This is a genomic window from Bradyrhizobium macuxiense, from assembly GCF_007993935.1.
Taxonomy (GTDB): domain Bacteria; phylum Pseudomonadota; class Alphaproteobacteria; order Rhizobiales; family Xanthobacteraceae; genus Bradyrhizobium; species Bradyrhizobium macuxiense_A.
In genome coordinates this window covers 1-45,435 of sequence record NZ_VITY01000025.1, presented here as the reverse complement: position 1 = coordinate 45,435, position 45,435 = coordinate 1, and the positions used below count along the sequence as shown (strand labels likewise).

General features: G+C 59.0%; 39 protein-coding genes, 1 tRNA gene and 3 pseudogenes. 32 read left to right on the top strand and 11 right to left on the bottom strand.

All coding sequences use genetic code 11. From position 1 onward, the window contains the following. Positions 1-659 precede the first annotated feature (659 nt). Positions 660-735: transfer RNA gene (locus tag FBZ93_RS39455), tRNA-Ile, on the bottom strand. A 947-nt stretch (positions 736-1,682) separates the two neighbouring features. On the opposite strand from FBZ93_RS39455, the gene FBZ93_RS39445 reads away from it, so the two are divergent. The 16 genes and pseudogenes from FBZ93_RS39445 to FBZ93_RS39370 all read left to right on the top strand — a co-directional run bounded on the left by FBZ93_RS39445 (position 1,683) and on the right by FBZ93_RS39370 (position 15,749). Then, entirely contained in the window at positions 1,683-1,934 is a 252-nt protein-coding gene (locus FBZ93_RS39445; protein WP_146993092.1) for a helix-turn-helix transcriptional regulator, read from the top strand. 15 nt (positions 1,935-1,949) lie between these two features. Next, entirely contained in the window at positions 1,950-3,038 is a 1,089-nt protein-coding gene (locus FBZ93_RS39440) for a replication initiator protein A (RefSeq protein WP_146993091.1), read from the top strand. Then, positions 3,035-3,673, top strand: coding sequence for a ParA family partition ATPase (gene parA / locus FBZ93_RS39435; protein WP_027583915.1), 639 nt, complete (start codon positions 3,035-3,037; stop codon positions 3,671-3,673). The genes FBZ93_RS39440 and parA overlap by 4 nt, the downstream gene beginning before the upstream one ends. After that, the gene (locus tag FBZ93_RS39430) at positions 3,670-3,933 is read left to right on the top strand and encodes a ribbon-helix-helix protein (RefSeq protein WP_146993090.1); all 264 of its coding nucleotides are present in this window, start codon (positions 3,670-3,672) and stop codon (positions 3,931-3,933) included. Before parA ends, FBZ93_RS39430 begins: the two co-directional genes overlap by 4 nt. After that, positions 3,920-4,438, top strand: a complete 519-nt coding sequence (locus tag FBZ93_RS39425) for a DUF2840 domain-containing protein (RefSeq protein WP_146993089.1) — start codon at positions 3,920-3,922, stop codon at positions 4,436-4,438. Before FBZ93_RS39430 ends, FBZ93_RS39425 begins: the two co-directional genes overlap by 14 nt. Then, positions 4,435-4,980 carry a S26 family signal peptidase gene (locus tag FBZ93_RS39420; protein WP_146993088.1) on the top strand — a complete coding sequence of 182 codons (546 nt, stop codon included), beginning with the start codon at positions 4,435-4,437 and terminating at the stop codon, positions 4,978-4,980. Before FBZ93_RS39425 ends, FBZ93_RS39420 begins: the two co-directional genes overlap by 4 nt. A 35-nt stretch (positions 4,981-5,015) precedes the next feature. Continuing rightward, complete coding sequence (locus FBZ93_RS39415) at positions 5,016-5,351, top strand: DUF736 domain-containing protein (RefSeq protein ID WP_146993087.1); 336 nt, start codon at positions 5,016-5,018, stop codon at positions 5,349-5,351. A gap of 4 nt (positions 5,352-5,355) precedes the next feature. Beyond that, positions 5,356-6,276 (top strand): lytic transglycosylase domain-containing protein, encoded by a 921-nt coding sequence (locus FBZ93_RS39410; protein WP_246667846.1) that lies wholly within the window; start codon positions 5,356-5,358, stop codon positions 6,274-6,276. Positions 6,277-6,577: 301 nt separating this feature from the next. Then, a pseudogene (locus FBZ93_RS39405) lies at positions 6,578-6,781 on the top strand (IS110 family transposase); the annotation flags it as partial. 16 nt (positions 6,782-6,797) lie between these two features. Next, positions 6,798-6,938, top strand: coding sequence for a hypothetical protein (locus FBZ93_RS41020; protein ID WP_167529450.1), 141 nt, complete (start codon positions 6,798-6,800; stop codon positions 6,936-6,938). 551 nt (positions 6,939-7,489) lie between these two features. Then, positions 7,490-9,229: a relaxase/mobilization nuclease domain-containing protein gene (locus tag FBZ93_RS39395; protein ID WP_167529449.1), complete on the top strand. Its 1,740-nt coding sequence runs from the start codon at positions 7,490-7,492 to the stop codon at positions 9,227-9,229. A 42-nt stretch (positions 9,230-9,271) separates the two neighbouring features. Beyond that, positions 9,272-11,230, top strand: a complete 1,959-nt coding sequence (locus FBZ93_RS39390) for a conjugal transfer protein TraG (RefSeq protein WP_146993085.1) — start codon at positions 9,272-9,274, stop codon at positions 11,228-11,230. Between the two features lie 7 nt (positions 11,231-11,237). Next, positions 11,238-11,678: a CopG family transcriptional regulator gene (locus FBZ93_RS39385; RefSeq protein ID WP_146993084.1), complete on the top strand. Its 441-nt coding sequence runs from the start codon at positions 11,238-11,240 to the stop codon at positions 11,676-11,678. Between the two features lie 89 nt (positions 11,679-11,767). Next, positions 11,768-11,872 (top strand): annotated as a pseudogene (locus tag FBZ93_RS42090) (S-(hydroxymethyl)glutathione dehydrogenase); the annotation flags it as partial. 939 nt (positions 11,873-12,811) lie between these two features. Next, on the top strand, positions 12,812-14,632 hold the full coding sequence (locus FBZ93_RS39375; protein WP_208764129.1) for an arylsulfatase: 1,821 nt from the start codon (positions 12,812-12,814) through the stop codon (positions 14,630-14,632). A 181-nt stretch (positions 14,633-14,813) separates the two neighbouring features. Then, positions 14,814-15,749, top strand: a complete 936-nt coding sequence (locus FBZ93_RS39370) for a formylglycine-generating enzyme family protein (protein WP_208764128.1) — start codon at positions 14,814-14,816, stop codon at positions 15,747-15,749. Positions 15,750-15,862: 113 nt separating this feature from the next. Here the strand turns inward: FBZ93_RS39370 and FBZ93_RS39365 are convergent, their stop codons facing one another. Then, on the bottom strand, positions 15,863-17,410 hold the full coding sequence (locus tag FBZ93_RS39365) for a carbohydrate porin (protein ID WP_246667845.1): 1,548 nt from the start codon (positions 17,408-17,410) through the stop codon (positions 15,863-15,865). A 533-nt stretch (positions 17,411-17,943) separates the two neighbouring features. Between FBZ93_RS39365 and FBZ93_RS39360 the strand changes: the two genes are divergently transcribed. The 10 genes from FBZ93_RS39360 (at position 17,944) to FBZ93_RS39315 (ending at position 29,163) form a co-directional block, all read left to right on the top strand. Continuing rightward, on the top strand, positions 17,944-18,237 hold the full coding sequence (locus FBZ93_RS39360) for a hypothetical protein (protein WP_146993083.1): 294 nt from the start codon (positions 17,944-17,946) through the stop codon (positions 18,235-18,237). Positions 18,238-19,271: 1,034 nt separating this feature from the next. Further along, positions 19,272-20,279 carry a class I SAM-dependent methyltransferase gene (locus FBZ93_RS39355; protein ID WP_167529447.1) on the top strand — a complete coding sequence of 336 codons (1,008 nt, stop codon included), beginning with the start codon at positions 19,272-19,274 and terminating at the stop codon, positions 20,277-20,279. A 91-nt stretch (positions 20,280-20,370) separates the two neighbouring features. After that, on the top strand, positions 20,371-21,501 hold the full coding sequence (locus tag FBZ93_RS39350; protein WP_208764127.1) for a radical SAM/SPASM domain-containing protein: 1,131 nt from the start codon (positions 20,371-20,373) through the stop codon (positions 21,499-21,501). Then, positions 21,501-22,517: an SPASM domain-containing protein gene (locus FBZ93_RS39345; protein ID WP_167529446.1), complete on the top strand. Its 1,017-nt coding sequence runs from the start codon at positions 21,501-21,503 to the stop codon at positions 22,515-22,517. The genes FBZ93_RS39350 and FBZ93_RS39345 overlap by 1 nt, the downstream gene beginning before the upstream one ends. 99 nt (positions 22,518-22,616) lie before the next feature. Further along, positions 22,617-23,549, top strand: a complete 933-nt coding sequence (locus FBZ93_RS39340) for a pyrimidine 5'-nucleotidase (RefSeq protein WP_246667844.1) — start codon at positions 22,617-22,619, stop codon at positions 23,547-23,549. 235 nt (positions 23,550-23,784) lie between these two features. Further along, positions 23,785-24,990 (top strand): arylsulfotransferase family protein, encoded by a 1,206-nt coding sequence (locus tag FBZ93_RS39335; protein ID WP_167529445.1) that lies wholly within the window; start codon positions 23,785-23,787, stop codon positions 24,988-24,990. Further along, positions 24,987-26,219 carry an MFS transporter gene (locus FBZ93_RS39330; protein ID WP_146993078.1) on the top strand — a complete coding sequence of 411 codons (1,233 nt, stop codon included), beginning with the start codon at positions 24,987-24,989 and terminating at the stop codon, positions 26,217-26,219. Before FBZ93_RS39335 ends, FBZ93_RS39330 begins: the two co-directional genes overlap by 4 nt. 12 nt (positions 26,220-26,231) lie before the next feature. Next, on the top strand, positions 26,232-26,972 hold the full coding sequence (locus FBZ93_RS39325; RefSeq protein ID WP_167529444.1) for a creatininase family protein: 741 nt from the start codon (positions 26,232-26,234) through the stop codon (positions 26,970-26,972). A gap of 138 nt (positions 26,973-27,110) precedes the next feature. Next, the gene (locus FBZ93_RS39320; RefSeq protein ID WP_146993076.1) at positions 27,111-28,040 is read left to right on the top strand and encodes a glycosyltransferase family 2 protein; all 930 of its coding nucleotides are present in this window, start codon (positions 27,111-27,113) and stop codon (positions 28,038-28,040) included. A gap of 79 nt (positions 28,041-28,119) precedes the next feature. Next, positions 28,120-29,163: an oxidoreductase family protein gene (locus tag FBZ93_RS39315; RefSeq protein WP_146993075.1), complete on the top strand. Its 1,044-nt coding sequence runs from the start codon at positions 28,120-28,122 to the stop codon at positions 29,161-29,163. A gap of 235 nt (positions 29,164-29,398) precedes the next feature. Here FBZ93_RS39315 and FBZ93_RS39310 read toward each other — a convergent pair whose 3' ends face one another. The 4 genes and pseudogenes from FBZ93_RS39310 to FBZ93_RS39290 all read right to left on the bottom strand — a co-directional run bounded on the left by FBZ93_RS39310 (position 29,399) and on the right by FBZ93_RS39290 (position 33,430). Further along, complete coding sequence (locus tag FBZ93_RS39310; protein WP_146993074.1) at positions 29,399-30,277, bottom strand: MBL fold metallo-hydrolase; 879 nt, start codon at positions 30,275-30,277, stop codon at positions 29,399-29,401. Between the two features lie 753 nt (positions 30,278-31,030). Next, positions 31,031-31,174, bottom strand: a pseudogene (locus tag FBZ93_RS41630) (insulinase family protein); the annotation flags it as partial. A 1,001-nt stretch (positions 31,175-32,175) separates the two neighbouring features. Further along, complete coding sequence (locus FBZ93_RS39295) at positions 32,176-32,745, bottom strand: helix-turn-helix transcriptional regulator (RefSeq protein WP_146993073.1); 570 nt, start codon at positions 32,743-32,745, stop codon at positions 32,176-32,178. A 418-nt stretch (positions 32,746-33,163) separates the two neighbouring features. Further along, positions 33,164-33,430, bottom strand: coding sequence for a hypothetical protein (locus FBZ93_RS39290; protein ID WP_208764126.1), 267 nt, complete (start codon positions 33,428-33,430; stop codon positions 33,164-33,166). Positions 33,431-33,909: 479 nt separating this feature from the next. Here FBZ93_RS39290 and FBZ93_RS39285 point away from each other — a divergent pair, with 479 nt between their 5' ends. Continuing rightward, positions 33,910-34,206: a hypothetical protein gene (locus FBZ93_RS39285; RefSeq protein ID WP_146993072.1), complete on the top strand. Its 297-nt coding sequence runs from the start codon at positions 33,910-33,912 to the stop codon at positions 34,204-34,206. 156 nt (positions 34,207-34,362) lie between these two features. On the opposite strand, the gene FBZ93_RS39280 is transcribed toward FBZ93_RS39285, so the two are convergent. Continuing rightward, positions 34,363-34,566 carry a hypothetical protein gene (locus FBZ93_RS39280; RefSeq protein WP_146993071.1) on the bottom strand — a complete coding sequence of 68 codons (204 nt, stop codon included), beginning with the start codon at positions 34,564-34,566 and terminating at the stop codon, positions 34,363-34,365. A 589-nt stretch (positions 34,567-35,155) separates the two neighbouring features. Here FBZ93_RS39280 and FBZ93_RS39275 point away from each other — a divergent pair. After that, entirely contained in the window at positions 35,156-35,401 is a 246-nt protein-coding gene (locus FBZ93_RS39275; RefSeq protein WP_146993070.1) for a hypothetical protein, read from the top strand. 283 nt (positions 35,402-35,684) lie between these two features. After that, positions 35,685-37,577: a ParB/RepB/Spo0J family partition protein gene (locus tag FBZ93_RS39270; RefSeq protein WP_146993069.1), complete on the top strand. Its 1,893-nt coding sequence runs from the start codon at positions 35,685-35,687 to the stop codon at positions 37,575-37,577. A gap of 245 nt (positions 37,578-37,822) precedes the next feature. Here FBZ93_RS39270 and FBZ93_RS39265 read toward each other — a convergent pair whose 3' ends face one another. From FBZ93_RS39265 to FBZ93_RS39250, 4 genes are all read right to left on the bottom strand, one after another. Beyond that, a complete protein-coding gene (locus FBZ93_RS39265; protein WP_146993068.1) occupies positions 37,823-38,359 on the bottom strand; it encodes a hypothetical protein in 537 nt (178 codons plus the stop codon). Continuing rightward, positions 38,352-38,801 carry a hypothetical protein gene (locus FBZ93_RS39260; protein ID WP_146993067.1) on the bottom strand — a complete coding sequence of 150 codons (450 nt, stop codon included), beginning with the start codon at positions 38,799-38,801 and terminating at the stop codon, positions 38,352-38,354. The genes FBZ93_RS39265 and FBZ93_RS39260 overlap by 8 nt, the downstream gene beginning before the upstream one ends. Positions 38,802-38,859: 58 nt before the next feature. Continuing rightward, a complete protein-coding gene (locus FBZ93_RS39255) occupies positions 38,860-40,230 on the bottom strand; it encodes a Dyp-type peroxidase (protein ID WP_146993066.1) in 1,371 nt (456 codons plus the stop codon). A gap of 72 nt (positions 40,231-40,302) precedes the next feature. Next, positions 40,303-40,767, bottom strand: coding sequence for a hypothetical protein (locus tag FBZ93_RS39250; protein WP_146993065.1), 465 nt, complete (start codon positions 40,765-40,767; stop codon positions 40,303-40,305). Positions 40,768-40,979: 212 nt separating this feature from the next. Here FBZ93_RS39250 and FBZ93_RS39245 point away from each other — a divergent pair, with 212 nt between their 5' ends. The 3 genes from FBZ93_RS39245 to FBZ93_RS39235 all read left to right on the top strand — a co-directional run bounded on the left by FBZ93_RS39245 (position 40,980) and on the right by FBZ93_RS39235 (position 44,980). Continuing rightward, positions 40,980-42,584: a peroxidase family protein gene (locus tag FBZ93_RS39245; RefSeq protein ID WP_146993064.1), complete on the top strand. Its 1,605-nt coding sequence runs from the start codon at positions 40,980-40,982 to the stop codon at positions 42,582-42,584. A 27-nt stretch (positions 42,585-42,611) separates the two neighbouring features. Continuing rightward, the gene (locus FBZ93_RS39240; RefSeq protein ID WP_146993063.1) at positions 42,612-44,414 is read left to right on the top strand and encodes a patatin-like phospholipase family protein; all 1,803 of its coding nucleotides are present in this window, start codon (positions 42,612-42,614) and stop codon (positions 44,412-44,414) included. A gap of 329 nt (positions 44,415-44,743) precedes the next feature. After that, positions 44,744-44,980 carry a cupredoxin domain-containing protein gene (locus FBZ93_RS39235; RefSeq protein WP_146993062.1) on the top strand — a complete coding sequence of 79 codons (237 nt, stop codon included), beginning with the start codon at positions 44,744-44,746 and terminating at the stop codon, positions 44,978-44,980. Positions 44,981-45,435: the final 455 nt, after the last annotated feature.

The window sequence follows — 45,435 nt, the reverse complement described above, 5'->3', positions numbered from 1 at the left end:
GCGGCAACGCGACTTGGCTGCCTCAACTGCCTATACCGGTTTGCACCAACACGCGGACTATCCGGCAGCTTGGCGGGGTCGAATGACCGGCGGGCGTCTAGCGGGACCGCGCCGCTAGGCCGCTTGGTAAACCTTTGAAAACAAAGGCTCTGGCCTGGGTGGGGGACCGTTCGAGTCCCTCCCCTGACTCGAACCCCCGACCGCTCATAATGCTGGTCAACGCTCATTTGAGCGAACCGGTCCAATCTGCGGCCTCGACGATGCACGAGCAGCGCTTCATGTGGCCCGGCGTCGTCATGATCTTGTTGTCGACTCCCATGAAAACGGAATTCGCGGACGCGGGCCACCTGTTAAAGGCCGAGTACCTTTCCTTCTCTGCACCTTTCGCTTCAGGTTACGCGCGGGCAGTTTTCGGAAATGCTTAGGATGCTTGAGGCGAAGCGCCTGAAGGAGCTTCATTTCACCGTTGAGGACGTATCCAACGGCTCTTGGCCAGTGTTTAGCTGGGGCATGTCGGCGACCTTGGCCTACCGATCATCAACTAGCCGATTTTCGGATGTTGCTCCCAACGAACGAGCGAGGTGATGAAACGGTCCGCGAAGTGGTCCGCGGAAAAATCGCCCGTCACTGCAAGCTACTACCACCACCACTGATATAGCTGGTGGGCCCGGCAGGACTCGAACCTGCAACCAGACCGTTATGAGCGGCCGGCTCTAACCATTGAGCTACAGGCCCCGCCGTCTTGCGGGCCACGACCGGCAACGGTGCAGTCTCCGTTTACAGCTTGTATGGGATTTCGGCAATCTCCGACTCACGCTTTAGCAACGCGGGATCACGGCTTGCACTCGACGTCGGCGAGCATACGACCGACGAGAGCCCCCCGAACCGATCGAGGATGTCTTTGGGCGCTGCGCCGAAGGCCCCTTCCTTCGTACTGCGGTGTCTACCAGGAGTCCGGCGATCCGTATCGGCCATCCGGTGCGTATCGGTGAGACTCAGATCCAGCCGTAACGGTGATTCTTGTAACATCGAACTGTATCCAGCCCTTGCGCAGACGCTGCCAGCGCGACGGGGGCACCTTCAACGAGAAGGCCGCCGTCCCCGCGTCCGAATAGCGCTGGCTCGGCAAGGCGGGGTTTGAGATCCTTTGCCGGGAGGGCCGACAAAGTCTCGCGAACACCGATAGACGCAGTTGTGTTGATCGCGTATGCGGCTTCCATTGGCACGATCGATTTGCGTGTTTCTCTCGCCGCCAGATCCACGACCGCATCGCCCTATTGCTTCGATTTTTTTGCTCGCGCAGCTCAAATTCCTTCGCCGGCTCCGATGCTTTTGAACCCGCATGTTCGGCCCGCGCAAGAGCATGACGCGCCAAGTGGTGCGGCCGCAGCTGGCCATCGTCACTGACGGCAGAAATCTTGGCGCCTGATCGCGCGAGCTGCATGGCCATTTTCGATCCGACGCTGCCGCGCCCGATCATGGCGACCGGCGGGATAAGCGGCACCAGAAACATTGCGCGCTAACGCAGGGTTCGTTGCATCAATCTGCATCGCAGTTGCGACCGTGGGGGGACAGCACCCGCGAAAATTTTCGTCCACCCCCAACGTCTGAGCTCTCCGCCACTCTAGCCCCGACACGCCGCGACTTGGCCGCGGCACTTCAAGGCAAGACGGAGATCTCCCATGCTCGACCGGACCGCGCAGCTCACGACGCGCTACGTGCGCACCCCTGAGGCCGCGCGCCTCCTCGGCCTATCGCCGCGCACGCTGGAGAAATACCGCTGCCATGGCAACGGCCCGACCTTTCGCAAGCTCGGCGGCCGCGTTGTCTACGCCGTCGGCGATCTCGAAGCTTGGGCCGATCAGGCAGCCTGCAGCTCGACGTCGGATCCGCGCTACGTCGAGGCACGCGCCGCCGGCAACGCGCATCGCTAAAGGCAGTGCTCACCCATGCCATCGCGCCGCCTCATCACGCCCAGCGAGCGAAGCAAGCTCGACCCGTTCGTCGTCGCCACGGGCGACGCCAGCCCGCGCGATCAGCGCGATCTGATGGAGCGGCCATTCTTCTCGCTTGCCAAGTCCAAACGCACGACGCCGATCCTTTACAAGGCTGGCGACGTCCGCGTCGAAGTCTATGCGGTCCCCGAGCACGGCATGGCGACCATTTGGGATGCCGACGTGCTGATTTGGGCGGCCAGCCAAATTGTCGAGGCTGAGAACCTCGGTCTGAAGACTTCGCGCTTCCTGCGCTTCACGCCCTACCAGCTTCTGATCGCAGTCGGCCGACAGACCGGGGCGCGCGAGTACAAGCTCTTGAAGGGCGCACTGGCCCGTCTGCAGGCGACCGTCATCCGCACCACCATCCGGCACGGAGAGCATTGGCGGCGCCACCAGTTCTCCTGGATCAACGAATGGGAAGAATGCGCGAGGCGCGACGGCCGCTTGGAAGGCATGGAATTCGTTCTCCCCGATTGGTTCTATCGCGGCGTAATCGATCGCTCACTCGTCCTCTCGATCGATCCGGCGTACTTCCGGCTGACCGGCGGGATTGAGCGCTGGCTCTACCGCGTCGCCCGCAAGCATGCCGGTCGCCAGCCGAAAGGATGGCTCTTCGAGATCGCGCATCTCCACAAGAAATCCGGCAGCCTGGTGCGAGTCTCCGACTTCGCGCTGCAGATCCGGCTTATCGCCGCACGCCAACCACTCCCTGGCTACAGCTTGCACATCAAACGCGAGGGCCGCCGCGAACTGCTGCGCATTCTGCCGGCAAAGTTGTCCACTGTCCCTGTGGACGGCGCTGTGGAAGCGCCCGGGACTTCGCACGCAAACGCTATCGGGACTCCGCACGCAAACCCATCGGGACTTCGCACGCACGTATTAGAATCTAACTTAGAGTCTAACTTAGAATCTAACTGTTGTAGTGGGCCTGTGCGTCGTGCGGATAACGCCGGCGCGAGCGCTGAGCCGCAGTCAAACAAGCACTCAAGCCGCCAACAATCTCTGCTGCTTTTCGACCACAAGGCGGGAGGCAAGCGATGATTGTCGCACTGCTCAACCAGAAGGGCGGTGTCGGCAAGACCACGCTCGCTCTGCACCTCGCCGGTGAATGGGCGCTGAGCGGAAAGCGTGTGACCCTGATCGATGCCGACCCGCAGGGTTCGGCACTGGACTGGTCACAGCAGCGGGCGCGGGAGAACGTCTCACGGCTGTTCGGCGTCGTTGGCCTTGCCCGCGAATCGCTTCATCGCGAGGCGCGGGAGATCGCGCGCACTGCCGATCACGTTGTCATTGACGGACCGCCGCGCGTCGCTGGACTGATACGTTCGGCACTGCTGGCGGCCGACCTCGTGCTGATCCCCGTGCAACCGTCGCCGTTCGATGGCTGGGCGTCGGCTGAGATGTTGTCTCTGCTGCGTGAGGCCCGATTCCATCGTCCGCAACTCGCCGCTCGATTCGTGCTCAACTGTTATGGCGCGCGCTCGCTCATCGCCCGCGGGACGGCTGAGGCGCTCGCCGATCATGATCCGCCGGTGCTCGCGAGCACCATCGGTCAGCGCGTCGTCTTCGCTGACGCAGCGCAGTCAGGCCGGCTCGTCTTCGAGCTCGCCGAGCAGAGTGCAGCTGCCCGCGAGATCGCCGCGCTCGCCGCCGAAGTCGCGAGGTGCGGGCCATGAGCGAACGTTCGACCAAGCGCGGATTCACATCGCGACCCGGCAATGCCGAACGCTGGATCAAGGCCGGCGCGACCTCGCCGCGTCGCATGAATGACGCAGCGGGGTACACCGCGCGTCTAACCATCGATGTCAAGCCGGCGCTGCGCGGTCGCATCAAGGTCGCCGCGTTCCAACGCGGCGTCACCGTCGCCAACATGCTGCGCGAATTGCTGGCCCGAGAATTCCCACTGAGACCGGAGAGCCGTCATGAACGACAATGAGGCCTTGCCGCCGCGTGCCGTGCCGCCCTCGCATCGACGCGGAGTTGCGCTCACGCATGTCGAGCTGACCTGGGTCGAGAAGAGGATCGAGCACTGGTTGCGCTTCGGCCGTCGCGCTGAAGAAAAGATCCTCGACCGCCGCCGCAGCGTCTCGAGCTTTACGCCCGGCAGCATCTTCGGCTTCGTCCGCTGGGCGTCGAACGACTATGGCACGGTGGTGTCGCGCATGGACATCGTGCGCGCCGTGGAGCCCGGCCAACGTTTTCAGACGTTGCCCTTCGTGCGACCCGGCGGCGAAATCCTGCTGCGCGTCGATAGCTGGCCGAAGGTCGAGCGCGTGTTGCAGGCGGTCGATGCCATTGAGGCGCTCGCCATCGATCCGGCCGACGCCGCGCCCGAATACTGGCGGCATCTCCACAACCGCCTCGCCGCCGGTCACGCACCGCGCGCCTACACCCGTGAGCAGCACGTCGCCTGGCTTAAGCGCCGGAGCGTCACGCCATGACCCGCTTCGGCTACATCGTGCTGACGTGCATACCAATGCTCGCCGCCAGCGGCCTGGGATTCCTTCATCCTGCGCCGCGGCTGATCTGGAACGCCACCGCAAGCACGCCGACGGGCTTCTACACGCTGCATCCGGCAGGACGGCTGCGCGCCTTGGAACTGGTCGTGGTGCGCCCACCAGAGCCGATCGCGAGCTTTCTCGCTGATGGCGGCTTTCTTCCGAAAAATGTGCCGCTGCTCAAGCATGTCATGGCGCTGCCCGGGCAGACAGTGTGCCGGTCGGGCGACACCGTCAGCGTCGATGATGTCGATGTCGGCGCCGCACACGATCGCGACCATCTCGGCCGTCCTCTGCCGCGCTGGAGCGGTTGCATCACCCTCCAGCCGGGTGAGGTCTTCCTCATGAACCCGACCGTCCCGGACAGCCTGGACGGCCGCTATTTCGGCTCGCTCCCCGTCACATCGATCGTCGCACGCGCGGTCCCGCTTTGGACCGACGAGGCCGGCGACGGCCGCTTCGTCTGGCGCGCCGCGACCGATTGACCCGCTTCCCACCCCGCCAACCAAGGAGCTTTCCCATGGCGCAAATCGGTCAGTTCACCCGCGAGAAGTCCGGTTTCACTGGACGCATTGAAACGCTTTTCTTCGAGCGGATTCTCACCCTCGTCCCGGCCGAATCCTCAGATGCCGAGAACGCGCCGGACTACCGCATTCGCCTCGGCGATGGCGAAGGGCCCGAGATCGGCGCGGGCTGGAAGCGCACCGGCCAGAAGGCCGGCGACTATGTTTCGCTGATCATCGACGATCCCACGCTGCCGCGGCCGATCCGCGCCAATCTCTTCCAATCCGGCGAGGACAAATCGGTCTGGACGCTGAACTGGAATCGTCAGCCCCAACGCGCCGAGCGGGATTGATCGCATGCAGGGGCTCGTCACGCGTGCCGGCAACAAGGCGCATCAAAGCTTCGTTTCCTTGTTCGCGTCATCACATTGCCTCGCCCAGCTTAAGCGTCGGTTGGCCGTCGTGCACGGCGGCGGTCACGGGCGGCCGCAGGCTGGCGAACCGCGCACATCCTTGCTGGGCGCGAGCACGATGGCTTGCTCACGTTATGGCGGAGACATGGCGGGTTTTGCCATTCTACTGCTTGCCTGCCTGCTGGTGATTGGCGGGCCAACGCCAGCGTTGTCAGCGCAGGCAGCAGTGGTGCAACGTCAACAGGCAAGCGATCGCTATGCCGCTCATGTAGCGGAAGCCGCGCGGCGGTTTGGCATTCCGGCAGCCTGGATCCGCGCCGTCATGCGGATCGAGAGCGGCGGCGACCGGCGCGCCGTGTCGCCCAAAGGCGCGCTCGGTCTGATGCAACTCATGCCCAAGACCTGGGAGGACATGCGGGCGCGCTACGGTCTCGGACGCGATCCCTTCGAGCCGCATGACAACATCCTCGCCGGCGCCGCTTTCCTTCGCGAGTTGCACGACCGCTACGGCTCGCCGGGTTTCCTCGCGGCCTACAATGCAGGTCCCGGTCGCTACGAGGATTTTCGCGATAGACATCGCCCGCTGCCCGCCGAGACGGTCGCCTATGTCGCGGCCATCGTCCCTTTTGTCGATGCGGAGAGCACGCCAGGACCTCTCCTCGTCGCGGCCTCTTCTCTTTCATCCTGGACGCGGGCGCCGCTCTTTTTCGGGCGCGCTGAAAGGCTATCGTCTGCCGTGCGAGTAACACCCGATCCACCAGCGAATGACGTGCGGGCTGCCGTTCCCGTGCACGATCTCTCGGCCATCGCGCCGCAGTCGGAAGGCCTGTTCGTCGCGGTCTCGACCTCAGGACGATCGCAATGACTGCACCGCTTCGCCAACATGAAAACCCAGATCCATGCACATCGGCGAGCACCCATGCTGCAGACATCTGCTCATTGGTCGCGCGATGGCCGCTTGCCGCTGCCATCAGTTGCGAATTCGTGCTCAAGCGTGTCTCAGCGCACGTCTGCGAAGAGGAAAGAGCTGGGGACGGAGACGAGGAGGCAACGACCGAACGAGTGCCGCCCGTAATCGGTCTGGCGGTGGAAAACCCGGCGAGCGACCATCAAACGGCGCGGTTGCGTCGCCACCGCTGTCGTCTCTGCAACGTGGGAGGCGCGCGATGGAATTCTTCTGTGGCCTGGATGTCGGCATGGACGAGACGGCGATGTGCGTGGTGGACGACAAGGGCAAGGTGATGGTGGAGACGGCGGTGGTGACCGATCCGGAGGCGATCAAGCTGGCGCTCAAACCCTATCTGGGGCGGCTGCGGCGCGTCGGTCATGAGGCCGGTTCGCTGTCACCCTGGCTGCATCCGGAATTGCTCCAAGGCGACCGTTGCGGTGGCCCGTAAGCTCGCCGTGATCATGCATGCGATGTGGGTCGACGGCACGTTCTACTGCGGCGATCCAACCGCATCGCCGGCGGACGTCGGCGCGCGCACGGCGACCAAGGAGCGCAAGCTGCTCGGAGCCCACCGCTAACCGAGTGCAGATCAATGACCCGATGACCGCGATGCTTTGAACAAGGCTTTGAACACGGAGCTCCGCCACGAGCGGACGAGACCTGGTGCAGATCAACGACGACGGAACGCACGCTATCTTGCCTGTGGCCACGCACGTCAAGTGCAACCTGGACCACGCACGAATGCCTGTGATGTGGCTCCGTCATGCCGATGGAAAATTGCGCCGCGACGGTTCGCGTGCTGCCGCGTTGCAGCCGAACATCCCCGTCGCTGAGCGCGGAAGAGTGCGCGGCGCACCGGGACTCGTGGCTGTGGTGGACAAGCGCGTTCAAGCGTGGCGCAGAGGGCCTTGTCGCAAACGAGAAAGGAAACGAGAATGGGTGAGATCAGAGAGACGACACGACCGATTAAGAGGGCGAGATAAAAGGCCGCAATGTGCGGCTCGGTCGGTCGTCGTTTTTTGTGCCTGTTTCTCTTTGATCGGCCAATGTGCGGCTTCGGCATGCAATGTGCGTCGTACCATCAACTCATTGCGCGGATTCTGCATTTCTCACATTGCCGAGGCTGGCCATGGCTGAGGAGAACGACTTTCAGCCAAGGCCCGGCCGCGTCCGCTCCTCACGGAGCCAGCGCGCCAAGCCCTTCATCGCGCAGGCGCTGGCTGCCGCGAAGCGCGCGGGCGGCGGCGTTTCGCGAGCCGGCCGCCTCACCAGCCATCGTCATTCGCGCTTCGGCCGCGGCCGGGTCGCCAGTGAACGGGCGAACCGACTTCTCACAGGCCGCTCGCGCCTGGTGACGATCAAGACCCGCGTCGTCCGCCATACGGCGCGCTCGGCGCCGCTCGCCGCGCACCTCGGGTATCTGCGGCGCGAGGGTGTCACCCGGGACGGGGAGAAGGCCAACCTGTTCGGCCCTGAGAGCGATGACGCCGATCCGAAGGCCTTCGCCGAGCGCTGCGAGGGCGACCGGCACCATTTCCGCTTCATCGTCTCGCCGGAGGACGCGTCGGAGATGGCCGATCTCAAGGGTTTCGCCCGCGAGCTGATCGGCCAAATGGAATTGGACCTCGGCACGAAGGTCGACTGGGTTGCCGTCGATCACTGGAATACCCAGCATCCGCACATCCACATCCTCGTGCGCGGCGTCGCCGAGGATGGTCAGGACCTCGTGATCTCCCGCGCCTACATCAAGGAGGGGATGCGCGCTCGCGGGCAGGACCTGGTCACACAGGAGCTCGGACTACGCTCCGATCTCGATATTCGCCGCTCACTCGAGCGCCAGGTCGAAGCCGAGCGCTGGACACAACTCGATCGCCAGCTTTTTCGCGACGCAGACCGGTACGGCGTCATCGACCTTGCGCCCGATCGGACGCAGCAGCCCGATCAGTTCCACGCGCTGAAGGTCGGCCGGCTGCGGCGCCTGGAGAGCCTCGGTCTTGCGCATCAAGTCGGGCCAGGCCAATGGGTCATGGACGAGGCCGCAGAGACGACCTTGCGCGAGCTCGGCGACCGCGGCGACATCATCAAACGTATCCACCGCAGTCTGACCGAACGCGGCATCGCGCGCGGGACCGCGAGCTACGTGCTATCAGGCGAAAGCCTCGACGTCCCCGTCATCGGACGCCTCGTCGATCGCGGTCTCGATGATGAACTGAAGGGGACCGCCTATGCGGTGGTCGATGGCGTCGACGGCCGGAGCCACCATATCAGGGTCCCCGATCTTGACGCCGCCGGCGACAGCGCACCGGGCTCGATCGTCGAACTGCGCAAATTCGACGACGCGCGAGGGCAGCGTCGCGTGGCCCTGGCCGTCCGTTCGGATCTGTCGATTGAAGCGCAGGTGACGGCAAGTGGTGCGACATGGCTCGATCGGCAGGCGGTCGCGCGCGATCCGGTGGCACTTGGTCAGGCCGGCTTCGGCGCCGATGTCCGGCAAGCCATGGAACGGCGAGCCGAGCAGCTCATCGAGCAAGGTCTCGCCGAGCGCCAGGCGCGCGGTTTGGTGTTCGCGAAGAACCTCATCGGCACGCTGCGCCGCCGGGAGTTAGAGGCTCTAGGTAGCCAGCTCGCGGCCGAGACGGGCCAGCCGTTCAATCCGTCAGCCGCCGGCGAATATGTCGCCGGCACCTATCGGCAGCGCTTCGCGCTCGCCTCCGGCCGCTTCGCGATGATCGACGATGGTCTCGGCTTCCAGCTCGTGCCTTGGACGCCCTCAATCGAGAAGCAACTCGGCCGACATGTCTCCGGCGTCGCCCGCGATGACGGTGGCGTCGATTGGGGTTTTGGACGCAGCAGGGGGCTCGGCCTGTGAGCCATCCCTCCAATCACCGAATTTAAGGAAAGGGCGGCCGCCATGTCCGCAACCAAGATTCTCTGGGGCCAGGTCATCACTGTCTTGGCGATCGTCCTGTTGACGTTCTGGACCGCGACGGAATGGACGGCCTGGCGGCTGGGCTTTCAAGCCGAACTCGGGCGACCCTGGTTCGAACTGATCCATTTTCCGTTCTACCTCCCGCCCGCTTTCCTCTGGTGGTGGTATGCCTACGATGCTTATGCGCCACAGATCTTCATCGAGGGCGCCACCATCGCAGCATCCGGCGGCATCATCGCTGCGGCGGTCGCGATCGGTATGTCGGTCTGGCGCGCCCGCGAAGCGAAGAATGCCGAGACCTATGGCTCGGCACGGTGGGCTAAGGCGAAGGAGATCGAGCAGGCTGGCCTGCTCGGGCCCGACGGCGTGGTGCTCGGCCGGTTCGAGCGCGCCTATCTCCGCCATGATGGACCGGAGCACGTCCTGTGCTTCGCGCCGACCCGGAGTGGTAAGGGCGTCGGGCTCGTCATCCCATCGCTGCTGACCTGGCCCGGCTCGGCGATCGTGCATGACATCAAGGGCGAGAACTGGCAGCTCACCGCCGGTTTCCGGGCGCGGCATGGCCGCGTTCTTCTGTTTGATCCGACCAATGCGAGGTCGTCAGCATACAACCCGTTGCTGGAAGTCCGACACGGCGAGTGGGAGGTGCGCGACGTCCAGAACATCGCCGACATCCTGGTCGACCCGGAGGGCAGCCTCGAGAAGCGGAACCATTGGGAGAAGACCAGCCACGCACTGTTGGTCGGTGCGATCCTCCATGTCCTTTACGCCGAGGAGGACAAGACGCTCGCCGGCGTCGCGGCCTTCCTGTCCGATCCAAGGCGGCCGATCGAATCGACGCTCGCCGCGATGATGCGGACGGCGCATCTCGGCGAGGCCGGCGTCCATCCTGTCGTCGCCTCCGCCGCGCGCGAACTGCTGAACAAGTCCGGCAATGAACGCTCCGGTGTCCTGAGCACCGCGATGTCGTTTCTGGGCCTATACCGAGATCCCGTCGTGGCGGAGGTGACGCGGCGCTGCGACTGGCGGATCACCGACATCGTCGGCGGAGAGCGAGCGACCACGCTCTATCTCGTCGTGCCGCCATCAGACATCAATCGCACCAAGCCGCTGATCCGGCTGATCCTCAACCAGATCGGCCGCCGCCTGACCGAGGATCTTAAGGCCAAGGCCGGCCGGCGCCGGCTTCTCCTGATGCTCGACGAATTCCCTGCGCTCGGTCGGCTCGACTTCTTTGAGTCGGCGCTCGCCTTCATGGCGGGTTACGGCATCAAGAGCTTCCTGATCGCCCAGTCGCTGAACCAGATCGAGAAGGCCTACGGGCCAAACAACTCGATCCTCGACAACTGTCACGTCCGGGTCAGCTTCGCGACCAACGACGAAAGGACGGCGAAGCGGGTCTCGGACGCATTGGGGATGGCGACCGAGATGAAGGCGATGAAGAATTATGCCGGCAGCCGGCTGGCGCCTTGGCTCGGTCACCTCATGGTGTCGCGGTCAGAGACCGCCCGCCCACTGCTGACGCCCGGTGAGATGATGCAGCTCCAGCCATCGGACGAGATTGTCATGATGTCGGGCCTCCATCCGATCCGGGCCAAGAAGGCGCGTTATTACGAGGACAGGCGTTTCGAGGAGCGCATCCTGGCGCCGCCGGCGCTGACTAAGGCCAACAACAACCGGCCGGACGATTGGAGTTCACGGCCGCTGCCGCCGCCCGACAACCAGGCGGACGTGGAGGATCCGAAAACCGCCGACCGCCGGCGGCAACCGGAACTGGTTCGCGACACTTTGGAAACGAAGGAACCGCTCGACAACGAGTTCGCGTCTGACTTGGCCGACGAACTCGATGAAGATGCCCCGCGGATCAGGCGCATGAACGACATGATGCAGGGCGTTGCGCGCCAGGCATCGCTCGATCCCGGCGACGATCTCGGATTGTGAGGCAGGCATGATCGCGCCTAAGAAGAAAGCTCAGATGTCGGTCTATCTCGATCCGGACGTCATGAAGACGCTGTCGGCCTATGCAGCCAGGCGCGAGCAGCCGATGTCGCTCATCGCCGAAGCCGCGATCACTTCCTTCCTGTCGCCGGACGCCGACGAGCGGCGGGAAGCCGCTATTGCCAAGCGACTCGATCAAGTCGATCGTCGCATCGCGCGGCTCGAACGCGACATGGGGATCTCGGTCGAGACCATGGCGTTGTTCGTCCGGTTCTGGCTCACGACGACACCGCCTCTCCCCGAACCGGCAGCAAAGGCGGCGCGGGCGCAGGCGACCGCGCGCTACGACAATTTCGTCGCGGCGCTCGGGCGGCGGCTCAGTCAAGGACCGAAGCTGCGGCAGGAGATCCCGGAGGATATTCAGGACGGGGAGCCGCCCGCTATCCGATGAACGCTCACGTGTGGACCAAATACCGCCGCGGCGGCATTTCACCTCCTTTTGGAACCGGTATTTGTCCATGCTTGAGGTAAGAACGCAGCTACATGGAAGGCAAGATCAAGATCGACGATCTGATCACCCATACGATGCCTCTCGACAAGATAAACACAGCCTTCGATCTCATGCATGAAGGCAAGTTTACCCGCGTCCTCCCGTGGAGAGCGCAGGTAGAAGTTGACCAACAGGAGCTCGCACGTGACGTAGCAGATGGCAAACACGTGCGTTCGGATTACTCATGAAGTGGTTGACGATGACATCGCTCGCAAAGTGCAAAAAGCGCGAGGCATAACAAATGCGGTGCGTGCGAACGGTGTAGAAGCGCCTCCCTGGCTCATAGGCCCGACGGCGTCCCGCAATCTTATTGGGGTGAGGCTGCCGTTGAGAGCGATGCGTGGTGCCCGCCTGAACAGTCCGGGCCAAGACTGTCGCGAGCAATGCCTTCGGCAATTAGGTGGAGAATGAACCTCTATGCAGCGGTTAGACCGAGCCGTTTACGTCGGGGGCCGTCATCCCTAGGTTTTCTTCATTGGTGATCCCTGGCGTGGCATCGATTATCGCAATGGGTGTCAATCGAGATCAAATCGATAGCGTCGGCCATAAAGCAGATGACGCGGATCCACGGTACCGCAAGAGGCGAAGGCATCTGGGGCCAGAGCGCATTTCGTCGGTAACCATGAAGTCTTTGGTGAACGACGCACGGTCGACCGGCGCCTGCAGGGTGCACGGGATCGATCTAGGTAAGCGCTCGAGCGTCTATGCTGCCACTTGATACTCGTACGTTTCGGACCGATGACGATCCGTTGAGTCAAAGCCATGGGGAGATATTGCAGAGGGGTAGCGATCGTAGAAGAGGATACCAAGTCCCGTTAGTAGATTGAAATATACAACTATTGCGAGCCAAGCTTTGTCGCGGGTAGTTTGTCAGCAACGCGAACGAGCGCATCACGGCCGTCGCGGAGAGTTGTCAGCGCGCGATTTGTGATTGAGAGGTTTATGCCCGCTGTGAGTTCAGTCTCCCACCCCTTGCCACTTCTGCCCCAGCCCGTCGAGTGCGACATTCCTCTTCGAAACAAAAAGGAAAAACAGTGAACTGCAAAGCATTGCTTGCCATGACAGCTTTGGTGTCCATCATGTCGGTGGTTGGCCAAGTTCAAGCGCAGCAGAAGCCTTATCAAGGCAAGATCGGCCGAACTCTGCAAGAGTCTACCGAGTGGTGGCCTAAGACAATCAGGGCATCTGCTGGATCGCCGAACGTGGTTTGGATTCTTCTTGATGACGTTGGCTTCGGCGCTTCAAGCGCGTTCGGTGGAGGCGTTAGCACACCAAGGCTCGAGCAACTGACGCAGCAGGGAGTGCGCTACACAAACTTCCATACAACTGGGATCTGCGCGCCAACGCGTGCCGCGCTGCTCACCGGCAGGAACAGTTCATCTGTTCATGTGGCCGGATTTTCACATACGTCCCTTTCTGCCGGCTTCCCGGGTTGGGATGGGCGAATACCGTCCGAAGATGGTACGATCGCAGAGATACTCCGAGATCGTGGCTACAACGCCTTTGCGGTCGGCAAATACGGTGTGACTCCCGATGAAGACGCAACCGACGCCGGTCCTTTCGATCGGTGGCCAACTGGCAAGGGCTTTGATCATTTTTTTGGGTTCCTCGGTTCGGCGACCGATCAATACAAACCTGACCTGGTCGAGGACCAAGCACACGTGAAGCCCGATGGCCGGCATCTGAGCGAACTGATTACCGACAAGGCCATCAGCTACATCGATACACAAAAAAAGGCGGCGCCGGACAAGCCGTTCTTCCTCTATTACGCACCGGGTGCCACGCACGCTCCACACCAAGTCGCTGCAGAATGGAGTGACAGGTACAAGGGGACATTCGACGATGGCTGGGATGCCTATCGTGAGCGAGTTTTCGCCGAGCAGAAGCGCTTGGGAATTATTCCGGCTAACGCGGTTCTACCGGATCGTGATCCAAATGTTGAGGCATGGGCTTCGTTGTCTTTCGAGGAAAGGAAGCTCTATGCGCGCTTCATGGAAGTATATGCAGGGTATCTTACCTACACCGACTATGAAATTGGTCGGCTGATCGATCACCTGAAGGAAACTAATCAATTCGACAACACGCTGTTTGTCGTGATGATAGGAGACAATGGCGGATGCAGGGGCGGGACAATCTACGGCGACATCGACCGCGATACTTCATGGGCAAGCAAGGATAAGCCATTAAGCGAGAAGGAGAATGTTGCTTACAATCTGAGCAAGATGAATTTGATCGGCACCCCTGAAGCAGTTCAAGGCAATTACCCAGTCGGATGGGCGCAGGCAACGAACACTCCGTTCCGGTTGTGGAAGTCGGACGCGAACAGCGAGGGCGGAACGCGCAACCCGTTGATCATCAGCTGGCCGAACGGCATCAGGGAACGCGGGATCCGAACTCAATACGGCCATGTCATCGACATTCTGCCAACGACGCTGGATCTGCTCGGGATCAAGCCCCCCGAGGAGATTCGTCACGTCCCGCAGAAGCCTATCGAAGGTGTATCCTTGGCCTATTCGATTAGCGATGCGCAGGCTGCATCGCGTCACAGGCTACAATATTATTATATCTTCGGATCTCTGGCGATCTACCAGGATGGATGGAAAGCATCGCAGGATTACCCGAATTCCTTCTATCTCCTTCCAAAAGATAGGAAGCCGGACGAAAATGTCTGGGAATTGTATAATCTGAACGAAGACCCTACCGAGCGTGTGGATCTGTCCAAGAGGTATCCGGAAAAGCTCGCCGAGCTCAGAGCTCTTTTTAACAAAGAGGCCAAGGATCACAATCTTTACCCGCTCATCACTTGGGGCGATGTCCGGGATGGAAAAACCCATCGCCCCGCGGGCGCCAACTAGCCACTTGAGTTGTCTAAAACCGCTGCGGAATCCAAAAAGGATACCGCAACGGTAATTTTGTGAGTCGTGGGCGCGCAGCGAAATCTTTCACGAGCGGATTGCGCGGAGCCCACTGGTGCCGTGCCTCGGAACGCTTGGCTGTGACGGCTTTCTTGTCTGACGAGACAAAGGTCAAACAACGATGAACGACACGGCTATCGAAGGCATGGTGTCCCTTCAGGGCGGCGTGTTCACGATGGGATCTGATCGATTCTACCTTGAGGAAGCGCCGGCGCGCCGGGTGCGGGTGAGTCCGTTTCTCATCGATGCGACACCGGTCACCAACGCCGCATTCGCGCGCTTTGTGGCCGAAACCGGCTATCGCACACTCGCCGAGGTCGCACCAGATCCGGCCGACTACCAGGGCATGGACCCAGCGCTCGCTGTGCCCGGTTCGGTGGTCTTCACCATGACCGACCGGCCCGTGGACACCCGCGACCCTTCGCAATGGTGGCGCTGGGTGCCCGGCGCCGACTGGCGCCATCCCACCGGACCGGACAGCTCGATCACGGCGATCATGGACCACCCGGTCGTGCAGGTGGCCTGGCAGGATGCCGCCGCTTACGCCGCCTGGGCGGGCAAGCAGCTTCCCACCGAGGCCGAGCATGAATTTGCTACACGCGGCGGGCTCGAAGGACGCGACTATGCATGGGGCGATGAGCTGTGCCCCGATGGCCGGCGTATGGCCAACACCTGGCACGGGTTGTTCCCTTTCGCAAATCAGGCGCCTGACGGCTGGACCCGCACCTCGCCGGTTCGGGCTTATCCCGCCAACCCCTTTGGCGTTTACGATCTCATCGGCAATGTGTGGGAATGGTGCGAGGATTGGTGGAGCCTGCCAGCCCACACGAAGAAGCGCAACAGCGCATGTTGCGTGGTGGACAATCCGCGCGGCGGCCTGCGTGCCAAGAGCGTCGACCCAGCGATGCCCGCGATAAAAATTCCGCGCAAGGTGCTCAAAGGCGGCTCGCATCTGTGCGCGCCCAGCTATTGCCAGCGCTACCGCCCTGCCGCCCGCCACCCGCAGGCCATCGACAGCGCCACAAGCAATGTCGGTTTCCGATGTGTAAAGCGATAATCGCGGTGTGAAACTCTGACTGCTGCTATATGAAAGCTGTAGTGACACGTCAGGAGAAGGCTCCTTGAGCCAGCCAAGCCCGTTTGGAAGTGGAAAGCAGGCATTCGCCGGCCCTAGAAGAATATATTCGTAGTCACCGAGAAATTGAGAACATGTCCAATTTGCGGCGTGTAAGCAATTGACGTCGGATGATCGATATACGTGATTCCTACGCTGGTATAAATTCCCGGTGCCAGGTGCGCGGAATAGTTCGCCGAAACCGATTTAGCGTCGCCATGCACGAGCTTGCCTGCAGCTAGCGCAGTTTCCACCGCAATGTTGCTCCAGACCGTGTCAGCGGCAACAAAGGACACGATATCCGTGGGCCGACTGTCAAAGAGTCCCTTGGCATAAAGACGAAGCTCGTAATACTGGCTGACCCTGTTCAGGTCAGGCGGAGCGTGCATCACCGAGAATCCACCATAGTATCCACGAGATGCCGAGCCCTGGATATCGGTCTGAAAAAGCTGCCTGTCCGCGGCGACGTAATAGAAACTATTCTCGTCAGCTTCAGGCTCGCTCGGATAGGCCAAGTTCGTGTAGCGACTATTGTTGATTCCAACACCCGCCCGCAACCACGTCTCGGGCGAGCCCAGAGCAGCACTGTTCTTATAGCCCGTTTCGTCAAGAAAGAGCAGGCCGGCGTTCGGCGTGCTCCAGCCCAAGCTGGTCGGATTTTCAGCTAGCTGCGCAACTACACCGGCTGGAGTTGTTGAACGCTGGAAAGACAGTTTGGTATACAACCGATCATCGAAATTGTATTTCAGATTAATTGCCGGCGTCGGCGTGACGGCGTATGTCATGCCTCCCTGGACCAGAATACTTCCCGAGGGGCCAAATACACTTGCGGCCCCATTAACTGCGCCCGCGAACTCCCAGCTGTTTTTCAGATAGCCGAGCTTGAGTTCGAGTCGTCTGTCGAAAAACGTCTGATAGTACGAGATTGAACTGAATCCAAATGTCTCGGGGGCGCCGGGATTCCACGTGCCCTTTTGCTGCACGGCTCCCACGACGATCTGACCATCAGCAATCCCATATCGGCTGAGATCGTAGGTTAACGTGACGAAGTTTTCCGTAGAAAGTGTAGGGTTCTGACCGTTGTATAGTTGATTGGCGATGGTGCTTCTGGCGGCGTTTGGCAAAACGTTGTCTGCAAAGCTGATCTGCGACCAAGCCCAGTAGCCGATACCGAGGTCAGCCAGCGCGGATCTAAAGCCGCCTGCATCCTGATCGACCGTGTCGGCGGGACCGGGTATCCCGACGACCAATCCTTTCTCACGAAGATTGTCGAACTTCGCAAAATAATCCGTCTTTGCTTCAGTCTTGCTCCTGGCCTCATGAACTTTCTTTTGTGCCTGCCTCGCCGCGTTCATCGCGGTGCGGCCGTCGCGGATCTCGGCCCTTTCAGCTGCCTCGAGTGATTGCAGGCGGACCAGCGGACGGGTTCGCTGTTGCGCTCTATCACTCGACGATTGGGCTTGAACAAATGATGACGTGCTCGACAATGCGCAAAGAGTGATCGCAGCTGTGACCGGCCGTAACGCGATCATGGTGCGGCACGGCGGCGGCCCGGATTTAGATGCGTCTTGGCTGGATATTGCCTGGGCCGATTCTTTTGACACTGAAACCTCCACAAAAATACACAAACATAGGACCGCTATGTTTTTTGCGTGGGAAGAGCTCGTACGTGTGTGTTTAGGCTGATGCGCGTCCTGTTCGGCTAACGAACAGCAGATGGCCTTGCATCAAGCCAAGACGACGGGATCGGCGAGACCCGTGTGCGATTGCATTTGCAATCGGTCACTTCCGCGCGTGACGAAGATACGCGTTCAGGTCTCTTTCCCGACCTGTGGCATTCGCCGATCAACGACATGAGGTGCATCTGGATTTGCGCTCACCTTGCTATTCCTGCTCCTCACCCAGACTTTGTGAGACGCAATAGACCGATCGCAGCTATCAATTTAATGCGATGGACACTTGCGATTTGGTGATGGTGACTTTCTGAAAGATCCGAGCGAAGCGCCGTTCCCGCTTGGCGACACTGATGGCTGGTTCGCTGCGTGAATAGGCATCGTTCTATGTCCTCTCGTCTGGTATCAATCACTAGCTTGCAAGAGTATTCCGTATTGATCGCAACGTGTGACTGTATTTCTGCATGATCGAAAACGATCGTTCGAGGCAGAGCAGTGGTGAAAGAAAAGTTCTGCTGCGCGACACGAATTTCAGATGTTCGCCGGTCGTCGTTCGTGAGCAATCAGCAGCCGAACGCTATCGGCATCGTCGAAAAAATCTGCTGCAGCGGCGACGCGATCGGGATGGTGCGTACGAAACGGACGATGCCAGGTCTTCGATCTCTTTCGCTACGCTCTGTGAAATTGCTGTTTACTGCCTGACCGTCGAGCCGAACGGAGATCGAGTGCGCTTCACTGGCACAGGCAATTGCGTCTGACATCAGGCCCTTACGACGGCGATGTCATCCTCTGCCGGATCGAGCATTGGCTTTGTCGTCGCCAGGTGACGTTGAGGGGCGGCCACGGCAGCCGCTCAGGGCCTTCAAAACAGCTGGGCATCAAGACGCCGCGCCTTCCAGCATGCTCGGGGTTCCCACCGACAAGGACGCCGCGGACTGCATGAAGGTCCCGCTCGACGAGACCGCGAGCGACTAAGCGTTGCGTTGCCGGTTGACACCGTCGCGCAACACAAGGTCTTGTGATCGACCGAGTCACCGTAGCAACGTTCGGGGAATCAAGTCGAACAGGAGTTCGTTAGAACTCGCTCGGCGGTGTCTGGACGTCGCCGCGACCCTAGCACGTAGGATACATTGCGATCGGATGAAGAGGTTTGCAACGATGCAACGGTGGAGTGTCAACCGAAGCCAAGGTGCAGCAAGGATGGCAGGGATCCGCCCATTTTTGTCGGACTCCCAACCAGTGACGCACAAGCTGTGAAGATAAAAACGCCGCCTGCCATCGCGGCCGCGCCCCACGGCCAGCATTGGACATCGTCCGGTGCGGTCGACGACGTTGCTATATGCGCTGCATGAGGCCAGAGCGGTTACCCAGACGCTACGACATCGACGGTGCGCCGTCGATTTAGCATTTCCGAGCTCTGCCCCGCCGCGAGGCTTCTCCACGACGGGTCGCCGCGCGCGTGAGGAGGCGCTGGCACGGCCATTGCTGTTGTCGCAGCGGCGCAATAGCGCAATCAGTTTTCGCAAGGGATTGGAGCCGCTCGTCTGACCTCTCCGGGCTTTTGCGGGCGTGTCACCAGGAGGAATAGATGGCGTCTTGCTACTATTGCGCGCGGATCAAACAAAGCGACCCCGCGTATAAAGTCCGCTGCGCTGTCCACGCTCTTTCATCTAGAGCGCCGCGCTGCTCTTTCCATTGGCAGTATGTCTGCGGAAAGTGTGGCCGCTCCAACCATTTTGCATGCACCGCGTTCTGCCCGGAAACCGGATTGTACTTTGGCAGCTGCTGCGCCATGCGCGTGGACACGGTTTCGGACAGGTTCTGGAGTTGGGACTATTATTTTGTGCTCACCTCTCCCTGGACCGGGAGGCAGCAGCCCGGGCTCGACCGGCAAGAGTTTGAGCGGCGCGGCTCTCTGATTAGTCAAGTATCCGCGCCAGCAAATGATTGCGGTCCGCCCTTTGTGGGCACAGTGATGGGTGGCCAAGCACCTGCGGCCACACCGCTGACGGCCAGCGACGTCGAGAATGCCTGGAACCGAAACGCCGACGTGTGGGACCAAGGCATCGCTGAGAAGGGTGACGAAACGAGAATTTACATTACGGACTGTTCTGTCTTCGCCTTCATCGGAAATGTTGCCGGAAAGGATATCGTCGATCTCGGCTGCGGCAATGGGTACCTGTCCCGGACGTTGGCCAGATCTTCGGCTCGCGTCACAGGAGTGGATCAAAGCGGTGCGATGATCGAAAGGGCGCTATGCCACGAAGCTACCGAACCTCTTGGCATTGTGTACCACAAATGCTCGATCACACAGTTGCAGCCTTTGGCTTCGGAAAGCATCGATATCGCCGTGAGCAATTTTGTTCTGCAGGACGTTGGCGACTACTCCAAAGCCGTGAGCGAAGCCTATCGAATCTTGCGGACCGGCGGGACCGCGGTCTTCGCTATTACTCATCCCTGCTTTTCATGCGGACCGCGCCGTTGGGTTTTCGACGCAGAGGACACTCCGCGTCAAGAAGAGGCAGCACACTTTGCAGTCGATCACTATTTCGAAGAGACGGCCTATATCATGGACGATTGGCCGGGCTTTGACCCGGTACCCTACTTCCACCGGCCACTCGAGAATTACTGGCGGGCATTTAAGGACGCTGGTTTTGAGGTGATGGATTTCTCCGAACCGCGGCTCTCGACCAGGGGCAGGACAGAATTGCCAGTCCGCGCGGTGTCTCAATACTCCCGGATACCGTTGGCATGCGTCTTTAAACTGAGGAAACCACCCTTCGTCCACCTCTCAACATGAGGCTTTGCCGTCCATGTCGCTACCGGCACTCTTGCAAACATCTCCATATCTCACGGTCCTGGAACCCAACCGACCGTCGCCCGTCATTTACATGACGGACACGCACGGTGCCGAGTCTCCAGATACCGACGACCATACCGGCGCCAGTTTCGGCATTGTCGATCTCGATCGAAAGGTCAGCTGGCGCCACGACCGCGCCGAACTCGATATTCTCCGGCGGGCGGCTGCATATCCGACTGCATCTCAGATGTTGATCGAGAATTATGGGGCGACATCGGTCGTTTCTCTCTATTCACTGAATTGGCTTCAGGCTCCCGATGCCCTGTGCCGGGACTACAATCTGATCTCGGGAGAGATCGAAATATCGTCTCACTGCAATTGGGCCTGTGCATGCTGCCCAGTGTCCGCAGAACCCAAGGGACGAAATACCATGTCCCTCGATCTCTTCGAGGAAACGATACATAAATTGGCTGAACATGCCGGCATCGATTATGTCACGTTTCACTTCTTCAACGAGCCGACTCTGGATCGATTCTTCGATGAACGCGTGTCTATTCTGCGTCGTCATCACCTGAAGCTGGCTTTGTATACAAACGGAAGCGCTCTGACGGAAGGCAAGCTGCGCCAGCTCATCGAGAGCGAGACACTTTACCATCTCATCTTCAACATCCCATCCCCAGATGCGGATGAATTCCGCTCTCTGACCAATTCCCGAACATTCCCGCAGACCATTCGGAATCTGGAGATAGCGATCGAACTGAAGGCGTTCCCAATCGACATTGTGGTTAATGGCATCGAGCCGCGACTATCGGTGAATACGAGAGCCCTTAAAGCCCGGTACGGCAGGGATGGTGTAAGGGTAGGAGCGACGACGCTATCCGACCGCGCCGGCGTTCTGAAAGGCGAGTTCGACCAGCATGTTTTCGTCGATGGCGCATTGCGCGGATGCAACTGGCCTGTCAATCATTTCTATGTGGCCTGGAACGGTGACGTCTTCATCTGCTGCAACGACTACCACCAGAAGGAAACCTACGGAAACGTCCGTGATGGAACGATCCACGAGATCATGTCGAGCGATGCGGCAGTACATTTGCGTCGACGCGTCTTCGGGATAGAGGCAGCGCCTAAGGACTTCATATGCCGACGCTGCCATGATCAAGCCTTGCATTTTCCATTCAAGCAGTTTCAGCCGATTGCTACTCATTCTTCCGAGAAGCTATGATGAAGGAAAGATTGGCATGGCAAAACAGCGGGCCACCTGACGTCCTTCGTATCTGGTACGTCGCCCCGCAGCGCCTCTGCAATTTCAGCTGTCCATATTGTGTCTCGACGGGCGAGTGGGCCAAAGACCCGAGGACGGATTGGCGTACCGAACAGGACCTGCAGGACTACAAATATGTGGTCCACTGGCTCGGCAGCCGCGATTTCCCGATCGGGCTCAGACTGGCGAGCCTCGGGGAGCCACTGACTTCGAAACCATTCCTTGCGCAGGCGTCCTGGCTCTGCTGTCAGGATAACGTCCGCTATGTCGAGCTTGTGACCAACGGGTCCCTCCTGAAGAACCGCCTCTCCCTATTCAGCGCTGAGGGACGGGCCAAGCTCTCGCTCTGGATCACCTACCATCCTACCGAAATCGGTCTGGAGCGTTTTGTCGAGAATGTCCTCAGCGCACGCGATGAGTTCGGCTGCTTCGTCGTGGTGAACGCGCTGCTTTTTCCAAATAGCAAGAGAGCGCTTAACGAGCTTTCGAAAACTCTCAGCGGGTATGATGTACCCCTGAATGTCGATCTTGGTTATATCGCCGATGCCGAATTGGGGACCTACACTTATTCCGATGCGATCGTTCCAGCGTCCCGCGAAGAAGAGTGGAAACGAGTGGCGGCTGAGTTCGGCTGCGACGAGGAAATGATCGCAGCGAATATTGCCGGCCTCGATGATTCGCTTGGGCGGCTCTGCGGGGCGGGTAACGGGTATATCTTCATCGGTATCGACGGAGAGGTTTATCCCTGCTCCAGATATTACGACCTCAAGATCGGCCGCCTCGGCAACATTCTCGACAGAACCTTTGTTCTCCCGCCCGCGCGCAATTCCTGGAACACATGCATGTCAAAATGCGGCTGCTCCAACAAGGAAGACTTCCTCAATCTGCAGTTAGTGGATCAGTCGCGCCGGCGTGACGTTCCAAGCCTCGGATGGCTCTCGCGTAACCTAGCCCGTCCGCATCAAAACCCGACATAGACGGGTTCGATAATCCTGATTGAGCCATTCAAGCTCGGTTTGGACCCTACCCACTCTTGGAGGAGATCACGGACCTTAGGTCAGCTATGGTCTCGCCAGATGCGGGGGATCGGCCTGTCCAACCCATCATCTCTGCTGGAGCAAAAAATAGAAATCGCACGGCGCACGATGATGGAATACTCACCCGGACATGGCGATGCGTGCGCGTCCTCCCTTGAGGATAGTGGGTGTCAGCCTTTCCAACGAGGCTTCGCTCACGTCGAGAACTGGGTTTTCGATCTCGATAACACGCTCTACTCAGCGGGACATTCGATCTGGCTGCAAATAGACCAGCGGATCACCGTGCTGGTCGCGAGCCTCTTCGGTCTTGATGGACTTTCGGCGAAAGCATTGCAGCACTACTATTGTGGGCGCTACGGTGCGACATTGCGAGGTCTGATCGTCGAGGATGGGGTAGCGCCCGATTTCTTCCTCGACTTCGCGCATGACATCGATCGCTCAGAGCTTGAGCCCGATATCGTACTTGCTGGCGCCATTGCGCGCCTACCTGGACGCCGCTTCATCTTCACCTCCGGCTCCGAAAGCCATGCACTGAAGACTGCTGCGCAGCTCGGCATCGATCATCTCTTTGATGGCATTTTCGATATCACTGCCTGTGATTTCAGACCAAAACCCGATGAGCGTTGCTATCACAGTTTCGTCACGCGCTTCGGCATCGAGCCGCGCAAAACGGCGATGTTCGAAGACATTGCTTCTAATCTAGATGTACCACACCGTCTCGGCATGACGACCGTGCTCGTCACGTCGGCGAGCGAAGCAATCGGCAACAAAGCATCTAACTGTCAGATTGGCATTGCCTCCGGTGTCGATTTTGAAACCAATGACCTCGGCAGCTTTCTAACACAGTTACATAGTTCGAGATCTTTGGAAGCCTGTCCCGACACCACAGGTCCCGAGCTTGGTGGCGCTGTGGCTGAGGCGTGTCCGGGGGAGGGAGAGATCAGCCATGTCTATGCGGGCGCGTCGCGCTGATTTGGACGACTCATTCCCAATAGCGGCGAGGAGAGCCAAGGACGCCCGCCAAGCGCCGCAGCTTCTTGCCTTGTTGGCCATCTATGAGGCGAGCTCACGCACTACACGGCGCAGATTGGGGGCGTGACGCGGCCGATTGTGGGGATTTGGGTTACGCAAGTTCAACCGGTTCCGCGCCGATCGGCTGTCCTGCACCCTTTGTGAGTCCACGCCTTAAGACATTGGAGGAGCTCAAGTGCGAGATCTCGTGGTCAATCATAAATTGGCAGATTGCCCGAGGGCATTCTATTTATATTCGAGATCCTCAACCTATCCTCACCCCACAGCAAATCTCGTTGATAGCCTCGGGCATCACATTCACCAATGGGCCAATACCACCGACCAACTTCCGGCAGAATGCAACCCACCATCGTTCCTGAAGGGCTGGAATCACGTTCGCGTCGATGAGCAAGGGAATCTGTTTGTCATAGTTCCACTGCGATCACTAATAAAACTTGATCCGTTCTCACGTGTCGTCTGGAAAGCAGATATTCCAGCTCATCACGATGTCGAGTTTTTGCATGACGGAGGCGTCCTTACGCTAACGGAAGATGTGGTAGATATCGAACTCGATGGGCAGAACTACACCATTCTCGATAACTTCCTTGTGTTTCTCGATTCGCATGGTGGCCTCAAGCGCAGGGTTTCAATATCGGCCTTGGTCCTGAACGACAGCGGTCTACGCGAACTATTCATCGCCAAGAACCATGAGCGTCTGCCGCTCGGAAGGCAAGTGTGGGAAGAAAGCCGTGACTTGGAAGTAGGTCGGCATTCGCGAGATCCCGAGACCAAGAGAGGGCTACTGTCCTCTGTGCGGCAACTGACAGGATCGCCGCTCGATGTACTCCATGCAAATTCGGTCATGCTCCTGAAACGCAACCGTTGTGGGATGTTCAGCGAGGGAAACATTCTCATCTCACTGCGAAATCTCGATACGATATTGGTAGCCGACCTCAGGACGGAAACGGTGCTCTGGTCGCATGGCGCCGACATCCTGTCGGGCCAGCATCAGCCGATTCTGTTGGAGAACGGCAGAATACTTGTCTTCGATAATGGTAGAGATCGTGGCTTTTCGCGCTTAGTCGAGATTGATCCACAAAGCCGGAAAATAACCTGGGAATACAGAGGTGACGAACTCTCGTCCTTTTTCTCTCCGTTGGCCGGCGGCTGCGAATTGTTGGCAAACGGTAACATCCTCGCTACCGATGCGCAGGCCGGGCGAGCGTTCGAGGTAACGAGAGCAGGAAAGACGGTTTGGACGCTGTTCGTCAACCGAACGCCCGGTGAGTCGAGGCCGAGCCGCGTCGCCGTTTATCGCGTTTCCTCGGTGACCGACAACACGGTGCAGGCCTTAATAGCTGCGAAAGGTGCGGGCCGTCGCCAAGTGGAGGAATCCGCATGAGATCTCGCAGCAACGCCACGAGAACGGGGAGCATTTTTAGCGCAGAAGGGTTTCTCTACTACAGCTCTGCTCAGATCATATCGAATATTGGCACATGGACCCAGAGGTTAGCTCAGGATTGGCTCGCGCTCGCGATCTCGAACAATAACAGCTATGCTCTTGCAGTCACGGTAGCGATGCAAACGGTACCGATCGTGCTGTTCGGGGTGTTTGCCGGGTCCCTGGCGGACAAAAATAGTAAGAACCTGAAGAGAGCGATCATTGGTCCCTACTTAATGAATGCATCCGCGCTCGTTGCCCTGGGCATAAGTTCGCTGCTTCGCTGGGTGGACATTTATCAGATTTTTGCAGTGGCTTTTATCGGTGGCATGGCCACCGCATTTGCTCAGCCTGCAAGAACTGCCATTGTCTATGATATTGTCGGTCCGGCCTTCCTACCCAAAGCAGTATCCATCAACAGTATTATCTTCAATTCGTCTAAGATCATCGGGCCGATGATTGCGGGATACATGCTTGTATTCATGAAACCGGGCTGGGCCTTTATCCTCAACGGCCTGTCCTACGTGATCTCCGCAGTCATGGTCGTGGCGATCAAGCTGAAGCGACGGAGCAACGATCGAGCGGATGGGTTAGTGCCGCGACGAGGTGGATTAGTAAGTTATGTCCTCTCTCGGCCGAAGATAATGGTGATACTGGCAATGGTAGCTTTGGTCTCTGCGTTCGCTCAGAATGGGCAGTTAGTCCTGCCCTTCATCGTCAAGGAAAATTTTGACGGAGATGTGAGGATCTATGGTTATCTTACGAGTACGATGGCGGTCGGTTCGATTGCCGCTGCATTTGCCTACCGCAATAATCTGAACAGCATGAACATGATGTTCGGTGTTTGCCTGCTCATTGGCATTGCCCAGGCCGCTATGTCAGCCGCCGCCTATCCTGCTCTGCTCTTTCTGGCGATTGCTGCCGTCGGGTTCCTGGTGGTCATCATGAACATTTCCACCAATTCCGCCTTGCAATTGGCGGTAGGAGATGGAATGCGGGCGCAGGTAATGGCGCTCTTCATGACCGCCAATATCTCGGCTAATGCTGCCGGCGCAATATTCGTCGCTGCCATGATACAAAGATTGGGTGCTTACAGATCGCTCTTCATATGCGCGCTGGCGACCCTCATATTGTCGATTCTTTTGTTCGCAATTTATCGTCTTAACCTTCAAGTACGTCCTAGCCGATGAATGAGGCCGCGAATGAATGTTGCTCGGCTTACCTGGCCAGAATTCAAGGCCGCCATCTCAGACAAAATTGTCTTGATTCCAGTCGGGGCAACGGAACCCCATGGGCCCCATCTCCCACTGTCGACGGATTCGATCATCGCAGGTGATTTCTGCGAGCGCATAGCAAAGGCGATCGGCGGAGTGACCATACCGACAATCGAGTATGGCTACATGACTAACCCCGCAAGATTGGGAGGCGCCTTTCCGGGGACGATTGATATAGGCCTGAATACGCTGAGAGATCTGCTTTATGGCATACTTTGTTCTTTGTACCGTGAGGGCGCAAGACGTTTCGTTGTCTTTCATGCTGCCTACGCCAACCTGCCGATTTGTTATGATGCGATCGTGAGCTTCGACGCGGACTGTCCAGGCGCTCGAGTCCTGGCGGGGAGTTGGTGGGACTTTACATCCGAAAAAACCAGGAACGACATCTCAGCGGCGACCGGAGTCGTCAGGGCTGATGACAATCACGCCGGCCTCGTGGAGACGAGCCTGATATTGTACATCCAACCCGGCCTGGTCAAAACCCATCTAATTGGCAATGTCGAAGCGAAATTCCGTGAACGCTATACGATAACTCCATTTCCAGAGAGGTATCAGACGACGGATGGAACCGTATACCATGCCAAGGGCGCGAACCGGGCGATCGGAGAAAGAATCTACGCCGAAGCGCTAAGAAATGTGCTGTCTGCCATTGCTCGAGAGTTGAGTTGAGATGATCGTGTTCAATCGCAACTGCATTGAACTAGGGGACCCGGTCGAAAAACTTCCGCACCTTGGCGTTTGACCAACAATTCATACGAGTAAGCGCCAAAGAAAGTGGTCTTTGATTCGTTCGAGGGAGCTGCAGGAATGATTAGCGTGATAATTCCTACATATAACCGTCCACACTTGCTCAACGCCGCGCTGCAAAGCGTTCACCGGCAAGCCTATCAGGATACAGAGATCATTGTGATCAACGATGGCGGCTGCCGCGTTGAGGACGTGACCTCCTCTTGGACAGGAAGGCTACGAATAAAGCTATATAACCTCCCAGGGAGGTCTGGCGCTTCCCACGCGAGAAATGTCGGGGTGGAACATGCCGGCGGCAAATATATTGCTTTCCTGGATGACGACGATCTCTTCCTTAAGAATCATCTGCAGGCCGCCCATCATTTGCTTGAGCGCGAACATCTCCAGTTCTTTTATACGGGGGCCTATGTCGCTGGGACGAGAATAGCTCGAATCGAGGACATCGAGACCGACAATTGTCGTCGGAAGTTCTTCAGCTATGATAGACAATTCCTCGATGTTGCGAACTTCATCCACACGGGCTCCGTTGTTACCTCAAATTTCAGGCGTACAGCAGCTCGATTCGATGATCGCCTCAGCCACTGCGAAGATTGGGACATGTGGTTGCGCCTTGTTCGTGATCTAAAGTTCAGCGTCGGCTGCATCGATACCATCGAAACAGTGTACCATCAGATAGCCGATACCGAGGGGCTCGTATCCACAGGACAAGCCGTGGTGCCGAGCTTATTCTCCACTGCTCGGAAGCGAATCTATACACGCTGGGCCGCTGGCTGCGATCTCGTGGCGGAATATCGTCAATGCTTGCTTTTCTTTGATGCCGAATGCGATCGGCTGGTTGCCGCTGGCCATAAGATCAAACTTGGCGCCTTCGAGAGATCTTTGAAGTTGCTTCATCGTAATTTCGTGGCCCGCAGGGCTCCCCCCTTTGCGGAGATTCGAACCTCGATCTCAGAGGGTACAAGTGGCACCTGTCTCTGGGCTGCAGGGTGAAGGCCGACTTGCCTCGGTTTGTATCTCTCTCCGCAATTTGCTGGCGCCGATCACACGAGACTATTGGGCGACGATACTGATGCTCACTGAGACCGATCGCGAGTACACCACGAGGCTGCTTTGCAACGCGAAGGCCATCGGCCCAGGCAGCGAAGTCATCGAAATCGTAGAGGAGAGGACGTCGGGGCATGGCTTGCTCAGCAACATAAAGCGACTGAACGTAGTTTATACGGATGCTGAAAGTGGCGCCATCTCGCAGTTGCCCGTATTCGTGAAATATATCGACGGCGATTGCGCGCCAACGTTCAGTATTTTTGAGAACGAGATCTTGTTTTATGAGAGCCGCTTGGCGGTGGATGCAGCTATCAACATTCCCAAATGTTTCGGCGCCAGTGGTCGGGGATCGGGCAGGGGAATGGAGTTGATCCTCGAGGATCTTGGTGATGATGGCTTCATAACCCAGTTGAATGGATGCAGCGCTGGAGATGTTGCGCTTGCTCTGGCTGAAATCGGCCGATTGCATGCGTGCTGTTTGAGGCATGCTGATCGCGTACCCGGATGGATCAGGCGTACCCCGCAGGCCCACATTACCGACTACTGCAAATCGATACTTTTACCCTACGCCGGGCCTTGGCCTCCTCTATTGGAGAAAAGTGCAATATTCTTGATCAAGAACATGGACGGAATTGCCGAAATTGTTTCGGGGACCTGCCCTACAGTTGTTCATGGGGATTTCCACTGCCAAAACATGCAGTTTTACCCAAGTCGTGGGAAGCGATCTGTCAGGTTTATCGATTTTCAGTGCCTTCAACTAGGGTCGCCAATGCTGGATGTGGCGCGTATCCTTGCGACGAGCATGCACATTTCGGAGAGGAAGAAAGTACAAAGCAAGCTGGTTGATCACCACTATATGATCTGCAGGTCGAGTTGCTCTAAAGAATGGATTTACGAGGACTTTAGACGGGAGTTCCTGGCCGCCTTACTGTGGAATTTGCTGACGCCGCTCGCTATCCACGTGAATGGAATCGTCACGCAGGGCAAGAAATGGGGCGATAGGTTTCCGATACTCGACAGGTGTATTAGTGCAATTGAGGATTGGGAGGCCCTCAGCCTGCGCGTTTGATGGTGACGTTGCTTCCCGAAGTCTGATCCAATCCTGAGTGCGCCCCTGGCTGCCGGAACGGGAGCTGGCGCGGAGCGCCTGATCCCCGCGGGGATACGAGGCGAAAGGCGAACCCAGGCGACGTCTTCAATCCGAGCTGGGAGTGTGATCGCGCGTCGTCACAATTGACCCGCCGCCATTTGGGCGCGATGCGGACCTGGCACAGCGAACTGAGAACCGCGATCCTCACAGACTACTACAACTGGTTCAGCGGTATCTTCAGATAGCTGACTCCATTGTCTTCCGAACGTGGGAACTGACCCGCACGCATGTTGATCTGCACCGCAGGCAAGATCAGTAGGGGCATGTCGAGCGTCTCGTCGCGCGCGTTGCGCGTCGCGACAAATTCTTCCTCGCGGACGCCATCATGAACGTGGATGTTCTTTTCGCGTTCCTCTGCGACCGTGGTTTGCCATAGCGGAGCGCGCCCACCGGGTTGATAGTCGTGGCAAATGTAAAGCCTCGTTTGCGCCGGAAGTGCGAACAGCTTCCGGATCGAGCGGTAAAGCATGTGAGCGTCGCCACCCGGGAAGTCGCATCGGCCGGTTCCGGAGTCCGGCATGAATAGGGTGTCGCCGACAAATGCGGCATCGCCGATCAGGTACGTCAGACAGGCTGGCGTGTGACCAGGTGTGTGGATGGCGCGAGCTTCGAGCTTGCCGATCCGAAACGCCTCACCGTCCTTGAACAGGTGGTCGAATTGGCTGCCATTGGTGGCGAATGCCGGCTCGAGATTGAGGATCTTCTTAAACGTCCTCTGGACGATCGCAATGTTCTCGCCGATCGCGATCCGGCCGCCCAGTTTCTCCTTCAGATACGGCGCCGCCGAGAGGTGGTCGGCGTGGGCATGCGTCTCGAGGTGCCATTCGTGGACGAGACCGTTCTCCTTGATGTGAGCAATAATCGCATCTGCCGATTGCGTGCTCGTACGCGCAGCCTTCGGATCGTAGTCGAGCACTGAATCAACAATCGCGGCTCGTCGCGTATCGGGATCCGACACCACGTAGCTGATAGTGAATGTACCGGGGTCGAAGAAGCCCTTCACGTCGGGCTTACACGTGACTTCGTTATTCATCCTGGATCTCCGTGGAGATGTGCGATTTGACAATCGGCTGCGTCATTACGTGAAACTCTTCCAACATCGGCGATCTCGCTTTGATCTGCGTCATCAAGCAAGCGAGCGACTGAAGAAACTCCTCGAGTTGGAGCAGGAGGGCTGTCGAGGGTTGCATCGCCCATTTGGCGCGCCATGCAAATCTCGGAGCGCGCTGACCAGCATTGACGCGATATTATTTTACCGATCCCAACGATACAACTTTGAATGCCGGATCGAATGAGCTCACGCCGGATTGCTCCGTTTGTTGGGTGGTACCTTCGGAGCACAAGCATGTGCCTCGCGCTCCCTTCGAATCCAGTTTCCCATTCAGCGGTGACTAGGCCGAACGGGCGATTCCTCTCACGAGGAGCTACATGGTCAAACGCGCGATCTTTACCGGCTCTTATGCGCAACGCGCGGCCGATTGCCGGCTTGGCTTGCAGTCTGAGACGACCGAATTAGGAACTGCCAGGGCGAACTAGGCTTGACGCTCACGACCAGGACCCCTGCGGGACCATTCAGACCTGGACCCTCCCCCCGCGCAACGCAGATTGCGAGAACATCAATCGGCCCGAATGGCGTGTGAAGAAAAGCGGGCTGGATCCGGTGAGAGAACTGCCTATGCGCAACGTCCCCCCGATGTTGCCGACCAAGCGCCGGCGCACAACATCTTGACGCCGTACGACCACAAGCATGCGGTGACGTATATGCGCATGCTGGATGCTGAGGTTGATCAGTGGTGTCGCGGCGCAGATCGGGGATGACCCGTGTGCGGATGCGTTCGACGTCTGCCGAGTTGAAATGCGGTAAGGTCAACGCCATCCACAACAGACCGAAGGCTTCGTCTCTGTCGTCGCGGAGCATCCGCAGGCCGCCAACGGCGCTTTCATGAGCGTCGAGGATATCGCCTCCCGGTTCGGCGTCACAGCGGCGGTTGGCACGCAACACCGCAAGCTCGGAGCCGTCAGTCGTGCCCTGCTCACCCTTACCGCGCAGGTGGGATGAATCTCGAACAACTGATCGCCTCGAGCAAGTCATGGCGGCGTTCACGGAGAAGTCTTCCGGGGCCTTTCCGCCGCCTTGGTCGGCGAGCTGACCACGCACCGCACCGCCGCGCTGTGCAACGACTTTTTTGCCCAGAGGTGGCATTAAAGAGGGACGGATGCTGGATGCGTCTGTACGAAACGTACAAAATTGCTTGCCGCCTTGGCTCCTCGTTCGATCGCAAGGCAGTGCATAAGCCTGTTCCCGAAGAACGTCCACGAACCGCGTGAAAAGAGATGGTCAATCTGAGGCCGGGAGCCAATGTTGGATTCCCCGATACCCTCACCATATCGAAAGCCAGGAAACTGACCGCGACGATCAAACGATCTAACGGCGTGCTCTGAAGCTTCGAAAATCTCCGCGAGGATACCCGTATTGATTGGGCTGGATTGGGCGGTTCAGTCAGACTTTCGAAGCCCGTTTCAGATGCGCGGGTCCCATGAGCAACTTGATAGATGCGACACGGCTACCGGTCCATCGGCCCAACATCCCACTCCCAGGGAGTGATGAGCCCCGCGTGACCACCAGGAAATCGCGCCTGTCGTTCAGGTAAACTTCGAACATGCGCCACCTCAACCACAAATGATGCCGATCGCTTCGGAGCAGACGGCTCCGTTACGCAAATGCGTAGACCTGCAGCTGTCCACTCCAATCTTGTGCGAACACCACGGTTGTTCAAGATCGAAACAAGCCAGCCGATGTCGCCCGCCCTTGGGGATGGGCTTTAAACGGCCCATGCCAGAAGCGCTTCGATCTCTCGAGTATGTGGAAACTCCCAACACCACGATCGCCAGCGAAGGCTCCTTGGTAGCATCAAGGAGAATTGGTCGAGATTATAGCAGCCGGCACAAGAGAGACACCAATTCAGCTTGTCGCTTCGTCCCGGTTCGCAAAAAGACGGCCTTGAGATGGTTGCGCACGGTCCCCGACGAGATCTTCATATCAAGGGCAATTTCTTGCAGCGAGTTTCCTTCCACCAGCAGCGCCGCGAGACGAGCCTGAGCGCGGGTCAGTCCAAAGATCTCCATCACAGAAGCCTGCGACACGCGAGGCATTTCATTCAGATCGGTCAGGATCAGGAGAGCGACGCCCTCGGCCAGAGAGTTGTCGCTTGCGCGTTCTGAACGCTGCACGATGGCGTCGATAACGATCGGTCGGCGCAGACGCCGGGTGATCACGGTTTGCAACGGCATCCGGCCCGTTTTGCTTGAGTGGAAACGGAATTGACTGACCAGTCGATCCAACCTCACTCGCGACTGGGGGTCCGCCGCAAAGAAACGCTTTCCTTTAACGGAAAGATCGTCATCGAAAAGCTTCGAGGCGCTATCGTTGACGGCCAGTATGAAGCCGTTCCGATCCATCAAAACCGCAGGGTGTCCCAAGAGATCCAGCGCATCAATCATGCCGGCCCGTTCCCCACGAGCGATGCGCATTTCGCTCGGGCAAAATAGACTTTCCCTTGGACCGGCCGACGGCCGCGTGAATTGCAACTGACCGGTCCCATTTGAGATATGCTACAAAGAAATTCCGAACCGTTTCAAATTGCGTGCGGATGTCGTCGCACTCGACTTCAAATCGAAAGGTGCCGGGCGAGTTTATCCATTCAACGCCTTACGTGCTCGGCCAAGCCCGATATATCATCTCGTGGAACCACAGGACCACGCTACGTTGTGCTGGATGCGCATACATCGAGCGAACTTTCTCATTCTGGCGCTGATATTCATCGCGGAGCTCATCCAAAAACGCGCCGGACGACGACCATGGCTTTTTTCTCGCTCGGAATGCCACGCAAAAAAGCCGGATCGGCGGCGGGCCACGCCGCTAAGTGCAGAAATCCGACCGCTCTCGACGATATGGCGGCGTCCCTTGCTCAGCCTCCGATGAACGGCTGCCGCTGAGGGAGTGTGGCATCGTAAAGCTCATTGGAAAGATGCGAGCTGCGAGCTCCTCGAAACCAATCCGTTCTTCAGCCAGGCGTCTTTCGGTGTCCTTGCGCCCAAGCTCCGTCCGTGCAGCTTTGAGCAAACGCCGATAATGGTGGATCCGGTTGCGACTGATGCGCAGGGCGGCCAACGTTTCGCTGATCATCGGCGGGGTTCTCGTCCGGAACTCTAAGGATCCTTCCTGCCCATGTGGGACTTGCCGGAAGGTAGCAGATCCTGATCGCTTATGAGCATGTTATCGGCAGCGCGTCAAAGGGCCTTGTGACTGCGGAGTGTGTGTCTATTGTACGTAACGTACGAAAAAATGTGCGGCCGGTTGAAGCGTCCAAACGACCACGGACAGGCCGCAGCTCTTGTCGTAACAGCGAGCCGGTCGCGGTTGCAGCCCATAACTGGGGTGGGTGCGCTTGCATCGTGGCGCGCGGTTTGGAGTGCAAGCATGTCGGAAACCATTCGCCACAGGAGGACCGGATCGGTCAGCTGACGATCTGCCGGCAAGAGGAGCGGCCTGGCCTGGCAGGGAATATGCCCGCCGCAATTCGCGCGATCGCGGGGGGCGATCTAGTCCAGCAGTGGCGCGATGTGCTTTGATGAGCAGATGTAACTGAGACGGCTGGTGATTCAATGTACATGGTCATTCGCAAGTACACCAAGGTTCGCTCCGTCGCGGATGCCGCTCGCCGCACGAAAAGCGGCATTGGTCAGATCTTGAAAGGATCCCGTGGCTTCCGATCGTATTACGTCCTGGACGGAGGCAATGGGGTCGGTCTCGCCGTGATGATCTTTGAGGATCGCGAAAGCGCCAACGCGGCCAACGCCAAGGTATTGGAGTTTGTTCAAGCAAATCTGCATGATCTTCATCTTGGTAATCCCGAGATCATCGCCGGGGATGTTTTGGTGAGTATGCAATCTGATCAGTGAATGTTTGCAAACGCCCTGATTTGATCGAGGCAATTCACGGCGCCGGGATGCAAGCCGCAAACATCGAAACGCGGGTAGCGCGTTTCTCGGGGAATTTGCCGGGACGTTATTCACCAATAATGGGTAGAAATGCACGGCCCCTTGAGCGTGGCGGCCTCAACCGCGCATGGCTTTAACGATCGATCGAACGGATGGCTCGATCGTAAGCCGGTAGGCGATCAGCTTGGTGCCGTCGAAGACTTCCACCGAACTATTGCAGGCCGGGCAGCGATATTCTCCCTTTTGGCCGGCCAGCGACCACAATTCAAGGCGGCGGAAGCCAGCGCCGCACTCAGAACAAGTCACGTCGCTAAGCCTCATCTCCGGTCTCACGCTGCGTATCGTCAAAAATCCTTAACATAAGTCTGGTTCTCGGACGAAACGTTTTCCAGGATGATTGTCCGGTCTATTTGCCCGCGCCGGTCGGTGCGGCCAATCCGTTGGCTCCTCGGCTGCACACATTGGTCGCCGCATTATCCCATTTGGGACATACGGCGAATGGGTAAATTGGTCCATTCTCTTGGTATGCGCCGGCTTTGGCAGCGCATTTTTTGCAAGCTCACGAAATCTGCGAGCCTGAACGACGTGTACCTGCTGACTGCGTGGCGGCCGCGTATTTGATCGTGAAATTGGCGCGGCGCGCTTGTTCATATTCGATGAGCATTTGATATGCAGGTTGAGGATAAACCGGATCCGGACGAAGCGTTCAGCGATATCTGGGGCGCCGCCCAGCGCTCACGCTGCAGATATCCTCGGTCATTCGCTGTGAAGATGTGGCGCTGCTTCTTTCCGCCGTGTCAGGGCATGCGCAGCCTGTGCGCGCGATGCGCGGCTCCTGACAATCGAGCGACGCGGCAGCGATACGCGGCACCTCGCATGTCGAAAGCGACCTCAAGCGTCAGGACCCCGTGTGAACGCTACGAGCTTCTTGAGCCTGTCGTCGCGATCTCGCCTGTTTTCCAGTCCGTGTATCTATTGGGGGCCGCAGGGCCGTCTTGTCGGTGTCGAAGCCCGCATCGAGCGCGGCTATCTGCGGCCCGAGGATATGCCGCAGGAGCAAGCCGAGGGCGAGGAAGGCAACGAAGTCGAAGCCGACTACAAGAAAATGGCCGATGACGGTGTCCTGCCCGACAATGCCGAGACTTCGACGATCTGATCAAGCGTTGCGAGGACCTGCAGAAGCGCGCATCCCTCGCTCAAGGATGATCGTGTCGCGGAGCGACAAGTTCTCAATTTGAGTTGGGGATGCGAGGGCTCTGCCCTGGCACCCCCAGCACGAAGAAAATCGGTATCCCCCGATCTTCACTCCCTCCGGTCGCTGCAGACCGGGCGGTCCCCCCTCCCGATTTTCGTCTTGCTCCCCCTCACCCGGTCTCGCCGACGGGCAGGGGTTCATGCGCGTTCCTTGCGCTGAACCCTAACCCTTAGGGAGAGAAATCATGAGTGACAGACGTAAAATCGCCGACTCGAACAAGAGCATCATGTTTGTGCCGTTGAACAAGCTGAAGAAGTCGCCGAAGAACGTGAGGCAGGTGCCGCACACCAAGGCCGACATTCAAGCCTTGGCCGCCAGCATCGCCGCCATCGGCATGCTGCAATATCCGGTGGTGGAGCCCGAGGTCGGACCGAAGGAGAAGCCAACCGGTTATTATCTGGTCAATGCCGGTGAAGGCCGCCGTCTGGCGCAGTTGCTTCGCGCCAAGCGCAAGGAGATCAAGCCCGACGAACCGATCCGCTGCATTCTCGATACCGAGCACAGCGCGACCGAGATCAGCCTTGCCGAAAATTCCGTGCGCAGCCCCATGAATCCCGCAGACCAGTACGAGGCCTTTGCCAAGTTGCACGACGAGGACGGTATGAGCGCCGAGGACATCGCGGCGCGGTTCGGTGTCACGGCAGCCGTGGTCCGGCAGCGCCTCAAGCTTGGCGCGGTGAGCCCGAAGCTGCGCGACCTCTACCGGAAGGGTGACATGACTCTCGACCAGCTATCCGCGTTTGCGATCACCGAGGATCACGAGCGGCAGGAGCGCGTGTGGAATGAGTTACCTGCTTTTCAACGCAGCCGCCAGTCTATCCTTCGTGCCTTGAGCGAAGGGCAGGTGCGATCGGACGACCGCTGCGCCATGTTCATCGGTGCCAAAGCTTACGCTCGGGCGGGCGGTACGATCATCCGCGATCTGTTCGACCAAGAAGGTGGCGGCTTCTTTGCCGATGCCGACCTTCTACATCGGCTTGTGCGCGAGAAGCTACAGGGCATTGCCGCTGAGATCGCCGAGGAAGGGTGGCGTTGGATCGTTGCCGACATCGAGCTTGATCGCGCGGCTTGGGCTCGTATGCGCCGCGTGTACGCCAAGCCTCTGCCGCTCTCCAAGGCGGAACGCAAGCGGCTTCAAAGCCTGCAAGCGCGGTACGATGCCTTGTGCGAGAAGCACCAGCATGACGACGAGATGCCCGCCAAAGCGGCAGAGCAGCTTGGACGGATCGAGGCGGCCATCGAGGCTCTGCGCCGCGAGGAATACAAGGCGAAGGACATCGCTCGGGCGGGAGCGTTTGTTACCCTTGCGGGTGACGGCTCGGTGCGCATCGAGCGCGGCTTTGTCCGCGCCGAGGATGAGTCGAAGTCCAAGGCCAAGGCCGAGGATGACGCGGGACAGCGTCCGGCCGAAGACGCCGATGGTCCCACGCCGCTGTCCGAGAAGCTGATTGCTGAACTGACCGCCTACCGCACGTCCGCTCTCCGCAATGAGCTGGCGCAGCATCCGGCGACGGCTCTGCTGGCCCTTGTGCATGCGCTGGCCTTGGCGACCTTCTTCCGAGGCAGCGCAGGTTCATGCCTTGAGATCACGCCGAGAAGCGCGTGGCTTTCGGGTCATGCTCCCGGCATCGACGAGAGCGTTGCAGAGAGGCAGACTGCCGAGCGCCATGCGGCATGGGCCAAGCGACTGCCGCAGGAGGCGGAAGCGTTGTGGACGTTCCTGCACGAGCTTTCGGATGCGGAGCGTCTTGGGCTTCTGGCGCATTGCGTGTCGTTGACCGCCAATGCGATCCGCAACCCCCGTCAGCTGGGCAGCGTGTCCGAAGCCCATGCAGCCGTCCTGGCTCATGAGGTTCGGCTCGATATGACGGCCTACTGGCAGCCGACCGCTGGCAGCTACTTCGGTCGCGTCAGCAAGGAGCGCATTGTAGAGGCCATGCGGGAAGGCGTATCGGCACAAGCCGCCGACACCATCGTTCGCATGAAGAAGCAGGCCATGGCCGAGGCGGCAGAGGCTGCCCTTGCTGGCAAGGGCTGGCTTCCGGCTTTACTGCGACCAGATCAGGTTGCGGCGTAAGCCGCCGTGGGCAGGAAGGAGGGCCGCGCAAGCGGTCTTCTTTTTGCGCGCCTAGCGTTCATTGCCACCTTGTCCTGAGCGGCATCTGCTCCAGGACGAGCAAGCCGCTCATGCCAGTCGGCGAAGATGTTCGCCTCGATCATCCAGGATGGCGCCATGCGGACCGAGGTCGACGCTGCCGATCGATGGACCATCGAGCGCGTTATATTAGACCTCGGCGTATCAAACCTTCGTCGCTGAAGCCGCTAACGCCCCAGACCCCGCGAGATCAGAGTTCCCACGACGATCTGACGGTTGATGTCGACTTGTATTTGACGGAATCTCGCCAACGTCATTTCAGAACTCGCGCTCTCAACATTGCTGGCCGTTTGCACGAAGGAGTCGGCAAATGCTTGAAGCATATCAGCCTGATCGGAAGTGGCTGTCGCCTTGAAGGGACCGAGGAACTGAAGAAGCAATTGCTGCTCGGGCGGCTGAAGGCGGGACATGTCAAACGGCTTTCCCTTTAGAAGGGGAGCCGCACGCGCATATTCCTCTCGGCTAGCACGAAACTCCGCCGCCGATTTCGAGAAAAGTCCTTTGGCTTCACCAGGAGTACGCTTTTCAAGTTGCGCCATGGCCGCGTAAAAATTCTGGTGTCCCGTGAACGCGTGCGCTGCCGCGGAGCGTGTGGCGTCTTCGGCTTGACCTCCATAGGCATTGCCGATGAACTCGGCTTGCGCGGACGTGGTGCTACGGAAGACGAAGGTGAGGCCAGCGATTACTACCGTCCGCCTATCCATTACAGTCGCTCCGCTTGATTTGCGCGAGCGTCTGAAACGGCTGGTTCGGCTTATCCGGCAAACGCTTGCTGATCTGAGGTAACTTGGCGAGAATACAAAAGTCGGCGACTAAGCTCTTGCGGAACTCCGGAGAGATGTATTCGGAGTTTCTCTCGACGAGTGTAGCGTTGTAAAAATTGAGCAGCACGCCGATCTGTGACGACAACTTTGCGCGTTCTTTGGCATCGTGCGTCGAAACATCCTCGGACTGGGCCGCAATCAGAGCACCGGGGTTGTCGGCAAGGAACCGCAGGATGTCGCGGGATTCCTTGTAGATGCCCTGCTCAGTCGTAAACACCAGCGTGCGATTCGTCTCACGGATTTGGTAGCCGGTAAAGAAGAGGCCGGCTGCGGCGAGACCCGCGCCCGCGAGCTTCAGAGACGACTCAAGATCGAACGGCATCGAGGTGTTCCTTGTCGGCCGCATGTTCGGCGAGGATGGCCTACGCTATTGCATGCAGCTAGCCGAATGCGGCCACGTTTCGCAAAGTGGTCAAGCTCGGCAGCAGCTGAATGGCCACGCCCTCGATGCGCACGAAATCGGTGACTCTCTTCACCGTCGTGGACGTTCCATTCTGTGATGGAATGCTGAAATCGGACGATGCGCCGGGGAAGGAGCTGTTTCCTGTCAGCGGATCCTGGCCGACTTGATCGGGAAACACCGGACTGAAGTCCGTCCGGCCCAGCCAGCGCATGATGGTGTAGAATTGCTTGTTGAGATTTGCGCACAGGAACATGCCGACAAGGCCGCGATCCACGCCATCGTCCTGCTCGCCGTCGAGGAGAGGGCCATATGGCATGCCGCGCCGGAGGAGCCGCGGATAGCCGCCCGGAAACAGTGTCTTGTTCACATCGTTCAGCGGCTGGTGACGCGCGTTGGCCACGCGAATGTGCGCGGCCAACGGACACTTGATGCCCTGGGGATCATCGGTGTAGTCGAAGTCATCGCGTAGTGCGGCTGTCCCGTCGGGCCGTTCCGGAGATAGCATCAACGGCGAGCCGTCGCGCCATCGCCCCATCATCTTCGCGGCCAAGTACTCCTCTGCGTCCGCTTGCGGCAATGTCGGTGCGACCTTTGGCGCGTTTTCGCGCAGAAAGCGGTTGAAGGCCGCGACATCCTGATACAGCATCATGAATGCCATGAACGACCCATCGCGCACGAAATCGCTGAACGGCGGTTTGTCCGGGTAGCTCGAGTAGTGCGGCGACGGATAGCCAAGCACAAAGTCGCCTCGGGGAAGAGCACCGCCAGTGGGGATATCGTTGTCCCAATCCACCGAGGGATGCGAGATGCCGTCCCGGTAACCGAAATGCAGCCGAAACCCGTTGACCGCGCGACCCGTGATCGGTTCGCCCTCGGCCGAGGTGAGAAGCTCCAGCAGGTCGGCGCGCTCAGCTGCTGTCCTCACACGGGTGGTCACATCCCGTAGATCGTCCTCGGAGCTGACGCTGAGGTGCACGATGACGTGTATGTCGGTGCTCAGGAAACGCTTCTTCCACCAATTCGCGGGCGTGCTGGCGCCTGACGCGCGCAGCGATTCCGAGAGCGGCGGTTCGTTGAACAGATAGAAAGCTGACGCGGCGGCGGCCTCGTCGCCCATCGTATCAAAGGCGCCCAGCGCGAGAAGTCCGTTCCAGCTCAGCGAGATGTTGAGGAGAGGAGCGGCGCCCAGGGCAGCGGGATCTCCCTTGGACACGGACGGCAACAGGTCCGACAGGAATTGACGTCCCCCGTCCTTCTTTTTCACCTGGAAAAGCAGGTGTCGGGTGATCGGATGCAGGCTCGACCCGAGCAGCAGGGATTGGACGTTGTCGCGACTTAAAGGGGCCATGGTGTCACCAGATCCCGGCTGCCCGCGCTTGGCCGCATGCGGCTGCGTCGTCGCAGCCGTAGCGCGGCCGTTTTATTTCAGCAGGGGGAGGATCTGTTTCACGGTGCGAGGACCGTAGGCGTGGAAGAGATATCCGTCCGTTTGCCCCCAAGGATCCTTCTCGTCATACACCGAGTTGCCCAGCGACCTGATTTGCAATTTCTTGGATGCTTCGAAGAAGGTCTTCTCGTTATTCACCTGGTCCCAGGATCCCGGGCCATTGGCGAGCGTGAAGATCTGCTTGAAGAGATCCGGAAGGTTCAGCCGGAAAAACTCGGCATATTCCTCATGACTGCCATCGTACTCGGTGAGCACGACGAAGTATTTTCGGTCAAGCGTGATAAGCACCCGCAGGAAGTGAAGGATCTGCGACTCCCTGGCGGCCTTTTCGATCAGTGGCTGATCGCGCGTCGCGAAATTCGCTTCGATATCAGCGAGCAGCTTTTGGCTCTCGGCATCTTGCAGGATCGGGACGAAGAGATTCAATGCGTGGGCCATCTGGGCACCTCACCTTAAAAATTGCTGTCAGTGGATACGAATTCAAGAACCAATATCGAAACTCTATGACAGGAAGCTGTCCGGCGCCAGAGCATCCCTAGATTTTTTTTATCCGGGAGCACTTTTCAAGGTTGTATTGAGCTGCGACAATGCCCTGCATTTTTTATTCACTTGCCGAGATGCCCTCAGGCTTCATTTCACGACGGTGCTGTATGGGACCCACGCCAGAATCCATTGCGCAGCGCGATACGAGCAGGGATGGCCTGCGCAACAAGATTGAGAGTTTTCTTCTGACGCACGGCCGGCCTTTTTGGAGATTTGTCAATCGACTCCCCTGGCTTAGCAGGATCGTCAACCGCGTCATCGTGAACGATGCGGTCAGCAAGGCGCCGTTTCGGCCGCTGCTTTTGAGCACGATGGCGGACTATCCCTCCTGGTCTTCGCTGACGGAACGCACGTGGTTCTCCCGCTATCTGCCGCCGAAAGACATGCCGAACCTGCCCCCCGTCGACGATTTCGCGTATCTTTATGTGACCCGGGCATCAGGTCCACGACTGTCGGATAAGTCCACGTTGCTGTTTCCGACGTTTGCGCAGTGGTTCACCGACGGCTTCATGATGACGTCCGCTTCGGACACCCGCCGGACCACGACCAGCCATCAGATCGATCTGGGTCAGCTCTACGGACTTACTGACGACGTGCAGCACGCGCTGCGGACTCTCGATAACGGACCCGGCAAGCGCGGCAGGTTGTTGTCCGAGATCGTCGGCGGCGAGGAGTGGGCGCCTCGCTTGTTCGACGACCACGGCGTCCGCATCCCGAGGTTCGACGCTCTGCCCGCGCCGATGAAGATGCCGGACAGCCTCCCCGTCGACCGCAAGGCGACGCTTTTCGCATTTGGCGGGGAACGGGCAAACTCGACGCTCTTCACGGCCGCGATCAATACGCTGTTCCTGCGCGAACACAATCGCTTGTGCGGCGTCATCGAGGCCGCGAACCCCGGCTGGGACGATGAGCGCGTTTTTCAGACGGCCAGAAATGTCAGCGTGGTTCAGCTGATCAAGGTTGTCGTCGAAGAATACATCAATCACATCTCTCCCTATTGGTTCAGGCTGCTGAGCGACCCCTCGCCGTGCTACACCGCTGGCTGGAATCGCGAGAACTGGATTCCGGTCGAGTTCAACCTGCTCTATCGCTGGCACAGCCTGGTGCCGGAAACGGCCGTCTGGAACGGCGCTCCGATGCCGATCGGCGGAGCTCGCTTCGGCAATCAGCCCTTGTTGCGAGATGGGCTGGGAATTGCGCTCGACAGCGCCAGCAAATCGCAGGTCTGGCGTCTCGGACTGTTCAATACCGCCGAATTCCTTCGGCCGGTCGAGGTCGCCAGCCTGAAACAGGGGCGCGATAACCGCCTGGCGTCCTACAACGACTACCGCGAAAGAATGAAGTACCCGCGCGTGACCCGGTTCGAACAGATTAGCGGAGATCCCGAGGTCGTCGCCGCCCTGAAGCGACTTTACGCCGACGATGTCGAGCGGGTCGAATTTTTCGTCGGCCTCTTCGCCGAGGATCCGCCGGAGCGTTCGGCAGTCCCGCCGTTGATCGGGCGCATGGTCGCGTTGGATGCCTTTTCGCACGCACTCACCAATCCCTTGCTTTCGCCGCACGTTTTCAAGGAAGAGACATTTTCGCCCGCAGGTTGGGCTTCAATTGCCAAGACATCTTCGTTGCGCGATCTGGCTGACCGGAACCTTCCGAACGGCACGGCGGGCCTGCGCATCTCGATGGACCTCCCGACACATCTGTCAGTCGCCTGATTGAGACGACCAAATCGGAGTATTGCCATGGCGCCCGAAAAGCCGGCGTTCGAAATCGGTTTTGTGCTTGCGGGAGCGATCTCGGCAGGTTGTTACTCCGCTGGTGTCATGGATTTCATCATCGAAGCGCTCGACGATTATTGCGCCGAAAGGGACAAGCCTGGGTGGGATGGCCCAACGCACGATGTTTACGTTCCGGTGCTGGCCGGTGCCTCGGCCGGCGGAATGACGGCCGGCATGGCCGCGTTGCACATGTTCAAACCGATTTCTCACGTCTGGCCGGGCGTCGCGCCGCCGCCGAAGGGCGAGAATCGGCTTTACGCCAGCTGGGTGACGGACATTTCCATCGCGCGGCTGCTCGAGACGAAGGACCTTGAAGGTAAGGTCGACGGCTTGTCGTCGGTGCTATGCAGCAATGTTCTCGACGAGATCCTGGCGAACGCATTCAACATCGATGGACCAACGCTCCGGCGGCCCTGGGTTGGGCGGGCCAATGGGCCTGCGCTTCAGGTGATGATGACGCTGACCAATCTGCGCGGCGTGCCGTATTCCTTCAGTCTCATCGGGGCCGATCCGCGCGATGCGTTCGGCATGCTCAACCATGCCGATGTAGGCGCCTTTCGGCTGTCGGCAGTCGATCCTGCGGATGGAGCGCCCTATCTGGACGTAGGCTCGACTGGTGCTCGCAACTGGGGATTCTTCAAGGCTGCGGCGCTGGCGACCGGCGCGTTTCCTGTCGGCCTCAAGCCGCGGGCGATTGAGCGGCTCGCGAGCGAACTCAGGACAATCAGCACGGTTGGCACCGTCGATGCTGCGGGAAGGTTTGTCATCATCCCTCCGGATTCGCGTTTTCCGGCGGACGGTCCTTTCAAATATTGGGCGGTCGACGGCGGCACGATCAACAATGAACCGCTGGAGCAAGCGCGCCGCTTCCTGACCGGTGGCGGTACCGAGAAACCGGATGGGATCGTCGCCGACAAGGCCGTGGTATTGGTCGCGCCCTTCCCGAACTACCAGGTCTACGAGAACGACAGGACGATCGGCACGCTCGCCAGCGTGCTGCCGAGCCTGGCTTCGGCGCTGATCAACCAGGCGCGCTTCAAGCCTGAAGAACTGGCCAAGGCGCGAAACGAAACCAACTTTGCCAGGTTCATCATTTCACCCGAACGGACGAACGCCAACGGCCCAGCCCCGAAATATCCCATCGCCAGCGGCGCCCTTGGAGGCTTCAGCGGCTTCCTCGATCAAAGCTTTCGCCGTCACGATTATCTTCTCGGACGACGAAATGCGCAGGCGTTCCTGCGCTGGAATTTCGGCCTTCCCAAGAGCCACGCCATCTTCGGCGGACGCGAGCTCCCGGCAGACTGGATCGTGCGGGAGGCCAGCCAGGTCACAAAAACGCTCGCTCCCGAAGATGACCGGACGCTGGAGGCCAAAAAGTTCGTGCTTCGCCAAGGCGCGAATGACAAGGAGATCGGCTACCCGATCATTCCGCTCACGAAGCGAATGATGCAGCCGATCGAGATACCAGCCGGAGAAATCCCGAGGCCGTCGCGTGACATTCTGGAGCCGCTGCGGCCGGCGATCCGCAAGCGGGTCGAGAAGGTCACGGATATTCTTGTCGATGTCGATCTTGCCGAACTCACGAGCGGGCTCGGGGTCTTCTCGTGGATTGCGAAGAAAGGGGCCAAGATGTACGGCACCGAGGTGCTGAACAACAAGACGACAAATATGATCGGCGAGGCGCTGGACGCACTGCGCGAGTCATTCCCTGATGACGGCCCGGCCAAAGCGTCTCCGGCTCTGTCTGGGTCAGAACCGGGGCGTTAGCATCAAGTCCGTTGACTTACTGGTGGGCCCGGCAGGACTCGAACCTGCAACCAGACCGTCATGATCGGTTGGGCTTGTCGGACGGGGCCTTCCGCTGTGCCTGTCGCCAGCTCTGGGTACCGCTAGGATCTTGGATGATGTGATCCAACCTAAAGTCTTTTCGCATCCAACCCGTCCACGGTTCTCCTTGCAACCGGTGGCGCTGTCGTGACGTTACGTATGCCGGCCAACATGTCTCAAGGCGTACGAACTTAGGCCTATTTCCGCCGCTTTTGAGAGTGGCGCTTCTCTATCGTTCTTGGCCTGCTGCCGAATCATAGGAGAGAGAAATGCCGAAGGTGTATGCGGTGATTATTACGGCCAACGGATATGAAGGCGACGGCCCGGATACCCTAGTCTCGGCAGGAGATTCTATTTGGTGGCTGAATGAAGATAACAGGCCGCATTCCGCCACTTCCGACGATGGAAAGTCATTCGATACGGGAGAACTAGATCAAGGCCAATCTGCCCGCGTCGTAATTAGCTTCAACAAGCGTTTGAACGCAACCTCTCAGGAACGGAAATAGAGATAAACTTACGACCCGGGCAGCGCGGCCTGCTCTATCAGGTGGTATTAAGGATGAGCACCGAAGCAAGGACTTGCGATACTCGAAGCAGGCATTCGGGCGACCGAACGTGCTCTCACCGCGAACGCAGTCCCACCGCCAGCCGCACGATGCTCTGGGACACGATCCATGCAACCAGTGATTACTGATAAGCTTTCATGCCTGGGCGGACTGATAGGGAAATTGCAGAAAGCTTATGAGTTGGTCTTAGGGCGCTCCCTTTGAAGCGAGCGTTCGGTGAACGATGTGGCGCGAGCCAACTTTGATCTTCAAAGCAGGGAAACGTACTCTGCTTCTTCACCCACCCATGTACGCTTTTGAAATCGCACGAAATGCGAACGCCCTCCGAGCGCCCCATAAACCCACAATAAAGGTTACGTCAGCCTTCTGCGGAAACAACGCGACGCTGAGGCGGT

Bases quoted from the DNA above. Each gene is read 5' to 3' on its own strand.
- FBZ93_RS39415 (WP_146993087.1), top strand. From the start codon at position 5,016: ATGGCGCAAATCGGTCAGTTCACCCGCGAGAAGTCCGGTTTCACTGGA.
- FBZ93_RS39340 (WP_246667844.1), top strand. From the start codon at position 22,617: ATGCGGGGGATCGGCCTGTCCAACCCATCATCTCTGCTGGAGCAAAAA.
- FBZ93_RS39250 (WP_146993065.1), bottom strand. From the start codon at position 40,767: ATGGCCCACGCATTGAATCTCTTCGTCCCGATCCTGCAAGATGCCGAG.
- parA (WP_027583915.1), top strand. From the start codon at position 3,035: ATGATTGTCGCACTGCTCAACCAGAAGGGCGGTGTCGGCAAGACCACG.
- FBZ93_RS39265 (WP_146993068.1), bottom strand. From the start codon at position 38,359: ATGGATAGGCGGACGGTAGTAATCGCTGGCCTCACCTTCGTCTTCCGT.
- FBZ93_RS39320 (WP_146993076.1), top strand. From the start codon at position 27,111: ATGATTAGCGTGATAATTCCTACATATAACCGTCCACACTTGCTCAAC.
- FBZ93_RS39425 (WP_146993089.1), top strand. From the start codon at position 3,920: ATGAACGACAATGAGGCCTTGCCGCCGCGTGCCGTGCCGCCCTCGCAT.
- FBZ93_RS39350 (WP_208764127.1), top strand. From the start codon at position 20,371: ATGACGGACACGCACGGTGCCGAGTCTCCAGATACCGACGACCATACC.
- FBZ93_RS39280 (WP_146993071.1), bottom strand. From the start codon at position 34,566: ATGAGGCTTAGCGACGTGACTTGTTCTGAGTGCGGCGCTGGCTTCCGC.
- FBZ93_RS39395 (WP_167529449.1), top strand. From the start codon at position 7,490: ATGGCTGAGGAGAACGACTTTCAGCCAAGGCCCGGCCGCGTCCGCTCC.
- FBZ93_RS39345 (WP_167529446.1), top strand. From the start codon at position 21,501: ATGAAGGAAAGATTGGCATGGCAAAACAGCGGGCCACCTGACGTCCTT.
- FBZ93_RS39430 (WP_146993090.1), top strand. From the start codon at position 3,670: ATGAGCGAACGTTCGACCAAGCGCGGATTCACATCGCGACCCGGCAAT.
- FBZ93_RS39235 (WP_146993062.1), top strand. From the start codon at position 44,744: ATGCCGAAGGTGTATGCGGTGATTATTACGGCCAACGGATATGAAGGC.
- FBZ93_RS39315 (WP_146993075.1), top strand. From the start codon at position 28,120: ATGCTCACTGAGACCGATCGCGAGTACACCACGAGGCTGCTTTGCAAC.
- FBZ93_RS39440 (WP_146993091.1), top strand. From the start codon at position 1,950: ATGCCATCGCGCCGCCTCATCACGCCCAGCGAGCGAAGCAAGCTCGAC.
- FBZ93_RS39245 (WP_146993064.1), top strand. From the start codon at position 40,980: ATGGGACCCACGCCAGAATCCATTGCGCAGCGCGATACGAGCAGGGAT.
- FBZ93_RS39330 (WP_146993078.1), top strand. From the start codon at position 24,987: ATGAGATCTCGCAGCAACGCCACGAGAACGGGGAGCATTTTTAGCGCA.
- FBZ93_RS39295 (WP_146993073.1), bottom strand. From the start codon at position 32,745: ATGATTGATGCGCTGGATCTCTTGGGACACCCTGCGGTTTTGATGGAT.
- FBZ93_RS39270 (WP_146993069.1), top strand. From the start codon at position 35,685: ATGAGTGACAGACGTAAAATCGCCGACTCGAACAAGAGCATCATGTTT.
- FBZ93_RS39445 (WP_146993092.1), top strand. From the start codon at position 1,683: ATGCTCGACCGGACCGCGCAGCTCACGACGCGCTACGTGCGCACCCCT.
- FBZ93_RS39370 (WP_208764128.1), top strand. From the start codon at position 14,814: ATGAACGACACGGCTATCGAAGGCATGGTGTCCCTTCAGGGCGGCGTG.
- FBZ93_RS39360 (WP_146993083.1), top strand. From the start codon at position 17,944: ATGATCGAAAACGATCGTTCGAGGCAGAGCAGTGGTGAAAGAAAAGTT.
- FBZ93_RS39420 (WP_146993088.1), top strand. From the start codon at position 4,435: ATGACCCGCTTCGGCTACATCGTGCTGACGTGCATACCAATGCTCGCC.
- FBZ93_RS39355 (WP_167529447.1), top strand. From the start codon at position 19,272: ATGCGCGTGGACACGGTTTCGGACAGGTTCTGGAGTTGGGACTATTAT.
- FBZ93_RS39260 (WP_146993067.1), bottom strand. From the start codon at position 38,801: ATGCCGTTCGATCTTGAGTCGTCTCTGAAGCTCGCGGGCGCGGGTCTC.
- FBZ93_RS39385 (WP_146993084.1), top strand. From the start codon at position 11,238: ATGATCGCGCCTAAGAAGAAAGCTCAGATGTCGGTCTATCTCGATCCG.
- FBZ93_RS39325 (WP_167529444.1), top strand. From the start codon at position 26,232: ATGAATGTTGCTCGGCTTACCTGGCCAGAATTCAAGGCCGCCATCTCA.
- FBZ93_RS39310 (WP_146993074.1), bottom strand. From the start codon at position 30,277: ATGAATAACGAAGTCACGTGTAAGCCCGACGTGAAGGGCTTCTTCGAC.
- FBZ93_RS39390 (WP_146993085.1), top strand. From the start codon at position 9,272: ATGTCCGCAACCAAGATTCTCTGGGGCCAGGTCATCACTGTCTTGGCG.
- FBZ93_RS39255 (WP_146993066.1), bottom strand. From the start codon at position 40,230: ATGGCCCCTTTAAGTCGCGACAACGTCCAATCCCTGCTGCTCGGGTCG.
- FBZ93_RS39240 (WP_146993063.1), top strand. From the start codon at position 42,612: ATGGCGCCCGAAAAGCCGGCGTTCGAAATCGGTTTTGTGCTTGCGGGA.
- FBZ93_RS39290 (WP_208764126.1), bottom strand. From the start codon at position 33,430: ATGATCAGCGAAACGTTGGCCGCCCTGCGCATCAGTCGCAACCGGATC.
- FBZ93_RS39285 (WP_146993072.1), top strand. From the start codon at position 33,910: ATGTACATGGTCATTCGCAAGTACACCAAGGTTCGCTCCGTCGCGGAT.
- FBZ93_RS39410 (WP_246667846.1), top strand. From the start codon at position 5,356: ATGCAGGGGCTCGTCACGCGTGCCGGCAACAAGGCGCATCAAAGCTTC.